Source organism: Endozoicomonas sp. NE40 (assembly GCF_040549045.1).
GTDB lineage: Bacteria > Pseudomonadota > Gammaproteobacteria > Pseudomonadales > Endozoicomonadaceae > Endozoicomonas_A > Endozoicomonas_A lisbonensis.
In genome coordinates, this window is record NZ_JBEWTB010000002.1 from 3,042,501 (window position 1) to 3,100,171 (window position 57,671).

General features: G+C 49.3%; 50 protein-coding genes, 2 tRNA genes, 2 rRNA genes and 2 pseudogenes (2 of these 56 cut by a window edge). 30 read left to right on the forward strand and 26 right to left on the reverse strand.

The window, feature by feature from the left end:
• The 3 genes from V5J35_RS14620 to V5J35_RS14630 all read left to right on the forward strand — a co-directional run.
• A 23S ribosomal RNA gene (locus V5J35_RS14620) occupies positions 1-1,764 on the forward strand (it extends 1,129 nt beyond the left edge of the window).
• Positions 1,765-1,884: 120 nt separating this feature from the next.
• Positions 1,885-2,000, forward strand: a 5S ribosomal RNA gene (gene rrf, locus V5J35_RS14625).
• A gap of 188 nt (positions 2,001-2,188) precedes the next feature.
• Positions 2,189-3,526, forward strand: a complete 1,338-nt coding sequence (locus V5J35_RS14630) for a DEAD/DEAH box helicase (RefSeq protein ID WP_354007849.1) — start codon at positions 2,189-2,191, stop codon at positions 3,524-3,526.
• Between the two features lie 116 nt (positions 3,527-3,642).
• On the opposite strand, the gene V5J35_RS14635 is transcribed toward V5J35_RS14630, so the two are convergent.
• The gene (locus tag V5J35_RS14635) at positions 3,643-4,308 is read right to left on the reverse strand and encodes a glutathione S-transferase family protein (protein ID WP_354007850.1); all 666 of its coding nucleotides are present in this window, start codon (positions 4,306-4,308) and stop codon (positions 3,643-3,645) included.
• Positions 4,309-4,758: 450 nt separating this feature from the next.
• Between V5J35_RS14635 and V5J35_RS14640 the strand changes: the two genes are divergently transcribed.
• From V5J35_RS14640 to V5J35_RS14650, 3 genes and pseudogenes are all read left to right on the forward strand, one after another.
• The gene (locus tag V5J35_RS14640; protein ID WP_354007851.1) at positions 4,759-6,159 is read left to right on the forward strand and encodes an SLC13 family permease; all 1,401 of its coding nucleotides are present in this window, start codon (positions 4,759-4,761) and stop codon (positions 6,157-6,159) included.
• A 67-nt stretch (positions 6,160-6,226) separates the two neighbouring features.
• Positions 6,227-6,601, forward strand: a pseudogene (locus V5J35_RS14645) (tyrosine/phenylalanine carboxypeptidase domain-containing protein); the annotation flags it as partial.
• A gap of 84 nt (positions 6,602-6,685) precedes the next feature.
• Positions 6,686-7,216 carry an NADPH-dependent FMN reductase gene (locus tag V5J35_RS14650; RefSeq protein ID WP_354007852.1) on the forward strand — a complete coding sequence of 177 codons (531 nt, stop codon included), beginning with the start codon at positions 6,686-6,688 and terminating at the stop codon, positions 7,214-7,216.
• 74 nt (positions 7,217-7,290) lie between these two features.
• Here the strand turns inward: V5J35_RS14650 and V5J35_RS14655 are convergent.
• Positions 7,291-7,374: pseudogene (locus tag V5J35_RS14655) on the reverse strand (hypothetical protein); the annotation flags it as partial.
• Positions 7,375-7,536: 162 nt separating this feature from the next.
• Positions 7,537-8,943 carry an SLC13 family permease gene (locus V5J35_RS14660; RefSeq protein ID WP_354007853.1) on the reverse strand — a complete coding sequence of 469 codons (1,407 nt, stop codon included), beginning with the start codon at positions 8,941-8,943 and terminating at the stop codon, positions 7,537-7,539.
• A 169-nt stretch (positions 8,944-9,112) separates the two neighbouring features.
• Here V5J35_RS14660 and V5J35_RS14665 point away from each other — a divergent pair, with 169 nt between their 5' ends.
• The gene (locus V5J35_RS14665; protein ID WP_354007854.1) at positions 9,113-9,832 is read left to right on the forward strand and encodes a peptide deformylase; all 720 of its coding nucleotides are present in this window, start codon (positions 9,113-9,115) and stop codon (positions 9,830-9,832) included.
• Here the strand turns inward: V5J35_RS14665 and phrB are convergent.
• On the reverse strand, positions 9,829-11,265 hold the full coding sequence (phrB, locus tag V5J35_RS14670; RefSeq protein ID WP_354007855.1) for a deoxyribodipyrimidine photo-lyase: 1,437 nt from the start codon (positions 11,263-11,265) through the stop codon (positions 9,829-9,831). The genes V5J35_RS14665 and phrB overlap by 4 nt on opposite strands.
• A gap of 98 nt (positions 11,266-11,363) precedes the next feature.
• On the opposite strand from phrB, the gene V5J35_RS14675 reads away from it, so the two are divergent.
• The gene (locus V5J35_RS14675) at positions 11,364-13,463 is read left to right on the forward strand and encodes a TonB-dependent copper receptor (protein WP_354007856.1); all 2,100 of its coding nucleotides are present in this window, start codon (positions 11,364-11,366) and stop codon (positions 13,461-13,463) included.
• Positions 13,464-13,519: 56 nt separating this feature from the next.
• Here the strand turns inward: V5J35_RS14675 and V5J35_RS14680 are convergent, their stop codons facing one another.
• Both V5J35_RS14680 and V5J35_RS14685 read right to left on the reverse strand, forming a co-directional pair.
• Entirely contained in the window at positions 13,520-14,677 is a 1,158-nt protein-coding gene (locus V5J35_RS14680; protein ID WP_354007857.1) for a Na/Pi symporter, read from the reverse strand.
• A 146-nt stretch (positions 14,678-14,823) separates the two neighbouring features.
• Complete coding sequence (locus V5J35_RS14685; protein ID WP_354007858.1) at positions 14,824-16,050, reverse strand: ankyrin repeat domain-containing protein; 1,227 nt, start codon at positions 16,048-16,050, stop codon at positions 14,824-14,826.
• Positions 16,051-16,279: 229 nt separating this feature from the next.
• Here V5J35_RS14685 and V5J35_RS14690 point away from each other — a divergent pair, with 229 nt between their 5' ends.
• Positions 16,280-18,496, forward strand: a complete 2,217-nt coding sequence (locus V5J35_RS14690) for a heavy metal translocating P-type ATPase (protein WP_354007859.1) — start codon at positions 16,280-16,282, stop codon at positions 18,494-18,496.
• 9 nt (positions 18,497-18,505) lie between these two features.
• Positions 18,506-18,892, forward strand: a complete 387-nt coding sequence (gene cueR, locus V5J35_RS14695; protein WP_354007860.1) for a Cu(I)-responsive transcriptional regulator — start codon at positions 18,506-18,508, stop codon at positions 18,890-18,892.
• On the opposite strand, the gene V5J35_RS14700 is transcribed toward cueR, so the two are convergent.
• On the reverse strand, positions 18,889-19,464 hold the full coding sequence (locus tag V5J35_RS14700; RefSeq protein WP_354007861.1) for a GNAT family N-acetyltransferase: 576 nt from the start codon (positions 19,462-19,464) through the stop codon (positions 18,889-18,891). The two genes, cueR and V5J35_RS14700, sit on opposite strands and share 4 nt — an antisense overlap.
• 160 nt (positions 19,465-19,624) lie before the next feature.
• On the opposite strand from V5J35_RS14700, the gene V5J35_RS14705 reads away from it, so the two are divergent.
• From V5J35_RS14705 to V5J35_RS14715, 3 genes are all read left to right on the forward strand, one after another.
• Entirely contained in the window at positions 19,625-21,088 is a 1,464-nt protein-coding gene (locus V5J35_RS14705; protein WP_354007862.1) for an NAD-dependent succinate-semialdehyde dehydrogenase, read from the forward strand.
• Positions 21,089-21,217: 129 nt separating this feature from the next.
• Complete coding sequence (locus V5J35_RS14710; RefSeq protein ID WP_354007863.1) at positions 21,218-22,393, forward strand: MFS transporter; 1,176 nt, start codon at positions 21,218-21,220, stop codon at positions 22,391-22,393.
• Positions 22,394-22,430: 37 nt separating this feature from the next.
• On the forward strand, positions 22,431-22,802 hold the full coding sequence (locus tag V5J35_RS14715) for a nuclear transport factor 2 family protein (protein WP_354007864.1): 372 nt from the start codon (positions 22,431-22,433) through the stop codon (positions 22,800-22,802).
• Positions 22,803-22,823: 21 nt separating this feature from the next.
• On the opposite strand, the gene V5J35_RS14720 is transcribed toward V5J35_RS14715, so the two are convergent.
• A complete protein-coding gene (locus tag V5J35_RS14720; RefSeq protein WP_354007865.1) occupies positions 22,824-23,285 on the reverse strand; it encodes a DUF2062 domain-containing protein in 462 nt (153 codons plus the stop codon).
• 129 nt (positions 23,286-23,414) lie between these two features.
• Between V5J35_RS14720 and V5J35_RS14725 the strand changes: the two genes are divergently transcribed.
• The 4 genes from V5J35_RS14725 (at position 23,415) to V5J35_RS14740 (ending at position 25,971) form a co-directional block, all read left to right on the forward strand.
• The gene (locus V5J35_RS14725; protein ID WP_354007866.1) at positions 23,415-24,773 is read left to right on the forward strand and encodes a DNA recombination protein RmuC; all 1,359 of its coding nucleotides are present in this window, start codon (positions 23,415-23,417) and stop codon (positions 24,771-24,773) included.
• Entirely contained in the window at positions 24,770-25,594 is an 825-nt protein-coding gene (locus V5J35_RS14730) for an SDR family oxidoreductase (RefSeq protein ID WP_354007867.1), read from the forward strand. Before V5J35_RS14725 ends, V5J35_RS14730 begins: the two co-directional genes overlap by 4 nt.
• Positions 25,595-25,715: 121 nt before the next feature.
• A tRNA-Ser gene (locus tag V5J35_RS14735) sits at positions 25,716-25,805 on the forward strand.
• 89 nt (positions 25,806-25,894) lie between these two features.
• Positions 25,895-25,971 (forward strand) — tRNA-Arg (locus tag V5J35_RS14740).
• Positions 25,972-26,079: 108 nt separating this feature from the next.
• Here V5J35_RS14740 and V5J35_RS14745 read toward each other — a convergent pair.
• From V5J35_RS14745 to V5J35_RS14780, 8 genes are all read right to left on the reverse strand, one after another.
• The gene (locus V5J35_RS14745; RefSeq protein ID WP_354007868.1) at positions 26,080-28,275 is read right to left on the reverse strand and encodes a YgiQ family radical SAM protein; all 2,196 of its coding nucleotides are present in this window, start codon (positions 28,273-28,275) and stop codon (positions 26,080-26,082) included.
• Between the two features lie 175 nt (positions 28,276-28,450).
• Positions 28,451-30,016, reverse strand: coding sequence for a hypothetical protein (locus tag V5J35_RS14750; protein ID WP_354007869.1), 1,566 nt, complete (start codon positions 30,014-30,016; stop codon positions 28,451-28,453).
• Positions 30,016-30,510 (reverse strand): SycD/LcrH family type III secretion system chaperone, encoded by a 495-nt coding sequence (locus V5J35_RS14755; protein WP_354007870.1) that lies wholly within the window; start codon positions 30,508-30,510, stop codon positions 30,016-30,018. Before V5J35_RS14755 ends, V5J35_RS14750 begins: the two co-directional genes overlap by 1 nt.
• Before the next feature lie 300 nt (positions 30,511-30,810).
• Positions 30,811-31,395 carry a porin family protein gene (locus V5J35_RS14760; protein WP_354007871.1) on the reverse strand — a complete coding sequence of 195 codons (585 nt, stop codon included), beginning with the start codon at positions 31,393-31,395 and terminating at the stop codon, positions 30,811-30,813.
• Positions 31,396-31,460: 65 nt separating this feature from the next.
• Positions 31,461-32,930, reverse strand: a complete 1,470-nt coding sequence (locus V5J35_RS14765; protein ID WP_354007872.1) for a glutathione synthase — start codon at positions 32,928-32,930, stop codon at positions 31,461-31,463.
• A 2-nt stretch (positions 32,931-32,932) separates the two neighbouring features.
• Positions 32,933-34,738, reverse strand: coding sequence for an ABC transporter ATP-binding protein (locus tag V5J35_RS14770; protein ID WP_354007873.1), 1,806 nt, complete (start codon positions 34,736-34,738; stop codon positions 32,933-32,935).
• Positions 34,738-36,537: an ABC transporter ATP-binding protein gene (locus V5J35_RS14775; protein WP_354007874.1), complete on the reverse strand. Its 1,800-nt coding sequence runs from the start codon at positions 36,535-36,537 to the stop codon at positions 34,738-34,740. The genes V5J35_RS14770 and V5J35_RS14775 overlap by 1 nt, the downstream gene beginning before the upstream one ends.
• A gap of 181 nt (positions 36,538-36,718) precedes the next feature.
• Positions 36,719-37,141: a MarR family winged helix-turn-helix transcriptional regulator gene (locus V5J35_RS14780; protein ID WP_354007875.1), complete on the reverse strand. Its 423-nt coding sequence runs from the start codon at positions 37,139-37,141 to the stop codon at positions 36,719-36,721.
• Between the two features lie 226 nt (positions 37,142-37,367).
• On the opposite strand from V5J35_RS14780, the gene V5J35_RS14785 reads away from it, so the two are divergent.
• Both V5J35_RS14785 and V5J35_RS14790 read left to right on the forward strand, forming a co-directional pair.
• Positions 37,368-38,636 carry a DASH family cryptochrome gene (locus V5J35_RS14785; RefSeq protein WP_354007876.1) on the forward strand — a complete coding sequence of 423 codons (1,269 nt, stop codon included), beginning with the start codon at positions 37,368-37,370 and terminating at the stop codon, positions 38,634-38,636.
• Positions 38,637-38,639: 3 nt separating this feature from the next.
• A complete protein-coding gene (locus V5J35_RS14790; RefSeq protein WP_354007877.1) occupies positions 38,640-40,211 on the forward strand; it encodes a cryptochrome/photolyase family protein in 1,572 nt (523 codons plus the stop codon).
• On the opposite strand, the gene V5J35_RS14795 is transcribed toward V5J35_RS14790, so the two are convergent.
• Positions 40,189-40,344: a DUF2256 domain-containing protein gene (locus tag V5J35_RS14795; RefSeq protein ID WP_354011303.1), complete on the reverse strand. Its 156-nt coding sequence runs from the start codon at positions 40,342-40,344 to the stop codon at positions 40,189-40,191. The genes V5J35_RS14790 and V5J35_RS14795 overlap by 23 nt on opposite strands.
• Positions 40,345-40,810: 466 nt before the next feature.
• On the opposite strand from V5J35_RS14795, the gene tnpA reads away from it, so the two are divergent.
• From tnpA to V5J35_RS14810, 3 genes are read left to right on the forward strand one after another with little or no spacing between them, the layout of a single operon-like run.
• On the forward strand, positions 40,811-41,110 hold the full coding sequence (gene tnpA, locus V5J35_RS14800) for an IS66 family insertion sequence element accessory protein TnpA (RefSeq protein ID WP_354007878.1): 300 nt from the start codon (positions 40,811-40,813) through the stop codon (positions 41,108-41,110).
• On the forward strand, positions 41,107-41,457 hold the full coding sequence (tnpB, locus tag V5J35_RS14805) for an IS66 family insertion sequence element accessory protein TnpB (RefSeq protein WP_354007879.1): 351 nt from the start codon (positions 41,107-41,109) through the stop codon (positions 41,455-41,457). The genes tnpA and tnpB overlap by 4 nt, the downstream gene beginning before the upstream one ends.
• Positions 41,458-41,498: 41 nt before the next feature.
• On the forward strand, positions 41,499-42,098 hold the full coding sequence (locus V5J35_RS14810) for an IS66 family transposase zinc-finger binding domain-containing protein (protein WP_354007880.1): 600 nt from the start codon (positions 41,499-41,501) through the stop codon (positions 42,096-42,098).
• Here V5J35_RS14810 and V5J35_RS14815 read toward each other — a convergent pair.
• Positions 42,026-43,069, reverse strand: a complete 1,044-nt coding sequence (locus tag V5J35_RS14815) for a UPF0236 family transposase-like protein (RefSeq protein ID WP_354007956.1) — start codon at positions 43,067-43,069, stop codon at positions 42,026-42,028. The genes V5J35_RS14810 and V5J35_RS14815 overlap by 73 nt on opposite strands.
• Positions 43,066-43,332, reverse strand: a complete 267-nt coding sequence (locus V5J35_RS14820; protein WP_354007673.1) for a hypothetical protein — start codon at positions 43,330-43,332, stop codon at positions 43,066-43,068. The genes V5J35_RS14815 and V5J35_RS14820 overlap by 4 nt, the downstream gene beginning before the upstream one ends.
• A gap of 88 nt (positions 43,333-43,420) precedes the next feature.
• On the opposite strand from V5J35_RS14820, the gene tnpC reads away from it, so the two are divergent.
• The gene (gene tnpC / locus V5J35_RS14825) at positions 43,421-44,434 is read left to right on the forward strand and encodes an IS66 family transposase (RefSeq protein WP_354011304.1); all 1,014 of its coding nucleotides are present in this window, start codon (positions 43,421-43,423) and stop codon (positions 44,432-44,434) included.
• 1 nt (position 44,435) lies between these two features.
• Here the strand turns inward: tnpC and V5J35_RS14830 are convergent, their stop codons facing one another.
• Positions 44,436-44,717 carry a hypothetical protein gene (locus V5J35_RS14830; RefSeq protein WP_354007883.1) on the reverse strand — a complete coding sequence of 94 codons (282 nt, stop codon included), beginning with the start codon at positions 44,715-44,717 and terminating at the stop codon, positions 44,436-44,438.
• Positions 44,718-44,912: 195 nt separating this feature from the next.
• Complete coding sequence (locus V5J35_RS14835; protein ID WP_354007884.1) at positions 44,913-45,806, reverse strand: hypothetical protein; 894 nt, start codon at positions 45,804-45,806, stop codon at positions 44,913-44,915.
• A 222-nt stretch (positions 45,807-46,028) separates the two neighbouring features.
• Here V5J35_RS14835 and V5J35_RS14840 point away from each other — a divergent pair, with 222 nt between their 5' ends.
• Together V5J35_RS14840 and V5J35_RS14845 are read left to right on the forward strand one after the other, a co-directional pair.
• The gene (locus V5J35_RS14840) at positions 46,029-47,354 is read left to right on the forward strand and encodes a DUF1800 domain-containing protein (RefSeq protein ID WP_354007885.1); all 1,326 of its coding nucleotides are present in this window, start codon (positions 46,029-46,031) and stop codon (positions 47,352-47,354) included.
• 5 nt (positions 47,355-47,359) lie between these two features.
• Positions 47,360-48,508, forward strand: a complete 1,149-nt coding sequence (locus tag V5J35_RS14845) for a DUF1501 domain-containing protein (RefSeq protein WP_354007886.1) — start codon at positions 47,360-47,362, stop codon at positions 48,506-48,508.
• A 14-nt stretch (positions 48,509-48,522) separates the two neighbouring features.
• Here the strand turns inward: V5J35_RS14845 and V5J35_RS14850 are convergent, their stop codons facing one another.
• The gene (locus V5J35_RS14850) at positions 48,523-49,200 is read right to left on the reverse strand and encodes a hypothetical protein (RefSeq protein ID WP_354007887.1); all 678 of its coding nucleotides are present in this window, start codon (positions 49,198-49,200) and stop codon (positions 48,523-48,525) included.
• A gap of 228 nt (positions 49,201-49,428) precedes the next feature.
• Positions 49,429-50,184, reverse strand: a complete 756-nt coding sequence (locus tag V5J35_RS14855; protein WP_354007888.1) for a hypothetical protein — start codon at positions 50,182-50,184, stop codon at positions 49,429-49,431.
• A 189-nt stretch (positions 50,185-50,373) separates the two neighbouring features.
• Between V5J35_RS14855 and V5J35_RS14860 the strand changes: the two genes are divergently transcribed.
• The gene (locus tag V5J35_RS14860) at positions 50,374-51,108 is read left to right on the forward strand and encodes a response regulator (RefSeq protein WP_472924775.1); all 735 of its coding nucleotides are present in this window, start codon (positions 50,374-50,376) and stop codon (positions 51,106-51,108) included.
• 43 nt (positions 51,109-51,151) lie between these two features.
• On the forward strand, positions 51,152-52,600 hold the full coding sequence (locus V5J35_RS14865; RefSeq protein ID WP_354007889.1) for an ATP-binding protein: 1,449 nt from the start codon (positions 51,152-51,154) through the stop codon (positions 52,598-52,600).
• On the opposite strand, the gene dbpA is transcribed toward V5J35_RS14865, so the two are convergent.
• From dbpA to V5J35_RS14880, 3 genes are all read right to left on the reverse strand, one after another.
• Positions 52,597-53,976, reverse strand: coding sequence for an ATP-dependent RNA helicase DbpA (gene dbpA, locus V5J35_RS14870; RefSeq protein ID WP_354007890.1), 1,380 nt, complete (start codon positions 53,974-53,976; stop codon positions 52,597-52,599). The two genes, V5J35_RS14865 and dbpA, sit on opposite strands and share 4 nt — an antisense overlap.
• Positions 53,977-54,279: 303 nt before the next feature.
• On the reverse strand, positions 54,280-54,552 hold the full coding sequence (locus V5J35_RS14875) for a type II toxin-antitoxin system RelE/ParE family toxin (protein WP_354007891.1): 273 nt from the start codon (positions 54,550-54,552) through the stop codon (positions 54,280-54,282).
• A 2-nt stretch (positions 54,553-54,554) separates the two neighbouring features.
• Positions 54,555-54,815: a type II toxin-antitoxin system RelB/DinJ family antitoxin gene (locus tag V5J35_RS14880; RefSeq protein ID WP_354007892.1), complete on the reverse strand. Its 261-nt coding sequence runs from the start codon at positions 54,813-54,815 to the stop codon at positions 54,555-54,557.
• A gap of 283 nt (positions 54,816-55,098) precedes the next feature.
• Between V5J35_RS14880 and V5J35_RS14885 the strand changes: the two genes are divergently transcribed.
• The 3 genes from V5J35_RS14885 to V5J35_RS14895 all read left to right on the forward strand — a co-directional run.
• Positions 55,099-55,284, forward strand: coding sequence for a hypothetical protein (locus V5J35_RS14885; protein WP_354007893.1), 186 nt, complete (start codon positions 55,099-55,101; stop codon positions 55,282-55,284).
• Between the two features lie 120 nt (positions 55,285-55,404).
• Complete coding sequence (locus V5J35_RS14890) at positions 55,405-56,568, forward strand: flagellin (RefSeq protein ID WP_354007894.1); 1,164 nt, start codon at positions 55,405-55,407, stop codon at positions 56,566-56,568.
• Between the two features lie 228 nt (positions 56,569-56,796).
• Positions 56,797-57,671, forward strand: the 5' portion of a protein-coding gene (locus tag V5J35_RS14895; RefSeq protein WP_354007895.1) for an SLC13 family permease. It continues 601 nt past the right edge of the window; 875 of the gene's 1,476 nt are visible here — the first part of the coding sequence; it begins with the start codon at positions 56,797-56,799; its stop codon lies beyond the right edge, outside the window.

The following is a 57,671-nucleotide window of genomic DNA, read 5'->3' on the forward strand; positions in this document are numbered from 1 at the left end:
GCTCAAACTATTCACCGAAGCTACGGGTTCAATGTTTTACATTGAGCGGTAGAGGAGCGTTCTGTAAGCGGTTGAAGGTGTGCCGGGAGGCATGCTGGACGTATCAGAAGTGCGAATGCTGACATGAGTAACGATAAGGGGAGTGAGATCCTCCCCCGCCGGAAGACCAAGGGTTCCTGCGCAACGCTAATCGGCGCAGGGTGAGTCGGCCCCTAAGGTGAGGTCGAAAGACGTAATCGATGGGAAACAGGTTAATATTCCTGTACCCCTTTTGACTGCGACGGAGTGACGGAGAAGGCTAGGCCAGCACGGTGATGGTTATCCGTGTTTAAGGTCGTAGGCTGTGGGTTCAGGCAAATCCGGACCCACAAAGCCGAGAACTGATGACGAACCGGCTACGGCCGGGAAGTGGTTGATGCCATGCTTCCAGGAAAAACTTCTAAGCTTCAGGTCAAAAGGGACCGTACCCCAAACCGACACAGGTGGTCAGGTAGAGAATACCAAGGCGCTTGAGAGAACTTGGGTGAAGGAACTAGGCAAAATGGCACCGTAACTTCGGGAGAAGGTGCGCCGGCTGGTGTGAAGGGCTTGCCCCGTAAGCACCGGCTGGTCGAAGATACCAGGTGGCTGCGACTGTTTATTAAAAACACAGCACTGTGCTAACACGTAAGTGGACGTATACGGTGTGACGCCTGCCCGGTGCCGGAAGGTTAATTGATGGGGTTAGCTTAGGCGAAGCTCTTGATCGAAGCCCCGGTAAACGGCGGCCGTAACTATAACGGTCCTAAGGTAGCGAAATTCCTTGTCGGGTAAGTTCCGACCTGCACGAATGGCGTAACGATGGCCACGCTGTCTCCACCCAAGACTCAGTGAAATTGAAATCGCTGTTAAGATGCAGTGTATCCGCGGCTAGACGGAAAGACCCCGTGAACCTTTACTACAGCTTCACAGTGGATCTTGATGTTGCTTGTGTAGGATAGGTGGGAGGCTTTGAAGTGTGGACGCCAGTCTGCATGGAGCCATCCTTGAAATACCACCCTGGCAATATTGAGGTTCTAACCCAGGTCCCTTACCGGGATCGGGGACATTGTGTGGTGGGTAGTTTGACTGGGGCGGTCTCCTCCCAAAGAGTAACGGAGGAGCACGAAGGTTGGCTAAGCACGGTCGGACATCGTGCGGTTAGTGTAAAGGCACAAGCCAGCTTGACTGCGAGACGTACATGTCGAGCAGGTACGAAAGTAGGTCTTAGTGATCCGGTGGTTCTGAATGGAAGGGCCATCGCTCAACGGATAAAAGGTACTCCGGGGATAACAGGCTGATACCGCCCAAGAGTTCACATCGACGGCGGTGTTTGGCACCTCGATGTCGGCTCATCACATCCTGGGGCTGAAGCCGGTCCCAAGGGTATGGCTGTTCGCCATTTAAAGTGGTACGCGAGCTGGGTTTAGAACGTCGTGAGACAGTTCGGTCCCTATCTGCCGTGGACGTTGGAAGTTTGAGGAGAGCTGCTCCTAGTACGAGAGGACCGGAGTGGACGAACCACTGGTGTTCGGGTTGTGTCGCCAGACGCATTGCCCGGTAGCTAAGTTCGGACGGGATAACCGCTGAAAGCATCTAAGCGGGAAGCCCCCTTCAAGATGAGACTTCCCTTGGCCCTAGAGGTCACATAAGAGACGTTGAAGACTACGACGTTGATAGGCTGGGTGTGTAAGCGTTGTGAGGCGTTGAGCTAACCAGTACTAATGACTCGAGAGGCTTGACCATATAACGCCAAAGCGATTTGGTGCCATGCACTAGAGAGTGTAAAAGCAAGAACAAAGCTTATTTAAAACAGATTTTGGATTCCGGAAGCTGAGATTAACATCTCAACTTCAACCAGTTTTGCCTGGTGACCATAGAGTGTTGGAACCACCCGATCCCATCCCGAACTCGGAAGTGAAACGACACATCGCCGATGGTAGTGTGGGGATTCCCCATGTGAGAGTAGGTCATCGCCAGGCACTCAATTAGAAAAGCCCGATAGAGAAATCTGTCGGGCTTTTTGCTATTTGCACGAATTGCATTGCAAAGCGTAGGTTGGGTCGAGCGAAGCGATACCCAACGTGATGACTATACTGTCCTCCCTTGTTGGGAATTACCCTGAAGGGTATAAACGCTTCGCTCGTCCCAACCTACATGAGAATATCTTATGAGTTTTGATTCCCTGGGCCTTTCAGCCCCTATTCTGGAAGCGGTAGCCGAGGAAGGCTATGAAACACCTTCTCCTATTCAGAGCAAGGCAATTCCAGCAGTACTGGAAGGCAGGGATGTCATGGCTGCAGCTCAAACGGGTACTGGTAAAACGGCAGGCTTTACTCTGCCTATTCTGGAGCTGCTGAGTCGTGGCGAACGTGCCGGCCCAAATCAGGCTCGTGCTTTGATTCTTACGCCAACGAGAGAGCTGGCTGCACAGGTCGGTGATAATGTACGTTCTTACAGCCGACACTTGCCATTAACCTCCGCGATTGTTTATGGCGGCGTGAAAATTAATCCGCAAATGATGCGTATGCGTCGTGGTGCTGATGTTCTGATTGCTACTCCAGGGCGTTTGCTGGATTTGTATAATCAGAACGCCGTTCGGTTCAAACATCTTGAAGTGCTGGTACTGGATGAAGCTGACCGTATGCTGGATATGGGCTTTATTCATGATATTAAAAAGATCCTGAGCATCCTGCCTGAACGCCGTCAGAATCTGATGTTTTCCGCCACTTTTTCTGATCAGATTCGAACTCTGGCGAAGAGCCTGGTGAATAATCCGGTTGAGATTTCTGTTAGCCCTCGCAATACCACGACCAAATTAGTTAAACAGTGGGTGTGTCCGGTTGATAAAAAACAGAAACCAGCCCTGTTAACGAATTTGATCAAAAAACATAAGTGGGAGCAGGTGCTGGTGTTTACCCGCACTAAGCATGGTGCCAACCGTTTAAGCCGTCATCTTGATGATAAAGGCATTAAATCAGCGGCCATCCACGGCAACAAAAGCCAGGGGGCTCGTACAAGAGCATTATCTGAGTTTAAAGCTGGCGATATACGTGTGCTGGTTGCAACGGATATAGCAGCTCGCGGTCTGGATATTGATCAGCTGCCACAGGTTGTAAACTTTGACTTGCCCAATGTGGCTGAAGATTATGTACACCGTATTGGTCGTACCGGTCGTGCCGGTGCAACCGGTCAGGCGGTATCTCTGGTCTGTGCTGATGAAGCCGATCAGTTAGGCGACATTGAGCAACTGATCAAACAGACTCTGGAGCGCAAGGAAATTGCAGGCTTTGAACCTGTGCATACCGTACCGGAAACTGGCCATGATCCATCCCGGCGACCCAGAAAGCAGAAGAAGCCGAAGAAGCCTAAAGTAGGGCATAAGGATGGTCAGCGTTCAGGTGCTAAAAAAGCACCCAGAAAGCCCCGGGAAAAAGCCGAACCTATTTTAGCGACACCCCGGAAAACCAGTCGCCGAAGAACTAAACCGAATACGAATAAAAGTTAATAGACTGCCACCGCCAGCTTTAGCAGGTTTGAGCTGATATTCTTAGGGTAGACATTAAGCGAAGCCCTTGTGGCATAAAGACTTCTTGTTAATGTCTATCCTAAGATGTGGGTAGCTCAGGAACTCAGGAGGCTTACAAGGTAAGAACTGCCTGACTTCAATCGGCGGATTGAGAGTTCTTCAAAATCATCGACAACAGCGTTTTTTACTGAAGGTCGGGTCAGCAAATTGTCTGCCCATTTCTTCAGCCCCGGGGTATCACCGAGAATGTCCGTCGGAAAGTTTTTGTCCAGAAAAATGATCGAACGAAAAACGGGGGCGTAGGCTGCATCAACCAGGCTGAACTGATCGCCATTGAAAAAATCTTTACCATCCAGCTGCTCTTCAAGCTGCTGCAGCTGGTTTATCAGGTTCGATCGTTCAGATTGGTACGTATCTTTGTCTTGAGCCACACGTAACTTGTGACCGCTCATCAGAAGTGTTGATCCAAACTCAATCCATGCCCTGTTCCGGGCTTTCTCAAGAGGATCCTGAGGCTGCAGAGATGGGGGGCTTATTTCATCCAGGTATTCATTAATGACAGCGGACTCAAAAAGGATAACTTCATCGTTTATGCGCAAGAGCGGGACTTTTCCAGTGGGTGATATTTTCAGAAACCAGTCTGGTTTGTTTTCCAGGTCTATATAGGTGACCTCAAAGGGTATGTTTTTTTCCAGCAATGTGATCACTGAACGCTGAACAAAGGGGCAGAGTTTGAAACTGATCAGTTCGATTTTTGGCATGTTTGCTTCCCCATTTTTGACCTAAATTCATTGTGAAGCCAGAAAATAAAAAAGCAATGGAAAGTTTTAATTAATTGCGATTAATTATGTGAATTGTTGAATCAAATTAACATTATCAAAATAAGAAAATTGATTCAGATTAAAAAATAAATTTATCTTTCATTGTGTTGTTTTTGATCAAAACTTAATAAGTTAACTATTTTAATGATCTGGCTCAGGACAGTTTTTTTAAAATTGAGGCATTATAGATGCATCTAATGAATTTGATGTCTTTTCGGGTCTATAGCAGTAACTTCAAGTGATCCCTCGATAACAACATGCATCATCGAATGACGTTTGTTTTCGCCCTGTACTTTCATGGCGATCGTAAGGTTTGTGTACTGACTATGCCACTGACAGGAAAAAGACACGCCCGGTTTTAGTAATTGATACCTTCTGGAAGTCTGAGCCATGCCGCTTAAAAAATTGATACCCATATCACTTATATTTCTTGTTCTGTTTTTCTTTCCTCAGATGATTTTCCCGGAAGGTATGTTCAGCGTACTGCAGCAACGTGTACTGGCGATTTTCCTGCTGGCAACCATGATGTGGATAAGCGACGTTGTACCTGCTTTTGCGACATCGTTGCTGATTATCATGCTACTGGTGCTGACCACCACGAACAGTGCCCCTTTCCCGCTGCGTGAAGCCCTGGGGGATGAGGCTCTGCCTTATACGTCGATTTTCAACAGCTTTGCCTCGCCAGTGATTATCCTGTTTCTGGGTGGGTTCTTTATTGCCATGGCCTGTGCCAAATACAAGCTTGACCTGAACCTTGCCCGTGTTCTGTTGAAACCGTTCGGAACGCGATATGAGATCGTTATGCTGGGTGTAATGATCATCACTGCGGTGTTCTCTATGTTTATGAGTAACACGGCTACCAGCGTAATGATGCTGACGATCATGACACCGCTGCTGGCCAAAATGGACAGTTCTGATCCGGGCTGTCGTGCTCTGGTAATCTCTATTCCTATAGCGGCGAACCTGGGTGGTATGGGTACTCCAATTGGAACGCCACCTAATGCGATTGCGTTCCGTTACTTTGTCGGTGAGCACGCCCTGAGCTTTGGTGGCTGGATGGCGTTTGCAGTGCCTATTACCGTTGTGCTGATTGCTTTCAGCTGGTGGTTGCTGCAGAAAATGTACCCTTCCAAAAGCAAAGAGGTCAGCATCACCATCGACTCCCAGTTTGAGCTGGGCCTGAAGCCTTACATTGTATACGGCACTGTGATTATGACTGTGCTGCTGTGGATGTTCTCCAGCTTCCATGGCATTAACGCCTATGCGGTGGCCATTATTCCTGTAGCTGTATTCAGCTTGACTGGCATTGTTGAAAAGAATGACCTGAAGAACATCAGCTGGGATGTTCTGTGGCTGTTGGCCGGTGGTATTGCTATTGGTACCGGCCTTGCGTCTTCCGGTCTGGCTGAAAAAGTGGTTAGCCTGGTGCCGTTCGATAACTACAGCGGTGCGATGATTATTCTGGGTATCAGTATTCTGTGTATGGTGATGGCGACGTTTATGTCTCACACTGCGACGGCTAACCTGCTGATGCCGATTGCGGTTTCCATGTCGATTTCTATTGCCAGCATTGCTGATCTGGGTGGTCTGGTGGTCATGGGTACAGCAGTTGCTCTGGCTTCCTCTCTGGGTATGGGACTGCCGATCAGTACTCCGCCTAATGCTCTGGCGCACGCTACGGGACTGGTGGACACCAAAGACTTTATCAAGACGGCGCGAATCATCAGCCCGGTGGGTGTGTTACTGATTTATGTGGTTCTGATTGGTCTGGCATCCATTAACTTCTTCTGATTAGCCTATAGCCAGTGACCGGGAGTTTATCTCTGTCACTGGCTCAGTTGCCTGAAAACGACTCCAGAGCCCGGCTATTCGAGTAATGGCAGTAAAAGAAATGTTGAATAGCAAACCCTTTGGGCAGACCTGCCGCTATCTTGAAGACAGTTGTGGAATGAACCGTGATGCAGCCTTTACCCTGTCCACCCGTGTCTATCGTGGTGGTGGCTTTACCAAAGATTACGTTTACCTCAGTGGGCTCAGGGGCTTGTTACAGGTTTATAAAGCGACTGATACTTCCAGTCTCTATGTGGGCAAAGGTGCCATAAGCTGTATGCCGCTGGTCAACGATCTTCTTGACCGGGGGGTTATTAATGCACCTCGCAGAATACCTCCAGCTCTACCGATGGATGTTCCACAGGATCCTGTCATTAAATATTTGTTAAGTGCCTTGAAATAAGGTATTAAAAGGTGGCTGACTCCGCGAGTTGGGCGCCTCAAAAAGTTGCCTGACTTTTTTATCAAAAAACAACAATGAGAGCCTATGAAAGTATTAGCTTTTGGTGCCAGTAACAGCAAAAACTCCATCAATCGCCAACTGGCAACCTATGCAGTAACCCTTCTTGATGGTGAAGTTGATAGCGAAGTGATTGACCTGAATGATTATGAGATGCCACTCTACAGCATCGACAGGGAGCAAGCTTCAGGAATTCCGGAACAGGCAAAGTCACTGTTTGGAAAGATAGGTGACAGCGATGCTGTTATTGTCTCATTCGCTGAACACAATGGTTCGTACACCGCTGCCTATAAAAATATCTTTGACTGGTGTTCTCGTATTGACCAGAAAGTATTCCAGAATAAAGCGGTCATATTTTTATCGACATCACCCGGACCCAGAGGTGCTTCCAGCGTTTTAGCGGCTGCAACGGGTTCTGCGCCTTTCTTTGCTGCTGAGATCAAAGGTACTCTCTCGGTGCCAAGCTTCCACAGTAATTTTGACTCTGATACTGGACACCTGACCAATGATGAAATCAAGGCCCATCTCAAAAGTATTTTGGATAACTTTTTACAGTGATGAGCCTTTATAACTTTGTATAAAATAATAAGGCCTGAAACAGAGATGATTCTCATTGTTTCTGGCCTTAAAGGTTACCCGTCACAACGTTCCGATAGAATCTCTCCTGTGACTGCATCTACTTTCAGTTCCCTTTTTATATTGTCTTTGGAAGCCTCTACTTCCCAGCGCCCACTCCTCCGGCTCTATTTCGGTGATAGGGTGGTAACCTTTTTTCTTCACGGTACGATCTCCTGACAGGTGATGGCGCAAGTGTAGCAGTCAGGACTCAATGGAGAAGCAGACATTTCCCTATGTCTGCCTGGTTGGTTTGGAAAGGTTTAGAAATAGCCCACAGAGCCAAGCGCCACCATGCAGGCAAAAATCATCAGCACGCCAATACTGCTGACAAACTTACCCATCTTGATGAAGTCCCTGCTGCCGACCATTCCGGTAGCGTGCGCCAGAGCGTTGGGCGGTGTACTGATTGGCAGCGACATACCCATAGAGGCCGACAGTGCCACACAGATCACTACCACACTCAGTCCGCCATAGGCATCAAGCCCGCTCAGAACGGTGGCAATGGAAACAGCAATAGGCATCAACAGGTTGGCAGTTGCCGTGTTGGACATAAAGGTGGCCATGACCATGGCAACAATCGACAGCATGAACAGTACAACAACGATTCCCATGGAATCGAAAGGTATGGTGTGAACTACCGCGCTGGCCAGACCGCTTTTCTCCAGGCCATAACCCAGTGCAATACCACCGGCGATCAGCCAGAGTACGTCCCAGTTAATCTGTTTGATATCTTCAGTGGTGATGATGCCACACAGGGAAAAGACGATAACGGGCAACAGGGCAACGGTATAGGAATTGATGCCATGAAGGCTGGCGGTAATCCAGAGCAGAATGGTGGCTGCAGTGGTGCCGTAGACAATGAAAGCTTCTCTGCTTTGTTCAAATTCACTGTCAATTTCCAGATGAATAGCGTTGATACCTGTGGGGTAAACCTTACGCAACAGAATCCAGCTGATGAAAATCAGGATGGCGGCCATGGGAATGGCAAACAGCATCCAGTCACCAAAGCTCATAGCGTATTCGCCTGTCAGGTAACGGAAGGCAATAGCGTTTGGCGGAGTGCCAATCGGGGTGCCAATGCCGCCCACGTTGGCAGCAATGGGTACAGACATGATCATGCCTTTAATACCAAGATCGCTGTGATCCATGCTTTTCAGAAGCGGTGTCAGCAGTGTAAGCATCATCGCGGTGGTGGCGGTGTTGCTCATAAACATGGAGAAAATAGCAGTAATGCCCATCAGGCCCAGCATCACTTTTGAGTAATCAGTACCAATTGGTTGCAGAAGTACCCGTGCCATATTGATATCCAGTTTGTACTTGGTCGCAGCAATGGCGATAAAGAAGCCACCCATAAACAGAATTACAACAGGCGCTGCCAGGCTGGACATAATCTGGGAATAACTCAGCATGTACTCTGGTTCAACGGCATCTTTCAGAAGAAAAGGTGCGCTATCAGACGTGGCGATACACAGCAAACCAAGAATGGTCAGGGAAGTAGCGTAGGCAGGGACCAGTTCTGTGACCCACAACAGGGTGGCCAGCGCAAAAATAGCCATCACTCGTTGTCCGGCAACGGTTATCCCGCTGATCGGTATCATCTCTACAGGGAGAAAAAACAGAAAGAGGAAGAGCAAACCGATCACGGCGAGTTTTACATTACGATACATAAGTACTACTGAGATATTATCTTTATAAGGGATGATTAATTATGTTTTTTGTTGGTTATAGCTGTTTTGGGCTGGGTCAATAAAAGGGTAAATACTGACGTTTTGGTGGGAAGTGTCATTGCTGATGATTGGTCTATGCTTTCCCTTTTGGCAGCTTGAAGGTAGTGGTGTGAGAAGGCTGGTTCTGGTGGGTACAGGGTTCCTCGTTGCTCTGATATTGCTGGCTGTTCTCGATACGGTTGAGAAGGGCTCGGCAATATCGCTTAAAGAAGAGCAACTGGTTATCTTTCAATTTGATACCCCTGAGCATGAAGCGATTTTGAACAGCCCTACGCAGCCGGTTCGCAAGTTACCAGACAAACGCATTGATGCCCTGATTGATGCCATGCAGAAAATGATAACCACCAACGTTGCGGGAATATCAGCCAATCAGGTTGGAAAGCCCTGGCAGCTGTTCCTGATTGCCCCTCCCCCTATGGTCAACAGTTCCGCCCCTCCTGAAGTGTTTATTAATCCTGTGATTACCGGAGTATCCAGGGATAAAGTCTGTTTCTGGCATGGTTGCCTGAGTTCAAAAGGCAAGCCGTTTGGCAAAACCGCCACCTGGAAGAAAATCACCATTCAGGCTCAGGATGCCAGAGGTAAACCATTTACCCGTGACCTGACCGGTATGGATGCCATTGTTGCCCAGCACGAATTCCGACATCTTCTGGGAGGCGGTTATCATGAGCATGCCAGTGAGTTTCATGAAGAGATGGAGTTGATGCGTTTAATATTTCAGAAGAAAGAGCACTTTATTGAAGTGTGTGATGATAAGGCACCCTTTCTGCTGGAGGACTATCGACCGGGAGAGCACATTGAAGAGTACGCAAAACGGACAGGCCATTAAAGCGGATCTTTCAGTGCTTTAAAGGCATTCATCACTCTTTCCCGTGACTCACTGTGGCTTGCAATTGGTGAGGGATAGTTCAGTTCCAGTTGTTTGCTTTTCTGGTATGGCGCATGAATCTGCCGGTTATCCAGATGAGCCAGCTCGGGCAGCCATTGCCTGATAAAGATTCCCTGTTGATCAAACCTTTCTGACTGGCTGGTGGGGTTAAACATTCGGAAGTAAGGTGCAGCGTCAGTGCCGGTACTGGCAGACCATTGCCAGCCGCCGTTATTGGCGGCCAGGTCGCCATCAATCAGGTGCTCCATAAAAAACTGTTCGCCTAGCCGCCAGTCGATCAGCAGGTTTTTGGATAAGAACATAGCAGTGACCATGCGCAGGCGGTTGTGCATCCAGCCAGTACTGGTCAGCTGTCGCATGGCTGCGTCGACGATGGGAAAACCTGTTTTTCCTTCCTGCCAGGCTTTGAGCAGTTCCGGGTCACTCTGCCAGGCCAGATTTTCTGTTTCGGGTTTGAAAGCCCGGTGCATGGAAACCCGTGGAAATCCATGCAGTATATGTTTATAAAACTCTCTCCAGACCAGCTCACCAAGCCATGTGGTGATGCCACGGTTGCCAGTATCCATCTCACCATTATTTGCCTGTAATGCCTGATGAAAACATTGCCTCACTGATAAAGTACCAGCGGTCAGCCAGGGAGAAATGGAGCTGGTTCCGGCTATTGATGGATAGTCCCGCTGATTGTGGTACTGCTCAATGGTATTAACCAGAAAGGTGTTCAGCCTGCTGTGTGCTGCGGCTTCACCAGCAGGCCAGTGGTCATCAATGTTTCTGGCGGTTGGGGGAAAAAGCTGTTCCGATGATTCGGGGCTAGTATGCGGCAGTGATAAAGGTGCCTGTTTTTCGGGAGCGGGCAGCGGTTGAAGTTGCTCTGAGGTGATCTGCTGAAACAGATTCCTCTTAAAAGGCGTAAAGACTTTGAAGTAGTCGCCCTGTTTGTTTCGGAGGGTGCCGGGAATAAACAGGGTTTGCTGATGATAGCGGTGGCAGGGAATACCCTGATGTCTGAATAAGCGTTCTGTGTCGTTGTCCCGCTTTTGTTCGTAAACACCGTATTCATCGTTCAGCCAGAGTGACTGGGTGTTAAATGTTTTCGCCAGCTCAAGCAGAGTCGTCGGCGCTTTGCTGAATAATTCGGCCGGGACAATAACCAGAGGAATGTTCAGCCTGCCGAGCTCGTTTTCTAAAACCCTGAGGTTCTGCATCCAGAAATAGAGTTTATTATTACTATCGTGCTGTAGCTGCCACTGCTGCGGAAACAATAGATAGACACCAATGACCTGGGAGCATCGCTGACTGGCATGATAAAGAGCGGGATTGTCCAGAACCCTGAGATCTGATCTGAACCAGACAAGCCCTGGGGCGTGTTGCATGGATGTCTGCCTGTAACTGTGGATTTTTTGCTCAGTACGTAATCATAACACCTATACTGACCAACCGAAAAAATAAGAAGTCATCACAGGGTTGGTTAATGAAAAAACTACGGCTGTTTCCCAGCGTGCTTTTCGGGGTGTTCTGTGGGGTGTTTGTTGGAATGTTTGCTGGAATATTGTCACCGGCTATCCGGGCGGATGATGTTCCAGATATTGCGGTCGATGTGTCGGAGTCTTTATTGCCGTCTGAGTCGGTTTCATCTGTTAGTCAGGTCAATATTCCTGCTACTGATGCGGGACAGGCTTTAAGAGAAATCACCGGTGTAACAGCTTCCAGAAAAGGTGGTAAAGGTTTCGAGCCGATTATCCGTGGCCAGCAGCAGAGTCAGCTGAATGTGTTGATGGATGGTGCCTATGTTCATGGTGCCTGCCCGGGGCGAATGGACCCACCCACCACTTACGTCAGTCGGGCCGGGTACGACAAAGTGGAAGTCATTCGGGGATATGAGTCGGTCATCTATGGGGCTGGTGGCTCTGGCGGTACGGTACTGTTTACCAGAGACGATCCTGACTTTAACAACGATCGTGGTATGCGCTGGCACCCATCGGTTACCGGCAGGGTTAATATGGGGTATACCGGAAACTCCAGAGCCAAAGACCTGTCTCTGGATATTGCGGCAGGCAACTCTGAAAACTGGTTGCGGGCGTATGGTGCTTATCAGGATGGGGATAACTATAAGGATGGCAGTGGCAATAAGGTCAGCTCGGCTTTTCACTCCAATACCGGTGGTTTAATTATTTCCGGAGAGGTTGCCGGGTTTACCCGCATGGAGTTGAATGTCGAATCGGTTCGTGACGACGATGTGTATTACTCAGGCAATGGTATGGACGCTCCCTGGGCTAAAGCCGATATCTGGCGATTTAAAACCCGTTACGACCAGTCCTTTCTGCTATTTGATACCCTCGAACTGTCAGCGTACCGTTCTGATGTTGAACACCGAATGGACAATTACAGTGTCAGGCGACGCAAACCCACTGTTCCCAATGGTTTGAAAGCACCTTCCTCGTCACTGACCTGGGGAGGGCGTTTGCAGGGTTCTGTTTTTACGGAAAAGAGTGAGCTGCGTATTGGTGTCGACTATCAGGCCAATGACCGGGATGCCAGACGCTATAAAGTAGCTCTGGACAACCGTTCACAGGCTGACCAGTATCAGTCTCATATGTGGCCAGGCGTTGAATATCGTCAGGCAGGGTTGTTTGCTGAACTGGATTATGAATTGAGCGATAAAAACCACCTCAGGGTGGGTGGTCGCTATGATGACTTTAAAGCGGAAGCGACGAAAGCCGCTGCCGGAACGCTGGGAGCCAGCAGTCCGGATGCGCTTTACCAGAAGTACTACGGTTACAAGGCCAGTAAAGTCAGTGAAGGTAACAGCAGTGGTCTGGTGAGCTGGGTTCATGATCTTTCATCCGCACAGTCTGTTGAGTTGCGTGCCAGCCGCAGCGTCCGGACGGCTGATGCTTCTGAACGTTACATCGCTTCCAGAGGTTCCTGCTGTCATGGCAGCGATGACTGGGTCGGTAACCCCCGGATAAAGCCCGAGATTCATCATCAGCTGGATGCCGGTTATCAGTTTCAGACAGAGCAGGCACAGTTTCGGGTGATGGCTTTTGTCGATGAGGTCAACGACTTTATCCTCCGTACTTCAGGAGAAACAGGGGCCAGACTGTATAAAAACGTCGATGCACGTTTATATGGTGTGGAAATGGAATCTCGCTACGACGTTGGACACTGGCAACCAGCCATTGGTTTGTCATGGACACGGGGCGAAAACCGTGATGATTCGCAACAGAAAAACCTGCCACAGATCCCACCTCTGATGGGCAGTATTAAACTGGATTACAACACCGGTCACTGGTTACTCGGTGCAAGATGTGAGTTTGCAGCCCGGCAGAATAAGGTGGATACCCAAAGTGGGCTGGATGTTGGTGAATCGTCAGGCTATGGCGTGATGCATCTGCATGGCTGGTATCAGCTGGCTAAAGGTTTAAAGCTGCAGGGTGGTGTCGAAAATCTGTTTGACCGAACCTATGCCCTGCACGTCAATCGCAGCAGTCGCGATCCCTTTAACCCTGAAGCCTTAAGGGTTCATGAGCCGGGCAGACAGCTGTGGGTTGGGGTGGAAGTGTTGTTCTAACGAATAAAAACGCCCTGCAATGATGAATTGCAGGGCGTTTAATGCGCGACCGATAGTTATTTTGTTACCAGAATCGCCAGTGCAGGCACTACAAAGAATGCCAGTGCCAGATAGGCAAATGCGTAAGCCTTCTTCTTCACTGCCAGATCAGCCAGCTTGTCGGCTGCGTACAGCGGGATTTCACGCAGAGGCTTGATGCCGTAAATAAAGGCGACAGCAAACAGGTTAAAGAACAGATGTACCAGAGCGATGGTCATGGCAGGCATCGCGGCATCGGCAGAGATGGCAGTGGCAGCCAGAATGGCAGTAATCGTAGTACCAATGTTGGCACCGAGAGTCACAGGGTACATCTGACGAACCGTGAACAGTCCGCTGCCTACCATTGGCACCATCAGGCAGGTGGTGGTGGTAGACGACTGAACCATGACGGTCATGGCGGCACCGGAAGCAATGCCGGAAACAGGACCACGGCCAATGGATTTTTCCAGAACATTCTTCGCCTTGCCGGTCATTACCTTTTTCAGCAGTTTGCCCAGACGAACTACGGCTGAGAAAATCAGGAATATACCGAAGGAAATCATTGCCAGACCGCCCAGGGTGGTGTCAGGCAGCAGGTTTGCAAAACCTTTGATAATGTCTTCTGCCGGAGCGGTCAGGAACTTCACAATGTTGAAGTTCATGCTCATGTCCTGAGTGTCAATCAGCATTTCAGCCACGGACAGGGACAGTTTACTCAGGAATCCGGTCATCAGTTCCAGCGGCAGAATAATCAGCACCGCCAGATAGTTAAAGAAGTCATGGATAGTGGAAGCCGCAAAAGCCCGCTTGAACTCCTTGTTACAACCCATATGACCCAGGCTAACGACCGTGTTAGTAATAGTCGTACCAATATTGGCACCCATAATCATTGGGATTGCCATGTGTACTGGCAGTCCGCCAGCCACCAGTCCCACAATGATAGATGTCACCGTACTGGAAGACTGCACCAGTGCAGTTGCCAGGGTGCCGGCAATCAGAGCCAGAAAAGCATTGTTGGCAAAGTTAAACAGTTCAGCAGCGTTGCCGCCGACCACCATTTTGAAACCGGAACCTACAACACTTACGGCAACCAGCAGGGCGTAAATCCAGAGGATTACCTTTAACCAGATGCGACCATAGTGGCGGGTCATCATCTTGTCGTTTGAAACGGAATTAACGGCTGTCATCTCAGACATGTCTTTGCACCTTAGTGCGTTAATGATGGTGGCGAAGGTAAAGGGTTTATGTTTCAGAAATATTACAAAGCTGACACTTTTCTGAAATATTATGACAGTTTGATTGAAATGACAGTAATCGCCTGTGTCAAAGTGCTGTGCGACGGTTAACGTGCCTGACCATTGCAGGCATTTTGCCTGATTCGTTGCAAATCGTTTTGCAGGCGTTGCAGTACCTGCTGTAGACGCTCCCTGAAAGCCTGCAACTGCTGACGTTGTTCCTCTAGCCGGTTCTGGTGTTCAGGACCGCGCAGCTGCAAGTCATGAAATAAACTTTGTTGTGTTGCCTGGTTAAGCAGAAGTGCCTGAGCTAACTGCCCTGCCTGACTTCGCAGATTTTGACAGAGTCTTAACAGGTTTTGCCTGTGTGGGCTTCTGATAAGAGAGTGGCCGTAAACGCCGTTGGTAAAGGTATTGTCCGCTGAACTATGACCTATCAAACAATTAACCGCGATAGCTTCAGTTTCGGCTGTCTGGATGTCCATATACCTTCCCAGGGCATTTTCTATAGGTGCTAGCTGATGTTCAATTAAACTTATAACTTGATTTGTATGGCCTCTGGCAAACGCGATCTGTAATGGTCGTTGACTGGTATTGTCTGCAATATCAGGATTTGCTCCCTGAGATAATAGCTGCCTTGTGGCGAATTCATGACCTTCAAGCACGCTCTGGAACAGAGGTGTTTCCCCTCTGCGATTTCTATTATTCAGCGGATAACCTAAAGACAAAAGCAGGCGTATAGTTGAAGTTTGATTGTATTGTACTGCCAGATGCATCAGGTTATTTCCATCAATGTCAGGAAAATCAGGCATCAGGCTCGCCCAGAGGCTTCTTATGATGTCATCATGCCCATGCCTGACTGCATAGCTCAACAGTGAGTGACGATTATGATCAAGAATACGTGCCTGGCGCGGATGCTGGTTTAAAAGGAATAGCACTCTTTCAAGGTTTCCAACACTGACAGAATAAAACAAATCTGTATTAATAAGTGTGTGAAGCAAAGGCTCATGAAGAGGCATCAAAACTGGCTGGTTTATAATATCTGACATCCTGTTTATTAATAAACGGGTTAGCCGTTGATTACCTGAAGATATGAAAAAAAATGAAGGATAACTGAATGGGCGCTCATCTATAGCGGTTGTAAACCATCGAAACAAATTGACGCCATCTTCATAATTGTGACATCGCAACTGCTCATGCAATCTGCGCTCAGCTTCATCCTGATCATCCAGATGGCATAACTCATATAATTCTTCTTTTGCAGGAAAGTGAGCGAAAGCGGTGATCCAGGAAAAACACCAAAATAAACTTATGGTCAGCAGAATGCATCTCATATTTATTGTCCGTTTTTATCCTTGCAGAGGGTAGGTAGTAGTTATCATTGTTTTTCAAGAGTAGTTTGGCTCAAAAAACAAATATTTCACGATTTAACCACTTTGTGTTTATGGATAGCAGCCACAAAGTCTTCCGGACTGATTATGATCGTTATGCTTTACCTTGACCTTCCAGCGACGGGAAGGTTTATCCTTCACAATAATGAAACCATTAATGGAAGCAGGTTGTATGAATCAGGAGACAATCAGCCTGTCTGTACCCGATATGAGTTGTGCAGGCTGTGTTGCAAAAATCGAAAAGGCCCTTAAATCCGTTGACGATGTGAAGGATGCCCGGGTCAATCTGGCGGAGAAAACTGTAGAAGTGGATGGTTTGCCAGATGTGGTCACACTGCTAAAGGCACTTGAAGCCATTGGTAAGCCAGGGTCGCTAATTGACAGCGAAGAAGACAATCGTCGTCAGCAGGAACAGCGTGACCAGGAACAGTACCGTTATCTTCTGAAGCATGGCATCTTTGCGCTGGCGGTCAGTATCCCGCTGATGCTGTCGATGTTTTTTATCCCAATGAGTGTTCATACCCCTCAGGATCAGTGGTTGTGGGGCAGTGTCGGTATGGTCACCCTGGGGATTCTGGTGTTCTCCGGACGCCATTTCTTTAATGGGCTGGTGGAGTCGGTTCGTCACGGTTCTGCCACCATGGATACGCTGATTGCACTGGGTACCGGGACAGCATGGGTCTACTCCATGGTGGTGGTACTCTGGCCTCAGTGGTTCCCAGTGGCGGCTCGACATGTGTATTTTGAAGCCTCTGCCATGATTATCGGTTTGATTAATATCGGTCAGGCAATGGAGCTTCGGGCAAAGGGTAAAACCAGCTCAGCGATTAAGCGGTTGTTGGGGCTTCAGGCAAAAACGGCTCGTATTGTCAGAGAGGGAGAAGAGATTGATGTGCCGGTGACGGCGGTCAGGGCTGGCGATATCGTTCGTGTTCGCCCAGGTGAGCGAATCCCCGTCGATGGTCGGGTAACCAGTGGTACAACGCTGGTGGATGAATCCATGCTGACAGGTGAGCCCCTGCCAGTCAGCAAAGGTGTTGATGATGAAGTGGCTGCAGGCACGCTGAACAAGAATGGTTCGATCCTGTTTGTGGCAGAAAAAGTCGGCAAAGACACGGCACTGGCGCATATCATTCAACTGGTGAAACAGGCACAGAATGCCAAAATGCCCATTACCCGGCTGACGGACCAGATTTCTGCGGTCTTTGTGCCAGTGGTTATTGTCATTGCTATTCTCTCAGCGCTGGTCTGGTACTTTCTTGGGCCACAGCCCGCCGTTGCTCACGCCTTTGTGGTACTGACCACCGTATTGATTATTGCCTGCCCCTGTGCGCTGGGTCTGGCGACCCCAATGTCAGTGATGGCCGGGGTTGGACGAGCCGCTGAGCTTGGCATGCTGGTTCGCAATGGTGAAGCCCTGCAGAAAGCCAGTCAGTTAACGACAGTGGTTGTCGATAAGACGGGTACGGTAACGGAAGGCGCTCCGGCAGTCACCGACATTCTGGTAACGGATGGTTTCAGTGAAGAACAGCTTCTGGTACTGGCTGGCAGCCTTGAATCTGCCTCCGAGCATCCACTGGCAGAAGCCATTGTTTCAGCCGCAAAGGCTCGTTCCCTGACGCTTTCTGCCCCTGATAACTTTGCAATGAAATCCGGCTTTGGTATTTCAGGACAGGTTAATGGTCAGAATGTTCTTCTGGGTAATGCACAGTGGATGACGTTCAATAAACTATCGCACGACAGCTGGCAGGCAGAGGTTGACCGCCTGGCTGACGAAGGAAAAACCCCTGTACTGGTTTCGCTGGAGAAACAGGTAGTGGGCATTCTGGCCATTGCCGACCCGATACGTTCCGACTCTAAAGTCGCGATTGAACGGTTAAAAGCTGCCGGTATAAAAGTGGTTATGCTGACCGGGGATCATCGAAAAACCGCTGAAGCTGTGGCAAGGCAGGTTGGCATTGATGACGTTCATGCTGAAGTGTTGCCAGCGGATAAAGCTTCTCATGTGAAGCAGCTACAGGAAGCTGGAGAAAAGGTGGGGATGACCGGTGATGGCATTAACGATGCGCCCGCGCTGGCACAGGCTGACGTTGGTTTTGCCATGGGTTGTGGCACCGATGTGGCTATTGAGTCAGCGGATATCACCTTGATGCGGTCTTCGCTGCACGGACTGGTTGATGCTGTATTACTGTCCAGAGCGACCCTGAAGAACATACGACAAAATCTGTTTGGAGCATTTATCTACAACACCCTGGGTATTCCTGTTGCGGCAGGTGTTCTCTATCCATTGACGGGTATGTTGCTCAACCCTGTGGTGGCGGGTGCAGCGATGGCCTGTTCATCGGTTACAGTTGTGACGAATGCCAATAGGTTGAGAAAATTCAAGTAAATCAGCACCATGAACATTTCTAAAGTGGCTTCAATAACCGGCCTGACCAGTAAAACGATCCGATACTACGAAAGCATTGGCCTTATTCCTGCTGCCCGGCGGCAGGAAAATGGCTACCGGGATTATTCTGACCAACAGGTCCAGGAGCTGAAGTTTGTACAGCAGGCAAGAGCACTGGGTTTCTGTCTGGATGAGTGTCGGGAGTTGCTGGAATTAAACCGGAACAGCCAGCGTCGCAGCGCCGATGTTAAAAAAATCGCCGGAGAAAAACTGGCGGATGTCGAGTCCAGAATTCAACAGCTTGAAGCCATGAAGTCCAGCCTGAACCGGCTAATCGAGAGTTGCGCCGGTGATGATAACCCTCAATGCAGTATTCTGACAGCGCTGTCGGATTAATGATTAATCCGCAGCAACGGGTGCATGGGGGGAGCATCATCGGCCTGAATCCTGCCCAGCAGCTCAAAACCGGAACGCTGGTAAAAGCTGATATTTCTGGGGTTGCAGGACAGCACAAACAACTCTTTCGCCTGATCTCCGATCTGCTTCAATGAGTACTCCATAAGGGCTGAACCGATGCCCTGTTGCTGATGATCAGGGTCGACAGCAATGATGGACAGTACCCAGGGGGATGATGGGGGTTTCAGGTTGAAATACTGCCGATCCATTTCCCTGACTGCTTCAAGCCGGGAGGGGGGGATGCTGGCCTGAAAGATTTGGATCTTTTTCTCAAGGTCGGGTTCGACACCGGGTGGTAGCCAGAGTATTGCGCCGCTGCCATCGGCGGTCATATAAGTGGTTCTGCAGCCGATCGCTTTGCCCCCAATGGCTTCCATGACCCGGGGCCAGATGCTCATGCGCAGGTCTTTGTCTGGATAGAGCCAGGAAACATAAGGATCTTCAGCAAAGGACTTAGCCAACATACTGAAAATAATGGTACGATCCGCTTCAGTTGCTGTGACTATTTTCATAAATAGTTGTTTCCATAATAATTTTATTGATGCAGCAGCTGCTTCTTTATACAGGCAGTCTCCCTGGTCTCTGTACCCGGTAGTTCTGATCTTTGCTTGTTGGTTAAGTTGTTAATTAAGTTCCAGATTTCAATAAAAAGATAAATAAGAGGGAGTCATTATGGCACTACAACTGAGAGATACTGGATTATTGCGGGAACAGGCGTACATCAACGGGCAATGGGTGTCTGTTGAGGCGAGTGGTGTTGAGCCTATTCCGGTGATTAACCCTGCGACTGGAGAAGTTATTGCCCACGTACCCAGACTGGGAGAAGCCGAGACCGTTAAAGCGGTCGAAGCCGCAGAGCAGGCAATGGTTTCCTGGCGACGTAAGACGGCTAAAGAACGGGCTGTACTGCTAAGGCGCTGGCACGATTTAATGCTGGAACATCAGGACGATCTGGCAACGCTGATGACCGCTGAACAGGGCAAACCCCTGCCACAGGCAAAAGGCGAAGTGGTGTATGGAGCGTCTTATCTTGAGTGGTTTGCGGAAGAAGGCAAGCGGGCTTATGGCGATATTGTACCTGCCCATGGCAGTGACAAGCGCATCCTGGTGACCAAGGAGCCTGTTGGGGTGGTTGCTGCTATTACACCGTGGAATTTTCCTTCGGCCATGATTGCCCGGAAGGCCGCACCTGCCCTGGCTGCTGGTTGTACGATTGTTATAAAACCAGCAGAAGTCACGCCACTTTCTGCTCTGGCTCTGGCAGAACTTGCCGAGCGGGCTGGTATTCCGGAGGGTGTCGTCAATGTGATTACCGGTAAAGCCTCTGCCATTGGTAGTGTAATGACGTCTCATCCATCGGTTCGCAAACTCTCCTTTACCGGTTCCACGCCGATTGGCAAATTACTGATCAAACAGTGTGCTGACACGGTTAAGAAAGTCTCCATGGAACTGGGAGGTAATGCGCCTTTTATTGTGTTTGATGATGCGGATATTGATAAGGCTGTAGAAGGTGCCATTGTCAGCAAGTATCGAAACTCCGGACAAACCTGTGTGTGCGCCAACCGGTTGTTTGTTCAGGCAGGCGTTTATGATGAGTTCATAGAAAAATTTGCTGCAAAGGTAAGAGAGCTGTCTGTAGGTAACTGTCTGGTCGAAGATTTTGATCAGGGACCATTAATTGACCGTGCAGCGGTTGAAAAAACCGATGAACACGTTCAGGACGCGGTCAGCAAAAATGGACGACTGGTGTGCGGCGGCAGAAAACACGCTGCTGGTGATCTGTTCTATACCCCGACAGTGATTGCTGACGCAACGCCCGAAATGCAGTGTTATAAGGAAGAAACCTTTGGGCCTCTGGCACCGGTATTCCGCTTTAACGATGAAGACGACGTTATTCGTATGGCGAATGATACCGAATACGGTCTGGCTTCCTATTTTTATGCCAACGATTTACGTCGTGTATTCCGGGTAGCTGAAGCTCTGGAGTACGGTATGGTGGCGGTTAATGACGGTATTCTGTCAACCGAGCTGGCACCCTTTGGCGGTGTAAAAGAGTCCGGAATGGGACGTGAAGGCTCTCGTTATGGCATTGATGACTATCTGGAGATCAAATACGTTCTGTTGGGGGGCATGTAGCTCTCCTGACTGTCAGGCTTAGACAGGCCTGACAGTCTTTCTTCATTTCAATAACAATTTTTTTCAACAGCAATTTTTTTCAACAGCAATTTTTTTCAACAACGATAACAATACGACAATGGATTTGTTATGCCAGCCAATGTAAGAACACTGTTCTTTGCCCAGGCATTTGCCATGTGTGCCACACCATTGATGATTTTTTCGGCAGCTCTCGCAACTCATGGTTTTGCACCGTCACAGGAATGGACAACGCTGCCTGTTGCCGTACTGGTGATTGGCATGGCGATGTCTGTTTACCCTGCTGCTCACCTTGCTGCCCGCTGGGGGCGAAAGAGGCTGTTTTTAACAGCCATGCTTTGCGGTGTCTGCTTCTCAATGCTGGCAATGTGGTCTCTGGTTCAGGCATCGTTCTGGCTTTTTGTGCTGGCCAGTGGTGGGCTGGGGGCTGTTGGGGCGGTTTCGCAACAGTTCCGTTTTGCAGCAATGGAAAGTGTACAGGCGCAGCAGAGACCGTTAGCGGCTTCGAGGATTCTGGTGGCAGGGCTTGTTTCCGCCTGGCTTGGGCCTGAACTGGTGATCTTTGGACAGCACTGGTTTTCGGGCGTTTTTGAAGGCGCATTCGTTCTGTTGGGCGGATTGTTTTTGCTGGCGTTTTTCATACTCTCCATCGGCTACCAGAATACCCGCAACCCGGGTGGGAAATCGGGCTCAGGGTCCGGCAGCATAAAGGAACTGCTGGAACGGAGAGGCTTTCTGGTGGCAGCTTTCAGTGGCGCTGTCGCTTATTGTGTGATGGGACTGATTATGACGGCTACCCCCATAAGCATGAATCAGATAAATGAATTTTCTCTGACGCAAACCAAGTGGGTAATTCAGAGCCACATTATGGCAATGTTTATTCCGTCCTTGTTTGCAGGCTGGCTGGTGCAGCGGCTGGGTCATAAGCGCATGATTGTACTTGGGCTGGCTGCTTATCTGTTTTGTGTCGTCCTTGGTGTCATGGATCAGTCGTTTATGCATTACTGGTGGGCTCTGGTATTGCTGGGTGTTGGCTGGAACTTCCTGTTTGTGGCAGGTACATCCCTGTTGCCCGACATGCACTCAGAGTCAGAAACGGCAAAAGCCCAGGGGCTGAATGATTTTTTGATTTTTGGTTGCCAGTCCGTGGCGGCTCTGACATCTGGCCTGCTGTTGCATGCCATTGGCTGGGTTGGCCTGCTGTTGGTAACAGTGCCTTTGTGTGTGGCAATGCTTGGCCTGGTTCTGAGTTGGAATCAAAAAATCAGTGACACTGAATTAGCCTAAACTTTATGGACCCATAGCGATCATCAGGAGGCGGCTCATGAGTCACCATGTGCTAGCTGAAGTTCTGACTGCCAGCAAACAATGGGTCAAGCACTTTAACCAGGGAGATGCCGACTATTGCGTTTCCGCTTATTTGCCTGATGCGGTCATGCAGGCTGATCCAATGGGAGAATATGTCGGCAAAGACAATATAGACAACTTCTGGCGTCCATTTATTCTGTCCGGAGCGTCTGATTTGCATTATACGGACATCTGGTTGAAACAGGTCAGCGATGAAAAGGTTCATCTGGGAGCGAGCTGGTCTATGAATGTGGGCAAAGGCGTCATCACACTGGAGGAATGGGTGAAAAACGACGCTGGTGTATGGAAATTGTCGCAGGACTTTTTTGAAATACAGGAACAGTATTAAAACTGCATTAAGCACGGACGCTTAAACTGTTTTCATCTTTGCTTTCAGCAGAATGGCAAACCCCTTCCATAACAGTATCACCACTGGTACTGCCACAAGCACCCAGGCTGCACAGGCGGCTGCGATGGCCAGACCATAAAGTTCAAGAAACAGACTAAAATTGCTTTTTGTCAGCATAAAAATATCGGCAGGATTTACGGAAATACGTTCCAGTCCGAACAGATACTCCCCGAGCCGTATAAACGGAATAAACAGAATAAACTGCAATGGATAACCGCAGTAGTTGGCAACCTGTATGGCGACCTGATTCAGTCGCAGAGCCGCGGCAGTCAGTGCGCAGAGCAGGGTGGTGACGCCAAACACAGGAAAGAAGCCCAGCACAAAGCCGATTGCAAGGCACAACGCCAGAGAGTCCGGATTCAACCCCTGGTTCAGTAAAGCTTTTATGGGAGAGACGATTCGCTCCCGAACAAAAGAATTCAATGACTCATTCCTTCGGCTATTCCCGACTGTAGCAATTCTCAAAAAGGCTTAAGCCCGACTGATGTCTATGAAAACAAACGATTGAAATAGTAACATGACTGAAGATCAACCCTGACTGAGATTCTGTTTATGTCCTCAACCACAGTGATCGTGGCGGCTATTGTTGCAGTATTGTCCTCTTTATTGAGCTGGCTGGTGGCACGGCAAAAAAACGTACGGATGCAGGCCGAGCTGGAAACCCTGTTAAGCAGTGAGCAGGATCGGGTGGCTGAGCGTGACCAGCGTATCCGGCAGGGTGAAGACGACCGGGTTCGTTTACTGGAACGCATTGAGGTGGAACGCGAGAATCGCAGTGAGGCTGAACAGGCTGTAAGGGAATTAAGAACACGTCTGGAAGTGCAGCAACAGCATCATGATAAAACGATAAAAGAACTGGAAGATAACCGCGAAACCCAGAAGCAGGCGTTTCATCATATTGCCAGTGAAATTCTGGAAGCCAAAGGCAAACTGTTTTCCCAGCAGCATCAGGAACGTCTGGATACATTACTCAAACCTTTTAAAGAACAGCTGGGCGACTTTCGAAATAAAGTGGAGCAGGCTCAACAGGCTGATATGGAAGGCAGGGCAGCCTTAAAGCAGCAACTCGAAACCCTGCACAGCCTGAATCAGCGAATTACAGATGAAGCCGGTAACCTTGCCAGAGCCCTTAAAGGTGATAAGAAGCTACAGGGCAACTGGGGGGAACTTCAGGTTGAAAAAATCCTTGAAAGCAGTGGCTTGATTAAAGGGGAAGAGTACGAGCGGGAAGCTAACTTCAAGGACGATGAAGGTCAGAATAAACGACCAGATTTTGTTGTTTATCTGCCAGAGGGAAAACATCTGATTATCGACTCTAAAGTGTCGCTGGTGGACTACATGGCTTACGTGAATGCAGAGGATGATGATGAAAGGCAGTCGGCCCTGTCGCGGCATATCCTCAGTATTCGTAATCATATTAAAGGCCTGGGCGATAAAGACTATCCAAACCTTGCAGGCGTAAAAACACCAGACTTTGTTTTTATGTTTATGCCCGTAGAGCCTGCCTTTATTGCCGCTTTCCAGCATGACCAGAAGCTGTTTAACGATGCTTTTGAACAGAATATTGTGGTTGTGACGCCCACCACACTGCTTGCCACCCTCAGAACCGTTGCCAACCTGTGGACCATTGAACGACAAAATGCCAATGCCAGAAAGCTGGCCGATCGTGCCGGTCTGGTTTACGACAAGTTGCGGGTATTTGTTGAGAAGATGGAAAAACTCGACACTCAGCTGACAACGGCAAGAAATACTTATGATGAAGCCATGAACACCCTCAAACAGGGGCGTGGCAACCTGATTTCACAAACGAATGAATTTGTTTCGCTCGGTGTCAGGGTGAAAAAAGAGTTTTCCAGACAAACACTGGATACATCCGACTTATCTCAGCTGCCTGAAAGTAAGACCAAATGAAGAATGTTTTAATTACCGGTTGTTCGTCAGGTATTGGCAGAGCCCTGGCGAAAGAGTTCGCCAGTCAGGGCTGGCAGGTCTGGGCGACAGCAAGAAAGAGAGACACCTTATCAGACCTTGAATCATCAGATATTCGGATTGAGACTCTGGATGTCACCTGTGATGATCAGGTCAGGGAACTGGTCGCCAGTATGGAAGTGGCTGGTGGAATTGATGTGCTGGTAAATAATGCCGGTTATGGTGCCATGGGGGCGGTCATTGAGATGCCTGAGTCGGAAGTAAGGATGCAGTTTGAAACCAATGTTTTTGCACCACTTAAACTGATTCAGGCAGTTACACCAGCCATGGTTTCAAGAAAGTCTGGCACCATCATCAATATAGGTAGTGTATCCGGCCAGGTGGTGACACCTTTCTCAGGAACTTACTGTGCTTCAAAAGCGGCCTTTAATGCTTTTTCTGACACGTTACGCATGGAGCTCAAGCCTTTTGGTATTGACGTGATGAGTGTAAAGCCCGGAGCCATTCGTTCCCGTTTTGCCGATAATGCCAGGCAAGCACTGGCACGAGCCCTGCCTGGCCACTCTTTTTATAAGCCCATCGAAGATGCTTTATGGAAACGGGCTGGCGCTTCCCAGGACAACCCTACCCCGGCTGAAAAGGTGGCCCGTGTCATTGTCGGGCGGGTAAAAGCCGGTAAAGCATCCGGCTCAGTCAAAATAGGGAATGGCAGTCGAAGTCTGCCGTTTTTACAGCGACTGCTGCCAGAGCGTATATTTGAGGCAGTTCTGTCTCGCGCCTTCCATCTTAACCGATTGAAGTAGTAGGGGTTTTCCGAGAAATCCAGTTTTTTTGATATTTTGCCTTTGCCTTTTAGCAAACACTGCTATAAAGTACGCCACCTGTTCGCAGCGACAAACTTTCTTCGAAAGCAGCAGCGATAACGGTGAGGTGTCCGAGTGGCTGAAGGAGCACGCCTGGAAAGCGTGTATACGTTAACGCGTATCGAGGGTTCGAATCCCTCCCTCACCGCCAGATTCTGACTTAAGTAAAGTCTGAATAAAGATTGATTGGTGTTGAATTGATCAATTGAGTGGTGTAAAAATAGCCACGCAACAAATTGCGCGCTCGTAGCTCAGCTGGATAGAGTACCTGGCTACGAACCAGGCGGTCGGAGGTTCGAATCCTCCCGAGCGCGCCATATTCAAAAGCCCACATCAAATGATGTGGGCTTTTTCGTATGTGCTGCTTTTGTTTTTCTGATCAGGCAGACAAGCCTGCGCAAGAGCACAGACCTGTCAGTATCTTGTTATCGACGTTTGCGCCTGTTCTTCTGAGGCTTGGAAGAACGACTGTCCCATTGTCCACCGCGAGCCTTCTGGTATTTTTGCGAAGGTCTGGCTGTTGCCCCTTTTTGCTTTGACTGGCGAGGTTCATCGGCAGGAACCAGCTGATTTGCACCATTGCCAATCAGGTCCGCACGACCAATCTCTTTTAATGCCTGACGCAGGAATGGCCAGTTTTTCGGATCATGGTAGCGCAGGAACGCTTTTTGAATACGACGGTGGTGCAGCTCTTTATGAGTATCGAGGCTTTCGCTTTTGTAAGAAACTTTCTTCAGCGGATTGCGACCGGAATAATACATCGCAGTGGCCAGTGACATAGGCGACGGATAGAAGGTTTGCACCTGGTCGATACGGTATTTGTTTTTCTTCAGCCAGAGCGCCAGATTGATCATATCTTCATGCTCACAGCCGGGGTGGGCGGCAATAAAGTAAGGAATCAGGTATTGCTCTTTACCAGCTTGTCTGGAGAAGTGATCAAACATCTTCTTAAAGGCATAGTAGGTTTCTATGCCCGGCTTCATCATCTGGTTCAGAGGGCCCTTCTCGGTATGTTCCGGAGCAATTTTCAGGTAGCCACCCACATGATGAGTCACCAGCTCCTGCACATACTCAGGGTCGTGTACAGCAAGGTCATAACGCAATCCGGAAGCGATAGCGATTTTTTTGATGCCGGGAATAGCACGAGCCTTACGGTAGAGCTGTGTCGTATGTTTATGGGAGGTTTCCAGATTTTTGCAAATGCCAGGAAACACGCAGGATAAACGACGACAGTTAGCCTGTGCTTTTTCTTCCTTACAGAACAGGCGGTACATATTGGCAGAAGGTCCACCCAGATCTGAAATCTGGCCAGTAAAGCCCGGCACTTTTTCGCGAATGTCTTCCAGCTCACTGAGTATCGATTCTTCTGAGCGACTCTGGATGATGCGCCCTTCATGCTCGGTGATAGAACAGAATGAACAGCCGCCGAAACAACCTCGCATAATGTTTACCGAGGTTTTGATCATGTCATAGGCAGGAATTTTGGCATTGCCATAAGACGGATGCGGCCTGCGTTGATAGCTCATGCCAAATACGCCATCTATTTCGCGGGTTTCCAGTGGTACCGGAGGTGGGTTTATCCAGACATCCCGACTGCCATGCTTCTGCACCAGAATCCGGGCATTGTGCGGGTTTGCTTCCTGATGCAGAACCCTTGAGGCGTGCGCATAAAGCGTCGGGTCCTGTTTGACCTTTTCAAATGACGGTAGTCTTATGAAACTTTTATCCCTGTCTATGTCTGCTTTGCCCTGCAAAGGCTGAGGGATAATGCGTAAAGGCTGTGGCTCTTCTGATTCAGACTGTTTTGACTTGCACTCATCTTCCGGAATGTATTCGTATGGACTGATGCCATAGGCTTCCTGAAGTGATGAGAGTTCTCTTGGCCAGTCAACACGGGAGCTGTCGATCTCTGTCCAGCCATCCGGCAGGGCTGACTTGACGACAACGGTACCCCGAATGTCCTGAATGTTTTTTATTGATTCACCGTTAGACAGCCGCCAGGCAATTTCAGCCATTGCCCGTTCTGCATTGCCGTACAACAGTATGTCAGCGGTGGAGTCAACCAGTACTGAACGGCGTACCTGATTCGTCCAGTAATCGTACTGGGCAATACGGCGAAGGCTGGCTTCAATGCCACCAAGAATGACCGGGACATCTTTATAGGCCCCTTTACAGCGTTGGCTGTAGACTGTCACAGCCCTGTCCGGACGTTTGCCCGCACTTGCATCAGGGGTGTAAGCATCATCGTTGCGGACTTTAAGATCAGCCGTGTAATTGTTGATCATTGAGTCCATGTTGCCGGCTGTTACGCCGTAGAACAGATTAGGTTTTCCCAGTCGTTTAAAGTCTTCATCGCTGGTCCAGTCGGGCTGGGCAATAATACCAACACGAAAGCCCTGAGACTCCAGAAAGCGACCAATAACTGCCATGCCGAAGCTGGGATGGTCTACATAGGCGTCGCCCGTCACAATAATAATGTCACAGGAATCCCAGCCCAGCTCGTCCATCTCTGCAAGGGACATTGGTAAATAGGGGGCTGTGCCATAACATTCCGCCCAGTATTTCGGGTAGGAAAAAAGATCAGGTGCACAGGCTTTGATCTGCAGAGATGATTTGGTCATAGATGTCTGGTTTTTTGAATGAACAGGGAAGGGCGGCTATTTTTTCAAAAAAAACAATGATGTTATAGCCTGAGAAACAGTTAATTTATTCGTTTAACCGCAGCGGCATTACGGGTTTTTAACGCAAAAAAAAGCCGGCTGTATGAGCCGGCTTAAAGTGGGTGTTATCGCGAGGTTAACTAAAGCGTTTGGCCATAGTGCTGTGCAGTTTCTGATCGTCCTGCATTTTGGCGGTTTCTGCCGGTACGTCGAGCAGTGATTGTGTCAGCCCGGCAGTGGCTGTTTCAGGGTTATCGATCATGTCGATAATGGCGTCACCTCCTGACAGCCCCGCAGCGATTTCCTTGAGCGAATCAAGATCGCCAGACTCAAGAGCCGCAATAGCTTCTTCGAGCTTCTCTTTACTTTCTTCAGCGGCTTTCATCTGTTGCAGCAGTTTCATCATCTCCTGACTGGTCATGGCTGACTCACCTACATCAAGCCCCTGCATAGCTACGGCCAGCTCTTTTTCCATTTTCATTTTTTCTTGTTCGACCGCGAAAGATGACTCATCCGGCACTTTATTTCCTGACGTAGGTTCGATACCAAGCCCTGCGAGGATTTTGTCACCTGAATCATCCCAGGTTTTTTTGTCGCCAATAGGTTTGACAGTAGCAGCGATGTCGTCACCGGCTTTGGAAAAGGCCTGATCGATGTCTTTGCCCATGGCTTTGGCATCTTGCTTCAGGTCTTCACCGGCTTTGGTGAAGGCTTGTTCAATGTCTTTACCCATGGCTTTGGCGTCTTGTTTCAGTTCGTCACCTAAATTTTCCCAGGCTTCTTTCTTGCCCATTGGCTCGAAGGTATCTGAAATTTCTTTACCTGCTTTAGTAAAAGCCTGGTTTGCCTCATTGCCTGCGTCGGTAAAGGCTTCTTCTATGCCTTTCTCAGCGTCGCTCAGAGCCTTTCCGAAAGCGTTGTTTCGCGATAACAGGCTAACGTCGGAGTCAGAGCCATTAATTTCTTCCGCAATCTGAACACCCGCTTCATAGAGAGCGAGCGGTGGGAATATTGCCATAATCAGTCCGGCAAACCATCCTCCTGACGATGACGCCTGTTTCGCTTTTGCCTCTTCAACCTCTTTAATATGCTCTTCTATTTTTTCAATATTTTGGTCATATTTTACTTGGGCATCAGCAGAACGGGACTTTATGCTGAACTCAGTCAGCTTTGCGGAATTATCATCCATCTTGGTCTGAATTTCGCTCATGACCTGTTCCAGCTTGTCTGCATCCAAATTTGGAGACTCTGCAATGCTCTGAAGCTTTGTCACACTTTGTTGTATATCTTTCGCGAGTCCATCGGGAATGGAGGAGGCGAATCCCATCTTGTCCGCTTTAAACTTCAGTTCCTCAGCTTTTACTTCTAACTCGGGTGTTACCAGCTCAGGATGATTTTTCTGGAGCAAATCGAAGCTTGAGTACACGCCTGCCCGGAGTTGGCTTGCGTGGCTTTGCGACTTCACCGCACTGAGCTCTTCCCCGGTTGCAGTTGTTGTATCTGGCTCAGAGATGCTCGGCGCATGGGGATTAACTACGGCAAAAGACACATCGCCTTTGTCAGCGGTGTGATGGGACATTGAGTTGCCGGAAGCGTAGCTCAGGCCTATTTTGTCGGCCTTCTCGGCCTGATCTGCTTTCTGTTGTTCCTGAAAGGACTCTATGGGCGTCTGCGGACGGCCGCCTGATACTGAATCAACCATTAGTGATCCTCCTTGTTCTGTACATCAATAGTGCCAAGAAGCACTTCTGCCCTGTCGATTTCCTTGTGACTGAAGCCGCTGCTTTTAGCCAGCTTCAGAGCGGTTTTGTAGATTTCTTTTGCTTTATCAACCCGGTTAAGCGCCAGGTTGCAATCTGCCATGTAGATAAGAGCCAGAGGGTTTCTCGCATCCAGCCTGAAGGCCAGGGTGTATGTCTGTATGGCCTGAGCATAGAGGTGCATCATTTGCTGGCAGGCACCCAGGCTTAAATAGTTGCGAGGGTTCCACTGGTCATACAGACAGAGGTATTGAAATACTCTGGCGGCTTCTTCGTAATGTCCTGCAGTGTATTGGTTAAAGCCGGTTTTGTAGATGATCTCAAGTGAGTTCTGGCTGATGTTATTGGCTTCAGCCAAAGACCCGCCATTGGCGAGATAGGTAAGGATTTTGGCATACTGATGATCGTCAGCTGCCTGCATGGTTTTATTTAACATGAGCTACGTCCCTGCAAAATTAACTTCAAGAAGTCCTGATATAAAGGTATAGCATCAGAATGAGGGAGTACTGTGGCTATAAAGACCAAAGTCTTAGGATCGTTGTAATATATGCTTTTAAAATCAATGAGTTAATTTCAACGGAAGGGAATAGTGAGAAACTGGGCGTTTTTCAGCAGGGAAGGGAGTGCGCAAAAGGTTTGCTGGAGTGACAGGTGGTTCGTTTCCCTGTGCTCTCTGAGAGGTCATCTGAAAGGGAAGGACAGGCTGCGACCTGTCCTGTGTTAAGGGTTACGTGTATCAGAAGCCCCAGTGCAGTCCCAGGTTCATGCCACGTAAACGTTCTGAATCGTTGATACCTTTGGTGCCATCAAAGTTCAGCTGGTAGTTTCGATAGCCTGCCTGCAGGCGCAGTCCCATGAACAGTTTAAAGCGAACGCCCGCTTCAAAGTCGGTGAAGTCTGTATTGCCATTCTTGCCCCAGTCCATTTTGCCGTAAAAACTGGTACGACTGGCATCGAACAGAGTTACTTCGGTGCTGATCATTGGCAGGGTGCTGGAGAAACTGTCACCTTTCAGCTTGCCTGAATCGAAGCGGCGCAGTCCGAGGCCCAGGTTCCAGTCCAGATTGCCATTATCCAGCAAACGGTAATAACCCAGCGCATCAAAACTGTTGAATTTCATTCTTCTGCTGTCTACGTCGGTGTAACGGACAGCAACGTTAGGCACCAGCGGAACGAAATGTTCAAAGTTGGCATACAGGTTATGCACGCCATCGTGGTTGGCGGTATTCCAGTAGTTGTAACCTACTTTGGCGCCAACCAGTGCCTGGGCGTTGGAAGCAGAAACGAGGAGGACAGCGGCAGCAAGTAGTGATTTTTTCATGTTATCCCTGTGAGCGATGATGTTACCTTGCCTGAGCTGCCTACCTTATCGTTGGTGCTGTCGGGTTAGGATGGTGATTTATACTTAACTGCCAGAGAATCAGCAGCTCCCATGCCGCTGTGAACGCCGCCTTCTGATACGGTTGAAGGTTTGCTGCGAATCAGGTAACCCGCGTAACCGCTGTCATCACCATTGAGACGTGTCATCGGTTTGCCATTGAAATGAAGTGTGAACAGCCCTATCTCGCTGATCAGGTCATCCACTTTTGTGGCTTCGCCCCGACGAACAAGCAGAGCAGGGTGTTGCCTGTGAGCCGGGTGCAGGCGGCGCATCAGTGACCACGCCTGATAGTCTTCACTGGAAAGTGACTTTAGTTTTGGCAGAATATCGTCACCAAAAATGCAGTGACCACCGCCTTCGCCCTGGTTCTTCAGTACCCAGTTATTGCAGGGTTTATCCGCGAACCAGTCGGCACTGTTTTCGTCAACAGGTAGCATGACGCCCAGAAATTCTTTTGCTTCACTGGCTTCGGGCAGGGTAAGGCCAAAACGGGTTAATTCCTGTGCAGTCATCGAGGTCAGCAACATCTGAACCCGTTTGCTGGTGGCCAGCTGCTGGCTGACCGTGGCGTTGATTGCAACCTTATGCTGCTCCATAAAAGCACGGGTCTGGCTTAAAGCCTGACAGCAGCGAGCCTCTTCCAGGTCGTGGGCGACAAAGTCAGAGTATTGATAGCCTGCACGAAGATAGACGGCATCAACCCCGCCAATGCCCTCAAGCAGCAACCGGGCGTTTTCTCCGGTTGAAAGCTGGTCGTGAAGCTCACGGAATGTACGACGAACGGTTCTTATGCCAAGGTTTTGCAGGCCCTGCTCCAGAAGGTGCTGGTCGTAAACGTTGTCTTCATCTGCTTGCACCACCATCAAAAACACCGGTTGTCCGGTTTCTCCGGATTCTCCGGATTCTTCCCGAACCTGTCTGGCGGTTGCCGCAACGCCTTCTGACAGCAGCTCAATGGCCGGGTTGTCAATCAGGCGCAGGTCATCTTCGGGTGACCACTTCCGGAAGGTCACAGGCCACTGTTGCTGCATATAACGATGCAGTTCATGGGCTCGCTGGCCAAAGGGACCCATACCTGCAGCGATGCCATTGAACTCAATGACCCTGGGACCTTCTTCCGCATCGTCCATAAAGTCAGTACGCATAAACAACATGGGTTGCCTGAGCGCTTTCTGCTGACCAAAATGAATGCGCTTGTGCAGATTCAGCAGGCTGGTAAAAAAAGGGTCTGCACCGGCAATGGGGGCCATGACCTCCTGCAGGTATTTATGGTCTTCAGAAACCGCATGAATCAGTTTTGCCAGCACAGGTACGGCTTGCCTGAGATGAGAAAAGCGTGCCTCCTCAATCAATGTGGGCGCCAGACTGAAAGCGCAGTGTGTCGCTGATTCAGGCGATGTTTTCAGGGAAAAACCGTTTAAAAGAGCCCATTCAATGGCGTCTTGAATGGCGGGGTCCCGGGTTATCTGGTTCATCTTTATGCCACCGCTAAACTGGAAGAAGGTGCTTCGTCAGAAAGTTTGTCTGCAGGGTTATGCAGCTGTTCTTTAGTCTGCTGTGACAGGTACAGGTCACGGTATTGACCGGTCTGGTTAAGCAGCTCACAGTGAGTTCCACGCTGAACTATCTGACCTTTATCCATTACCAGAATCTGGTCAGCATCCTGAATGGTCGACAGGCGATGCGCCACCGCAATGGTGGTACGACCAGAGCGAAGAGTGATCAAAGCATCTTTAATAGACTGCTCGGTTTCTCCATCAATATTGGCGGTTGCCTCATCCAGCAGCAGAATGCGAGGGTCCTGTGCCACCGTTCTCGCAAAGGACAACAGCTGACGTTCACCCGTCGATAACGCCTGACCTCCTGCTCCGGGCTGGTGGTCATAACCGTCAGACAGTTTTCGAATAAATGGGTCGGCAGACACTTTTCGGGCAGCGTTGATTACATCATTCATACTGATATTGGCATGGTTAAGGCTGATGTTTTCAGCAAGGGAACCACTGAAGATATACGGTTCCTGAAAAACCAGCCCAACATGGTTGCGCAGGGCGGATTCACTCATGTTATTCAGTGACTGCCCATCAATCAGAACCTGTCCCTGCTGGTGCTGATAAAAGCGCATTAACAGGTTAATAATGGAGCTTTTGCCACTGCCGCTGTGGCCGACAATCGCCGTAAACTGACCGGGTTCAACGGTAAAGCTGACGTTATCCAGTGCCTGATTCTTCCCGTCATAGGACAGGCTGACGTTGTTGAATTCCATCTTGCCGCTGGTGACGGAAGCATCTCCCGTCTGCCTGCGGGACTCTTCCGGTTCATCCAGCAGTTCAAAAACCCGTTCGGCAGCCACCAGTGACTGTTGCAGGTTACCCAGCTGCATGGAAATCTGGCGGAAAGGTTCAAAGAAACGGGCCAGATAATTGATGAACGCATAAATAGTGCCGACTTCAATCACGGAAAAACCAGCCTTCCAGCCAAACCAGGCGACAATGCCTGCCAGCGCCATGGTTTGCAGGAAGTGACCAAAAGGCATCAGCAGCAGACTGTCAATACCGATCACTTTGCGTCGCAGCAGGCTCCACTCTTTGTTGTTTTCTGCGAATTTTGCACGACGATGTTCTTCCTGACTGGTGGCCTGAATAATCTGCATACCTTGCAGGGATTCATTAAGGCTGGTGTTGATATCTGCCAGTCTGGCACGAACACCGGTCACGACGGGACGGCTCAGGTTCTGGTACAGACGCATGCTGCCCAGCAGAATCGGCACAATAACCAGCATCAGCAGCATCAGTTTAAAATCGAGTAGTGCCAGTGCAGTGAAAATACCCACCAGCTTCAGGGCTCCACGCAGAATGGCGGGAATGACTCCAACAAACATCTGTCGTATAACTTCAGAGTCATTGGTCAGTCTTGATACCAGGCGGCCGGTCGGTTCTCCATCAAAGTATTTCATGGGCAGTTTCAGCAGATGGCTGAACGCCTTTTGACGAATGTCGTGTATAACCTCCAGAGCATTGTCCTGGAACATGACGCCCTGAATGTACTGCAATATCGATGCGCCCACATAAGTACTGGTCAGGGCAATGCCCAGCATCACCAGCGTATTGATGTCGTTATTCCCCACCGCAATGTAATCATCAAGGATAATTTTCATTACCCAGGGTGAAGCCATTTCAAAGGCGGTTGCCAGCATCAGCAGCAGAAAGGCGCCGATAAAGCCTTTTGAGTAAGGGCGGCTGTAGCCCAGCAGGCGTCCAAGTCCTGCAAATCGTTTTGCTTTCATCAGGCGCTTACCAGTGTTGGTGATTCGTTAATGGGCTGGTCATCGGTCGTATCCTCCCGGTTTACCAGAAGAGTGCGTGCCTGTTGTTTGAAGATACGGGCGTACCAGTCAGGGCGGTCCAGCAGTTCGTCGTGGGTACCCTCTTCTTTAATGGTGCCTTCCTCAATGACCAGAATATGATCTGCAGTGATCAGCTCCGGCAGACGTTGAGTGATCAACAGAATGGTCTTTCTGTTTTTGTAGGCAGACAGGTTTTTCAGAATGGTCGCTTCTGTTTTCATATCCAGCGCACTGAAGGCGTCGTCCAGCAACAGAATGCTGGCATCGGTCAGCAGGGCCCGGGCAAATGCCACACGCTGTTTCTGACCACCGGAAAGGTTGATGCCGTTTTCTCCAAGGATGGTCTGGTATCCATCGGAGAAGTGGCAGATCTCGTCGTGAATGGCGGCGAGTCTGGCGGCCTGTTCGATCTCTTCCTGAGAAGCATCCGGCCTGGACATGGCGATGTTTTCCGCAATGGTTCCGGAAAACAGCATTGGCTCCTGGGGAACCCATGCCAGCTGGCTGCGAAGGCTTTTCAGTTTGATCTGGTCAATGGCAATGCCACCGAGCGTAATGGATGAGCCTGCATCCAGATTAAACTGACGTTGCAGCAACCGGAACAGGCTGCTTTTGCCACCGCCGGTTCGGCCGGTAATGCCGATAAAGGAACCTGCGGGAGCCTGCAGCCTGATGTTGGTCAGAACCGGAGAGTCAGCCTTTGGATAGTGGAATGACTGAATATTAAACGCCAGGTCGTGGTTTGCAGGTGCTTCTGCGGCTGTCGTGGCATCGGTCACAGAGGGCTTCTGGCTAAACAGGGATTCCAGTCGGCTCCATGATGCATTACCGCGCTGGAATACACTGAACTGCCAGCCAAACTGCATCATGGGGCTCAGCAACTGTCCAAGGTAAAGCGTGAAACTGGTCAGCAGGCCCAGTGTCATTTCACCGCGTTGAATCAGCCATGCGCCGCCCATCAGGGCAATCACAAAGGACAGACCAAAAAACAGGTTAATGGTGGGGCCAAAGATGGACTCGATACGTGCCACTCTCTGGTTAGCGTTAACAGTTTCACGGGACAGGTCGTAAAAACGCTGCTCCTGTCGTTTATTAAGTTCGTGGGCGCGAACGGCTCGAATGCCGGTGACGGTTTCCCGGGCTTCCTCATTCAGGTCAGAAAAACTGGCCTGAGCCCGGCCAAAGGTTTTGTGCATCGTTGTGCCGTAATGGCTGGTGGCCCAGATCAGTATTGGAAACGGGATCAGAACCAGCAGCGTCAGCTTGCCACTGACGGCGAAAATCATCGCAGCCAGAACGGTGAAGCCTGCAATCACTGAGTCAACCAGGGTCATGATGCCCCCGCCTGCACTTTCCTCCACCGCATTCAGGTCATTGGTGGCATGAGCCATCAGGTCACCCGTGGTGTGCTTCTGATAGAAGTCGGGTGACATCCGTGTAAAGTGGGCAAACAGCCGGTCCCGCTGGCCGCGAACCAAATCAATGGAGGCACCGTACAACAGCGAGCGCCATACATAACGCAGGCCATAAATGGCGATGGCAATCACCATGATACCCGCGATGTAAAGCATTAACTCCTGACTGGTCAGGCTGTCGAGGGTTATTTCATCCACCACACGGCCGATCAGCCAGGGAGGCAGCTGGTTCAGTATTGCAACGACTTGCAGGCTGATAAAAGCCAGAAGGTAGTGTTTCCAGTAGTCACGCAAAATGAAGCGCATTTTCCATAGCAGCTTCATGAACGGTTACTCTTTACTATGGAAATGCAATTTTCATCACCAGAGGTGACGAAAACTGCATTTCGCTCATGGCTGCTTGGTTTGAAAGCGTTTTGCATCAAAGGTTTCCAGGGTTATATGGTTGTCAGCGTCAACCAATTGGGGAATAAAAAAGCCTGCTCAGGCTGTGGTCTTTATTGGGTTACTTCAGGTGTCGGATCAGTGCCTGTAGCCCCTGTACCAGCTGTGCGGCGGCTTCCGGCTCCATTTTTTTCAGCAGTCTGTCTATCCGCTGTGCCTGGAGGCTGGTAGTTGAGTCCAGACAGTCTTCTGCAAGCCCGGTCAGGGACAGGCACTTAATACGGCTATCTTCAGGGTTGACGCAGATGGAGACCAGGTTTCGGGCTTCCAGACGTTTAATTACCCGGGTGGCACCGCTTTTGGTAAAGCCCAGTGACTGACCGATGGTTTGAATAGAGCATTGGGGCTGGTTCTGGATGCTGCGAAGCGCCAGATAGTCAATCAGGCTGAACTCTTCACAATGACTGCTTTCGCAACAGCTCGTGCTGAAATGGTGCGAAAGCGTCAGTAAGGCGTCGAATAACTGTTTCGCCTGTTGGCTCATTGAAGGCTATACCCACACATTAAAATTGAGAGTATTAGAAAAGATATGGTTGACGTAGTCAACTGTGTGGTTAACGAAAACCTGACCAGTCATTTGTCAGGTCAGGTTATAACGGCTACAGATAGCGACTACAAATTGTATGATTACTCGGAAGGGTTATCAGAAAAGTGATCATCAGTACTCATTAGGCGTAACAGCAGAATACTCCATCAGCAGAGGCACTCACATGCGAAAAGGTATTTACTGTTTTCATCGAGATTTGAGAGTCAGTGACAATCCACTACTAAGTAGCGCCCTGGAGGTGTGTGATGAGCTCGCATTTATTTACATCGTCACAGCCCCCGACCGGTTCACTCGGCATTTTTCTCCCCATGTCAGCAAAGGAGCTTGCCGTTCACAGTTTGAAAACAGTGTGCTGGTGGATTTGAAGAAGCAGTTGGTCGATAAGGGATTCACGCTTACCGTATATCGAGGCAGCAGGGTAGGTGTGCTGAGCGAACTTATACAAAGAAACCGAAATATTACCGATGTGTTCACCAATACAGATGTAGACTACAACTGCGTCCGGGCATTCGAATTATTGCAACGCGACCTCCCTCACATCACCTTTCACCATGGAAGACCTAATACGCTTTGGTCACAGGACAACCTCCCTTTCGACCTCCAGAATCTGCCGATATCCTTTACACAATTCAGAAAGCGGGTAGAAAAACAACCACCTGAAGCTAGTGTGGGAATACCGAATTTTGGAAAAACGGCCCTTTTGATGCTAGACGACAGCCTGCTGAGTATTGCGGATGTGTTTGCTCCAGATGAGTACGATAAACAATGGTTGGGGGGAGAGTGCGCCGGGAAAAAGCATTTAGACGATTACTTCGGAACACCGCGCGCTTTAACTTATAAGGAAACACGCAATCATTTTGACCAGTGGGATTTTTCAACTGCGTTCTCACCCTGGCTGGCTTGGGGTTGTATTACGCCTAAGCAAGTATTACGCAGCTTGTTAGTGTTTGAGCGAGCTAACACCAGCAGTGATTCTACGTACTGGATCTACTTCGAGCTCCTCTGGCGAGAGTACTTTCACTGGTATGCGCTGAAACATGGTGCAGCACTGTTTAGCTTCAAAGGGTTAAAACAAACTAAACCGCTAACAACATTTTACCCGGAATGCTACCGGGCATGGTGCGAGGGAGAAACTGGTTATGAAATCGTTGATGCCTGCATGAAGCAGCTGAACCAAACAGGAATGATTTCAAATCGTGGGCGCCAGCTTGTTGCCAGCTGTTTCGTTCACGAGCTGGGGCTGGATTGGCGCTTTGGTGCCGCATATTTTGAAGCTATGTTGATAGACTACGATGTCGGCTCAAACTGGGGTAACTGGCAATACCTTGCGGGTGTTGGCGCAGATCCCAGAGGTCATAGGAAATTTGATTTGGACAAGCAAGCGCAGTGGTATGACCCCGAGGGAACCTTTAGATGCCGATGGCTGGAGTAATCAATGAAGAACAAATTGTCAGGCAGAACGTTTGAAACCGTCAGATTGATATTGGGTGACCAACTCAATAGCGGGCACTCCTGGTATGACGAAATTAATGATCAGACACTCTATGTGATTGCTGAGCTCATTTCTGAGCAGACGTATGTAAAGCACCACATACAGAAACAAGTCGCTTTTTTTGCTGCTATGGATGCATTTGCGCAGGCACTTCAGGAAGAAGGGCATCAAGTACTACACCTGACTCTCGACGATACGCACCGCTTCCGGGAGTTAAGCCATCTTATCCGCGAGGTATGCGGTTTAGTAGAGTGTAAACATTTCCAGTATCAGAGACCCGATGAGTATCGGTTATTGAGTATCTTACGCCAACTAAAGCTGGAAGGCTGTCACACCTCAGAGGCTGATACTCAACACTTTCTCTGCGACTTCGAAACTTTGCCCAAGGAGTTTGAGTCCGAAAAAACGGTCAGACTAGAGCACTTTTATCGTCGTATGAGAAAACGTCACAATATTCTTCTCACACAGGAACAGAAGCCAGAGGGTGGAAAGTGGAACTTTGATGTAGAAAATCGCAAAAAGCTTAAGAAAGCCGATATTGCTGATATTCCGGAGCCGTTGGTTTTCTGCACATCGACGAGAGAGTATAAAGATAGATTGGAAAAGTACTCCGTAGCGGGTTTTGGTCAGATATCAGAGAAACTGGTATGGCCGATAAACCGACAACAGGCACTCAACTTATTGGCACATTTTATTCACACTTGCCTTTGTCACTTTGGCACTTACCAGGATGCCATGACGGATCAGAGCGAGCATGCCTGGTCTCTCTACCACAGCCGACTATCGTTTGCTCTTAACAGCAAGATTCTTTCACCTCTGGAGGTGATACGAGCCGCGGTAGATGCTTACGATTCGAATCCGTCACATGAATTGCTGGCACAGGTTGAAGGTTTCGTTCGACAAATTTTGGGTTGGCGAGAGTACGTTCGGGGAATGTATTGGGCGAATATGCCCGGGTACGAGACCAAAAACCATCTCAATCATAAACGTTCATTACCCTCTTATTTCTGGAGTGGCGACACCAAAATGAATTGCATTAAGCAGGCTGTGTCACAATCATTGGATACGGCTTATGCTCATCACATTCAGCGCTTAATGGTGACGGGCAACTTTTCACTTTTAGCAGAAATAGAACCAAAGCAAGTTCACGAGTGGTATTTAGGCATCTATATTGATGCGATAGAGTGGGTCGAGATCCCTAACACACTGGGTATGGCACTGTATGCTGATGGTGGTTTAATCGCCTCGAAACCTTATGTTTCTTCTGGTGCGTACATAAACCGAATGAGTGATTACTGTGCGAGCTGCGAGTACAACGTTAAAGTGAGGTCTGAAAAAGGTGCGTGTCCGTTTAATGCGCTGTATTGGCGATTTATGGAAAAGCACCGTGAGTGGCTTACTCGGAATCCGAGAATGAACATGGTGTACCGTAATTGGGACAAGCTTGAAGACCGAGAGCGGCAGAGAACATTGGAGTTAGCGGAGAGACAACTTATCGCCCTTGAGCAACTTTAACATGTCTCTCCGAGGCACATCGTTTCGAACAGTATTTGATACTGTGCCAGTTGAGCGCCCATTTCTTACGCCACGTAAATGAGCGATGGCAAACTGGGCAAATTTTGGTCGGTAAATACGCTTTTCGATGCACTATTTTCTTCAAACTACTTTCGAGGAACTATTCCGGAGGCTGTGAACGGTTCTCGAACAGGATATTATCTTTGTCTATATCGTCCGAATCGACTCTCTGGCCTGTAAACCAATGACCTCTATCATATCCAGCATAACAATGGCCAAGCCTTTCAGCTTCATTTTTGGCGTGAGCTTTACAGTGCTTTTTACAGTCATAGTGTGTTTTGGAGGTTTGACCGTTTTTTTCAACTCTGATGGGCCAGCCCCTGCCGGTATATAGCACGTGCCAGTCTGCAGCGATTTTATGAACGTAGGCGGGTTGCGTGGAGCCTGAATAAACAATTCCCAATGTGTCTTCACAGGCACCGTCTTCAAACTCAGAGCCTATAACCAGTTTGCCACCATCAAGGTAAGCGGTAAATTAACCCCACATTCCAAAGAAAGCCACGCCCCTTAATACTTCAGGTTTTAAAACGGAGAAACTCATGAAACCTGAAGAGCGCAAACAAAACCAGGCACTCTGGCAAGAGCGGATGAACGACTGGCAGCAGTCCGGACTCTCGGCCTCAGGCTGGTGTAAAAAGCACGACATCAAGCAGCACCTGTTTTTTTACTGGAAGCACAAACTGCTCACCAGACCGGATAATAAATTGATCCCTCTGGGCGTTGTTCAGCCAGAACCTTCTGCGCCTTCCCTGGTGATCCTCTATATGGATTCCATACGAATCGAAGCGGCTCCTGAACAGGCAGCAGCCCTGATCAAAGCATTGCAGGCTGCCTCGTGATCCGCCCGGAAGATGAGGTGGCTGTCTATCTCTACGCTGAGTACGTTGATATGCGCAAATCCATCGACGGGCTGGCGGCTTTAGTCGAACAACAAGCCGGACAATCACCATTTAATCAGACGGTCTACGTCTTCTGTAATCGCAAGCGGGACAAGATCAAGCTGTTGTGTTGGGAGCGTAATGGCTTTGTGCTCTGGTATAAGCGACTGGAGAAATTCCGCTTTAAATGGCCGGGGAATGAAGCACCCGAAGCGATCGATGGAGGCCTGCTCAACCAGCTTCTGGATGGTTATGACATTCGCCCCAAAGCACCTCACCCAACACTGGAATATACGACTTTACTCTAACAAGGTGGCAATGACTGCGCCATCGTCTATTCTGAATCGGCATGGAAGCCTGCCCTGTCCCTTTACCCGATAATAACCCCGAGCTGATTGCCTGGGTTCAGTCCATCCTTGCGAAAAATGCATTGCTGGAAGAACGCCTTCGCCTTCTTCTGCATAAACAGTTTGGTGCCTCCAGCGAAAAGACATCACCGGATCAGCAGGAACTGTTCAACGAAGCCGAGCAAGATCAACCGGAACAGCCTGAGCCAGACCCCGAAGAAAACGTCACGGTTGCAGAACATACTCGCCAGAAGAAAGGTCGAAAACCGCTACCCAAAGATCTGCCAAGAGTCCGGGAAGAGCACGACATCCGTGACGATGAAAAAAACTGCAGCGGCTGCGGTAGTCAACTTCATCGTATAGGCGAAGAAGTGACCGAGCAACTGGATATCATTCCGGCCAAAATCCGGGTTATCCAGAATGTGCGGTTCAAGTACGGCTGCAGATGCTGTGAAGAAGGCATTAAAACAGCCAAACTGCCCGCCCAACCGATACCGGGCAGCATAGCTAGGGTGCAATTAAAAGTGTTCTATCCAGTGGCTTTCCAGTACTTATTCCAGTCACCATTAGCCCTTAAAGTTCTAAGGTTCAACATATCGTGAGCATGCTCTGGTTTCCACCATGCTCCGGGAAGTTTCAACCGGGTTTGAACAACAGAACGATTGGAGCTCTCTATTTCACCTGAACCGATAGGCAAATTGGCAGCTTCTGCCGCCTGATAATCAAATTGTCCGGGACGATTCCTGATATAGCGATGACACTCTTCCGATTTGTTGGCTTCCTTTCCAACCTTACCGTTACGATAAGGCTCAAGCTCTGCCAGAACTCTCTCTGACTCACCTGCTTTCATTCTTGTTTTTTGTTCATCAGTCCATTTTTTACGGGCTTTTTCATCTTTTCCAATGCACTCTTTAGCAGCATCTGCGATGTACTCACAAAGGTGATAGTAATCCACCAGAAAACTTCCCTGAGATGCGAATACGCGGTCTGCCTGGCTGGCAATCCACTTAGCCCCATCACTTACACAATGAATAGATGACTGCCGATTCAAACCTTGCTCAATAGCGCAACTCAACCACTGATCGCCTGCTTCACCGGGCTCTCCCATAACTACACGATGTCGCTTATCGCAACTTCCTTGTTCATAAACCAAGCAAAGCTTGGCCTCTTGCCAGTCAACTTTTCTGGCCTTGCGCTTGTCGCCTTCAGCTTCTTCATCAAAAAGAACCACTGGAATCATGCTGCCGTCCATTTCACCAATCAGCTGCTTGCCTTCTCCTACACATTCCTGACAATTTTTCAGGGAAGCTTTAGATTGCTCACTCATGCAGCGGGCGTGACCCAGGGTAATGGCTCGTACTGATGACTCAGGTACGATAACGCCATAATGCTCTTCCATTTTCTGTGAAGCTGTTGCAAAAGAACTGTCTGATGCAAAATCCACCAATCGCCGTTGTAACGGTAAAGAGTAGTCACGACAGTGGATATGGGCATTCTCGGAAAAAGGGCGTATACGATGCCCTGCAACGGTCAAGCATCGCTCACAGAGACGAACTTTGCCGTAAGTGGTCATCCAGTGGAGGTCTTTTTTTTAGTATTTGATTCAGAGTGAAGATCGTGGGCCTCTTCAAACTTTTGCTTCTCTTTATGGGCTCCCCAGTCCGTCAGAAGCTCATTCCCCAGTTCTTTAAGGTTTTCAATGACAGCTTCCTCTGCTTCATCAGCCCGGTCAAGATGACCGGACTTGGCTTCTACCAGACTGATCAATTCAGATACTCTTTTTTCAAGCTCTGGATGGGCAGCAAGTTTTTCCGCAAGGGTTTTGGAAGTAGACATGGAACGCATCGGGTGAAAAATGAACTCTTAGCATTATGGCCAAGTTCTGGGAAATTGCTGACCGGGGAACACTTTTAATTGCACCCGCATAGCTACTCCGGGGCTGTTAGCCTTCATTGCCACCAGTAAATACGTTGACGGGTTGCCTTTATACCGTCAGGAGAAATTTATCCTGGCTCGTCTGGGTGTTGATATTGCCCGTGCCACCACCTCACTGTGGATGGTGCGCTGTGGTGATCTGGTGCAACCGTTAATCAACCTGATGCGGGATAAGCTGCTGGAAGCGCCACTGATTCACTGTGACGAAACGGTCACCCAGGTGCTCAACGAGGAAGGCAAGGCTGCCCGAAGTCAGTCGTACATGTGGGTTCAGGTGGCTGAACCGGTGAAAAATCAAAAGATCATTCTGTTCGATTACGCGCCCAGCCGCAGCGGTTCAGTACCCATGAAGCTGCTGGATGGCTTCCGGGGCTATCTGCAAACCGATGGTTACGAAGGCTATGCTGCCATAGGTCGCAAAAGCGGGGTAATCAGTCAAGGCTGTTGGGCTCACGCTCGTCGAAAGTTCGATGAAGCCATCAAGGGGCAGAAAGATAAAAACAAAGCTGGCAAAAGCCATATGGGGCTGTCTTATATCCGCAAGCTCTATCAAATAGAACATGGGATAAAAGAGAGCCCTCCGGATGAACGAAAAAGGGTACGGCAGGAGCAAAGTCTGCCGGTTCTACAGAAGCTACGACAATGGCTGGATAAATCATTGCCCCAGGTGCCGCCAAAAACCTTGTTGGGCAAGGCCCTTTATTACCTGAATAACCAGTGGGAAAAGCTCATCCGTTATTGCGACGAGGGTTACCTGCGTATGGACAATAATCTGGCCGAAAATGCAATTCGTCCGTTCGTGGTGGGTCGCAAGGCGTGGCTGTTCAGCAACAGTACTGACGGAGCTAAAGCCAGCGCCAATCTTTATAGCCTGGTAGAAACAGCGAAAGCCTGCGGGCTGGAACCCTGCCATTATCTGAAGACCGTCTTCAACTACTTGCCAAGGGCAGAGTCAATTGCCGATATCGAGCAGTTGCTGCCCTGGAATCAGAAGCCAGTTTGAATCAAGGTGTGGTGGAATTACCGCTTACAATAATGGTGACCCTCAAGGCGGAGCTGTTACCAATTTCGCTGGCTAACAGATCAAACGGGAAATGGTTCTCTCCATGCTGTTCTATATCATCACGCAAAATTCGGGAAGTGATATCGGCAACCTGCCTGAGTTTGGTCTCGTAGCTTTCCAGAAGGATGGCTTTAAAGTGGAAGGTCAGGAATGACAGGCTTGCGGTGAGGACAACGGTCATAAATACAGCAGGGATTGCCATAAGGCCAGATTTGCGGGTCATAAGAAACATCCTTGTTACAGCAAATCATTAAACTGAACAGGCACATCAACCATGCAGGTGGTTTACAGCCAGCGGAAATCAGCAAGTTCCTTTCAGTATTGCAAAAAATTATCGGTGTAAACTGACATTCTTTTGTCGTTTGCCGTCCGTGGCTTATTCAAAATGGTATGACAGAGCTTGTTTATGGCGCTCTCTCTATTTCCTTCTCAATCCCACATTGCGACACTTGTCATTATCCTTGTTAAGCCTGACACCGCAGCAGCATTTTCCTTTTGTATCCATAGAGACAGTTTCGCAATTCTCATCGTGTGCAAATTTACAACACTCTTCCTGAGTTCTTTTCTTTTTACAGTTTGTGCTTTCGTAGCATGATTTTGCACCAAATGCACTTAAGCATTCCTCCGCCCAGCCCCGGCGATAAAAATCGTAACCTTCACAGGAAAATTCAGTAACAGGATTGTATTCCGGGCAACCATCGCTGGCTTTTGGCTGCTCTTTTTGCTTTTTAGGGTAGAATGGTGAATTATCGTTGGTCTGACACTGACCGGCTTGCCAGTAGCCAATTTTGATTCCTCGACCCCCTCCTGTCAGTGTTTCATCTGAAAGACAGACCTCTCTGTAAGAAGAAGGTTGGGTAAGCGCTGTGCCTGGATTGTTATCGCCCTGAGTAATGACGGGAGTATGCCCTTGAGTTGAGGTTGTACATTCGGGAAAACGATTATGGAAATTATCAATGTTTTCATGAAATTTTCCGAGTTTTCCATGCTTTTTTATGATGTCTTTTAAAGTCTCATAATTAGTGACCAGCCATCGGACGTCGTACACGTACCCTTCAGCTCTGCCGGGACTGACGTAATGGCATTCAGGAGCGCCATCATCATCAATGACTTTTCCAATATAGTAATCTGCTGAGCTATAGGGTACTGAGCAGTAACTGTTTAAGTGTCTGGTAACGTTTCCGTATTGCGCTGAAGTATCTTTTGTCGTATCAAACCAGCAGCTTTCAGGCGCAGTTTCACGGGCAACGGATGCTAGGGCAGTAAAACAGAGCAATGAAAGCATCAGTATTTTGCTGAGAAAGGACTTCATTCAGGTCACCTGTCTTTTTATATTCAGGCCTGTTTTCAGGCAGGAGCAAATCAACATTCTTGTCAGGACAGATGTATATAGATGACAAAAAGGATTTCAGCCATAAAAGGTTGAAATCTTAATTTGCGTGGTGAAATGTAAGAAAATGTGATTTGAGACTATAAAAACGTTTCTTAGTGCTGTTATTGTGAGGAAATAAGAAACCTGCCATAGCACTGAACCATGAATGAAAAACACGCCGTTATTGCTGCTAACCGCTTTGGCCTGGGTGCTAAACCAGGTGACCTGAAGACTGCACAGGAGAACCCCGGGCAATGGCTTCTGGAGCAGCTGACGATTCCCCGTTTTTCTTCTGACCATCCGGATTCGGGTGAAGTGCTTGAAGCCTTCTATGCCTATCGGAAAGATGTGAAACGGTTCAAACAGCAGAAAATGATGGAAAAGCCTGACAATATTGCAGGCCGGTTATTCGTACACATGGCGGCAGATACGGTTTCCGGGGCGGTAAATGATGACCATACCCTGAACTGGCGTCTGCTGGATTTCTTTTCCAACCATTTCAGCGTGTCCGGGCAGGGAGGCATGATGAAGCCTCTGGCACCCACACTGGAACGTGAGGCTATTGCCCCTAATCTGCTGGGTCCTTTTGAAAATATGCTGCTGGCGGTTGAGCAGCATCCTGCCATGCTGGTGTATCTGGATAATGACAAGTCGGCAGGGCCTTCAACCGGGGTTGCAAGGAATAGCCGTGGCTTAAATGAAAACCTCGCCAGAGAAATCCTTGAGCTGCATACGCTGGGTGTGAATGGTGGTTACAACCTGGAAGATATTCAGGAGCTGGCAAAAGCTATCAGCGGCTGGAGCATCACCCGCCCTAAAGAGGAGCAACACGGCTTTGTTTTTCGTCCGGCTGCCCATGAATCTGGCTCAAGGGTTGTGCTTGGCAAGGTCTACCGAAACACAGGTAGCAATCAGGGCGAAGCAATTTTAAAAGATCTGGCAGTTCATCCGGCCACGGCGCGCTACCTGTCGTTTAAACTGGCAAGGCATTTTGTCAGTGATTCTCCGCCGGAAGCTCTGGTAAAGGCTATGACGGACACCTGGCGGCAGACCCGAGGCCATCTTAAGGCGGTGATTACCACCATGATCGAACACCCCGATGCCTGGCAATCTGACCCCGTTAAACTGAAATCCCCCAGAGAGTTCTATATCTCGGCATTAAGGTTGACGGGTCTGCCGGTTCCCAATGCCCGGTTGATGGTCAACACGCTGGTTAATCTTGGTCAGGCTCCTTTTGGAGCCGGCTCGCCTGCAGGCTATGGCGATGTCGCATCGACATGGGATGGGCCGGACGCCCTGTTGAAGCGGGTTGACTGGGTCAATACGATCACCCGGCAGGTGCAAATGAACCAGCCACCGGTTCAGCTGGCCCGGGCGCATTCGGGCGCTTTGTTATCTGCCCATACGGCAAAGATGGTGAGCCGGGCAGAGAGCCGGCAGCAGGGGCTGGCCCTGTATTTGATGAGTCCTGAGTTTTTGAGGAGATAACCGGAATGAAGCGCAGAGAACTGGTCAAAATGCTGGGCATGGGGCTGTCGGTGGCCCCGGTTTCTATGAGTACCCGACTTGCCTTTGGCGGGGACAAAAAAGAGTCATCATCACGCAAGGTCGTCTGGGTGATGTTGCGTGGAGGTGTGGATTCACTGCAAACCGTCGTACCGGCGTTTGATAAGGATTTGATGAGGCATCGTCGCCCATTGGCTGAAGCGGTTCTTGACGACTTAAACCCGCTGGATAACGGTTTTGGCCTGCATCCCGACCTGACAAACCTTTATGACTGGTATCAGAAGAAAGAAATGGCACCGGTTGTGGCGGTAGCTTCACCGTATCGCTCACGGTCGCACTTTGAGGGGCAGGACCTTCTTGAAAGCGGTTTGACGGTCACTAATCACGACAGTGGCTGGCTGGGCAGGGCTCTTGAGGTCAGCTCGAAGCAGGGGCTGGCAGTTGCTCATTCGTTGCCCATTAGTATGCGTGGTCAGGGCAATGCTTCTACCTGGTTCCCGTCCCGCTTCCGGGCAGCTGAAGACGATTTATACAGCCAGTTGTTCAAACTGTACGAGTCTGATGACCTGCTCAGGGGGCGACTGGAGCAGGGTTTGCAAACTCGTGCCATGGCGGAAGGAGCCATGAGTAGCAATAACAAAGCTCATTTTGAAGCACTGGCCAGGGCGGCAGGAATGTTGTTGAACGGTGACAGTTCGCCCAGTGCGCTGATGCTGGAAATGGGAGGCTGGGACACCCACGACAATGAAGTATTCCGGCTGAACCGACAGCTGAAACAGCTGGACGATGGCATGGGGGCTTTGAAGAAAGCGTTGGGAAGCCTCTGGCAAGAAACTCTAGTGGTTATTGCCACCGAATTTGGCCGGACGGTCAAAGTTAACGGCACTATGGGAACGGATCATGGTACTGGCACGGCTTTGTTCCTTGCTGGTGGTGCCTTAAAAGGTGGTCGGGTACTGGGTGACTGGCCCGGGCTTAAACCCTCTGAACTTTATGAAGGGCGGGATCTGATGCCGACCTCCGATGTTCGTAGCTGGATTGGCTCTGCCCTGCAACAGCACTGGAGTATGCCCGATCAGCAAATTACCAGCGTTTTTCCGGATCTGGCATTGGGTCAGAAGCCGTTAATCAGTTAGTTTTTTATGAAGGTTTATAAGATGAGGCAGCCCTCCCGGGTCGGGCGATATCGGGAGAAATATAACTCATAATCTCTGGTAGGGCTTCCATTGCTGTCCGTCATTCTGGTAAATCGTATTTTGCCAGAATGCAACCTGTGCCTCCACTGGGTTGCTGTTTCGGTTCCCCTGGGAGAATGAATTTCTTTACCTTCATTTTTCCATCTGGCTGATCTGGATGTCATCATCTGATCGTACAAATGCATTTTGCAGTATATATTGAACCATGGGTCGCACACCCAGAAGTTGAGACCTTCGTATCGTTCGAATTCATTTAGCGCCAAACTTCTTAAACTGGGTGTGTCTGCCAACACTAAAAGCTTGTGAAGATCATGAATGGCCAGCCATATATTTGGGATGCGCACCTCGCAACCACGTCTAATTGCAATTTCGGCATACTCCGTACAATTACCCGCTCTTTTCTTCGGGTCAGCAGAGTGCAAAAGGTTCAGTTTTTCATGCGTACAAGACAGACCTCTCAAATCGTTTATCACCCCGAAAGCTTTTTCACTATTATCAATGCGCAGTTGTTTCCTGGATGGGGAGGCAGTTCCATAAGACATGGAAAAGGTTTTGTTGGCTGATTTCAGTGAATCTTTAAAAAATAACCGGGCATAGGTTAATAGTTCTCGTGCATTGTCCTTCTCATTCATGATTCACCCCTGTTTGTATGCCTTAACGGTGACAGGCATGTCCATTGAAGAGTTTATCATCCATGCCTTTTGTCTGGTCGGTGACTTTTATCAATATCAAAAGGCGTATATAGCTGAATAAAAAAAATCCCGCATCAAAGGATGAGGGAAAATTGCAACGAACATTTCAACGGAAGTTTCAACATGCAGGGCGTTGGTGTGAACCAGCCCTGCCGGTCAGGAGAGACGTTACTGAGAACTGGCTTTTGCCTTGCGTGCTTCAATACGCTTTTGCAGGCGCTCAAACTTTTCAACAGGCATGCCGTTCTTTGCCAGCTGTTGTTCTTCCACCAGAGAGTCATCCTGAGTCACGATGGTAACGCTGTAACCGTTTTCTGTGCTGGTTACTTTGCCTAATTTAAGGTTTTCATTACCACGCATAATCAGTTTGGCTTTGGTAAGCGTTTCGATCTGGTCAGCAGTGAATTCTCTCTCCATCACTTTGTGACCAGCCTGGCCACGCTTGCCTTTGTGGCCACGAATGCCCTTGCTCGAGTGTCCTGCTTTGGCTTTGCGTTCGCTCCGGTTGGCGTGTCGCTCGGAGCGTTCACCGTTCTGGTATTTTTCCATCCGTTTTTCCATGGCCTGGTAACGCTCCAGAGGCATAGCATTTTTAGCCAGTTGCAGTTCTTCTACCAGAGAGTTGTCCTGAGTGACGATGGTGACGCTGTAACCGGTGTCAGTAGGTTTCACTTCATCAACCCGTACATTCGGGTTGCCCTGCATAATCAGTTTCGCTTCGGACAGAGTGCGTACCTGATCGGCAGTGAATTCTTTGTCCATATGTCCGGAGAGTCGGCTCATCATCATGCCTGCATGATGCCTGCCGCCTTTCATGCGGTGCTCGCGAACTTCGGAGTCTGACGCTTCACCGTACCATGCAAAAGCTGATGTGGTGGTGATCAGGCCTGCGGCGATAAAAGCGATGGATGTTTTTCTGTTCATGTACCCGTCCTCGTTTGTCTGGTTTACGCTTCTCATTAAAGCGTGGGGATGTCTCAGAAATATCCCTGCAGCGCGGTCAATTGTCGCAATTTGTATCAGCAGGCTGTGCTTTTTGTCAGGCTGATAATATTTGATACAACTTTCCTTAATCTGAGCCCGTATAATCGGGACAGGAGAAAGGTCAGTACAGTGGTTGTTAAACCTATGGCAGAACAACAGCATATTCTTGTGGTAGATGATCATGACGAAATTCGTGATCTGTTAGGGCGTTATTTAGGGCAGCATGGTTATCAGGTCAGCCTTGCTGACGGTGGTCAGCAGATGCGCAACGTGTTGTCGCAGACAACGGTGGATCTGGTCATTCTGGATATCATGATGCCGGAAGAAGATGGCCTGAGCCTGTGCCGTTATCTGAAAGATAAGGGTGGCCCACCGGTTATCATGCTGACAGCCCTGGGCGAAGAAACTGACACAATCGTTGGTCTGGAAATGGGGGCAGATGATTATATTTCCAAACCCTTCAGCCCCAGAGAACTGCTGGCCAGGGTAAAAGCAGTGATAAGACGAATGAGCGAGGTTCGTCCGCAGAAGCAGTCAGTCAATGAGCCTGAAAAAATGCGCTTTGAAGGCTGGACGCTGGACCTTAATCAGCATCAGCTGGAACGGCAGGATGGCCTGCTGGTGCCGCTCAGTACGTCTGAATTCCGCTTGTTGGCCGTCTTTTTAAATCACCCCAAAAAAGTATTAAGTCGTGATCAGTTACTGGATATGACCAAGGGGCGTGAAGCTCTGCCTTTTGACCGCAGCATTGATAACCAGATCAGCAGGCTGCGCAAAAAAATAGAAGAAGATCCCAGAAACCCCAGATTAATCAAAACCGTCTGGGGCGGGGGGTATTCGTTTACGGCCAGTGTGATTTCTTAAGAAAGACACCCGTAACGGTAAACCCGAGTTCAGGAAAAAGAATTTGATTAAACGCTTTAGCAAATTACGCTCATCACGTTTCTGGCCTGAAAGTCTGGCAAGCCAGATGATTCTTGTAGTGCTTTTGGGCATGGCACTGGCGCTGGCGATCAGTTTATGGATGGCAGGTGATGCTCATAAAGCAGCAGTGAATCGTATAAACCAGTGGATGCTGACCCGTCAGTCCGCCATCCTTGCGGAAGTGCTGGAAGCCAGTCCAGCCAGCCTGCACCAGCCAATTTTAAACACAACTCGCCGTGAAAATGCGTTTTTCCGTTTGTCCGACCAGAGTCTGGTACCGGCTGGTGATTATTCCCCTGAAGAAAAAATGCTGATTGATCGTATTGCCGGGGCTTTTGATGACCCGAAGCCGGGGCGACAGATAAGGGTAAACCTTGCCAGTGAACGATCTGAAGAAATGACACCTCCCCGCCGCTCAAGGCATTGGGAGGAGCGCAGAAGGGACAGGGATCATGACCGCTATAAAAGACGTCCTAACCTGTTGTTTCTTAATGTATCTATCCAGCTGGATGACGGGCAGTGGCTGAATATGCAGTCGTCAACACCAAAGGTTATGCCTCTGCTGGCGAAAAGAACGGCGTTTTTGATGGTGATATCGACATTATGTGTTCTGGCCGGAATTATCTTTATGGTGCGCCGCATTACCCGACCCATGCGAAAACTGTCGTCTGCTTCCCACCGGCTGGGTCTGGGTGAAAAAATCGACCCGCTTCAGGAGGAGGGACCTGAAGATATTCGCGAGTTGATCAGGGCTTTTAACCTGATGAATGAACGGCTGCAGCGGTTTGTGGCAGATCGTACCCGTATGCTGGCAGCCTTGTCCCATGACCTGAGAACGCCTATTACTTCCATGCGGCTGAGAGTTGAGTTGATGGAACCGGGACCGGACACGGATCAGCTGCTGGCCACCCTGGATGAAATGCACCAGATGTCGGAAGCCACTCTGGCATTTATGCGACAGGCTTCAGACAATGAACCCACCCGGGCAGTCGATGTGAATGCCCTGCTGGATAGCCTGTGTGAAGACTTACAGGATATTGGCCTGAATGTTCACTATCATGTTCACTACCAGGACGGACAGGAAGTGATTGCCCATTGTCGTCTGGTGAGTTTGAAGCGTGCAATGCGCAACCTGATAGAGAACGCGGTGAAATATGGTTCGGTTGCCCATGTGAGTCTGTCTGCAGGGCAGGAAAGCGCTCAGATACGGATACAGGACGAAGGGGATGGTATTCCTGAAGCGATGACAGAACGGGTATTTGAGCCATTCGTGCGGATGGAAGAGTCTAGAAACCGTGAAACGGGCGGTATTGGTCTGGGCATGTCCATTGCCCGCAACATCATCCATAGCCACGGCGGTGATATTCATCTGGAGAATAACGACCGTGGCCTGCTGGTGACCATTAATCTGCCGCTGACAAAGGCCGTTTAAATCCGGCGCACTTTAAACTTTCTGCCTTTGATCTTTCCTGTCTCCAGTCGGCTCAGAGCCTTGCGGGCCGACTCTCTTTTGATGGCAACATAAGCGACAAAATCAAAGACATTGATTTTTCCCACCTGATCTCCGGCAATGCCTGCATCGCCGGTCAGGGCGCCGAGGATATCGCCGGGTCTTACCTTGTGTTTGCGTCCGCCATCAATGGCCAGTGTCACCATGGGGGCTTTTGAGGCTTCTGTCTTCGGTTTTGGCAGGTGGCCGGGGTCCGATTCAGACAGCTCTGATTGCAGTATGTCTGCAATGCGTTCCAGCTTGTAGTGTTCTTTGGATGTGTAGAGGCTGAATGCCAGACCCTCTTTGCCTGCACGGCCTGTACGCCCGATGCGATGAACATGCACTTCGGGATCACGGCTGAGGTCGTAATTAATGACACAGGCCAGATCATCAATATCCAGTCCCCGGGCAGCGACGTCGGTAGCGATCAGGATGTTGGAACTTTGGTTGGAAAAGCGTACCAGCATCTGATCACGCTCTTTCTGATCCATATCGCCGTGGAGAACCAGAGGTTTGTATCCAAGATTGTACAGCTCTACCCCCACATCCCTGCACACCTGTTTGGTATTGCAGAAAATGACGCAGGAAGCTGGCTGGTGGTGTGCCAGCAGTTTGTGCAGAACATCGGGCTTTTCATGATGGTCCGCCTGATAGAAAGACTGAGCAATATGCTGGTGGCTATGTACGGACTCAACGGTGACTTCTTCCGGTTCATTCTGGAACCGGTCACTGAGCTGGCGAATACCTTTCGGGTAGGTCGCAGAGAACAGCAGGGTCTGACGATAGCCGGGTGTGTGGTCGATGATGTTTTCAATGGCATCAATGAACCCCATATCCAGCATACGGTCGGCTTCGTCCAGTACCAGTGTGCTGACTTTTTCAAGGGAGAGTGTGCGTTTACGCAGGTGATCCTGAATACGCCCCGGTGTTCCCACCACAATATGAGCGCCATGAGCCAGAGAGCCTATCTGTGGCCCTATGGGTTGACCACCGCAGAGTGTTACAACCTTTATGTTCTGCTGATAGCGAGCCAGCCTGCGAATTTCGTTCGCCACCTGTGTCGCCAGCTCCCGGGTTGGGCAAAGTACCAGAGCCTGACAGCCAAAAAAGCGCTGACGGATTTTAGTCAGCATAGGGATACTGAACGCTGCCGTTTTACCGCTACCGGTTTTAGCCTTGGCAATCAGGTCTTTGCCGTCAAGCGCCAGGGGCAGGCTTTGCTGCTGAATGGGGGTCATCTCCCGATAGCCAATGCTTTGCAGATTGGTTAACAGGGCGGGAGGAAGCGGTAAGTTGGAAAACAGGGCCTGACTCAAGTTGGACTCTTTGTTCTGATGATAAAGCCAGCCAGTATAACAGAGCGCCGCTGCAACTGTGCTCAGTGAAAATTCGCATTAGCATGGTGGAAGCTGGGGGGATTTATGCTGGCAAGTGTCGCCAAACTTCATGGACACGAGAGGAAGCCTTATAAGTGTTCATGGAATCGACGCACTGTCATTTTCATGAACCACTGAACAAACTATTCTTGTGTTCATGAAATCGACATACAGTTATTTCCATGAACAATCTTTATGGGCGATCAAGGAGCTGCCCACCCGTGATTCCGGGGTAACACTGCGCTAATTTCGAAATAATTCAGAGTGCGTACCCAAACGCTCAAAAATAATTTCTTCGCCCTTCACTATGTAAATCAACAACCAGTCGGGTTCGATATGGCACTCTCTGTAATCTTTATAATTTCCGGTTAAAGAATGATCTCTGTGTTTTGGGGCAAGCGGCTTTTCTTCAATAAGCAGATCGGTAATATCTTTTAATTTTGAACAATCCTTACCCTGCTTTTTTGCCTTTTTAACGTCTTTCTTAAACTGTTTTGTACTGACGGGCTTTAACATCTTTAAATGCCGAGGTCATCGTACATATCCTGTGCATTTTCGTAGTGAGTTAAGCCCACACCTTTCTCTGTGTCTTCAAAGGCTTTCAGGGTTTCTTTATTTGGTATCCTGACTTCAAACGGCAAACCGTTACACATTTCTACTTGCTTGTAAAACATGGTGATTGCTTGAGTAGTGTTCAAGCCTAGTTTCCGGAATATGGCTTCTGCTTGTTCTTTCAGTTCAGGCTCTACTCTTGCTCTGACTACTGCGCTCTTACTCATCTTTAAGTACCTCTATGCGTCTTGCTGTTCCTTACAATGTAATCGTAGTCCATTTGGGACACAATACAACGTAACATAAACCGGGTAGCCGGGGTCCTCTGTGTCAGAAAGGCTGTCAGATAGACCTGATGATTCAGACCAGACATCGTCTGTATGTTTGCGAGTGCAAGCTGCTGGCTGGCAAAGTTCAGAAAACCATCATTCAGGACGTTAAGCAAAAAGTGTCGAGGTTAGCTCGTGATAGCGCTATGTCAAACGCTCTCCGACACTGATGTATAGGAGGGTGTATAAGAAGGATGCACTGCCAGAAGGGCGAAAGCCCTTCCGGCAGGCAGTACTCAATGCACTGGAGTTTGGTGTAGGAGGTAACCAGCCTCCCCTCGCAGTGATTTCAGGGTACACCGGTATTTTCCTGATCGGAATAAGGGATATACGTATTAATTATTTCAATAATGCTCTTAAGAACTGACAACACCAGTCGTTTTCTCAATTAGTACATGATTTCAATGAATGCGACCTTCATGTACCCGGACACAAAGTATTTCGAAAGCGTAATGCTAGATCCTGTTAAGATGTACTGGAGTAGGTAATGATCACCATTAACTCAAATGCTTCTGCCATGATGGCGCAGAACAACCTGTTTAAGTCCCAGGCCGCCCTGACCGGCAACATGCAGCAGCTGTCTACCGGCCTGCGCATCAACTCCGCTTCCGACGACGCTGCGGGTCTGCAGATTTCCAATCGTATGGAAACGCAGATGAACGGTCTGTCCGTTGCTCAGCGCAACGCGAACGACGGTATCTCCATGGCTCAGACTGCTGAAGGTGCCATGACCGAGAACACCACCATTCTGAACCGTATGCGTGATCTGTCTTTGCAGTCTGCTAACGACACCAACACTTTGGAAGATCGTCAGGCGATGCAGAAGGAAGTAAAGTCTCTGGTAGAAGAAGTGGATCGTATTGCTGAGACTACTAACTTCGCTGGTATTAACCTGCTGGATGGTTCTGTTAGCAAAGAGAACGGTGGCCTGTCATTCCAGATCGGTTCCAATGCTAATGAAACCATCGAGTTTAGTATTGCTGATATGTCTGCTTCTGCACTGGAAGGTGAAGTGGTAACTAACGTTGCTACCTTTGAAGCTGCTGAGGTGACTGCTCTTCTGACTCAGGTAAACCCGGATGGTACTCCAGGTAATGATGGTGATGACGTAACCATTAACTTTGATGGTGAAGCTGTAGTTATTGACGGTGTTGAGGAAGGTGATACTGAATATACTGCAGAGACTCTGGCCAGTGCGATTAACAAAGGTATCGCTGATGCCAGTATCTCTGGTGTGACTGTTCATGAATCTGAAGGTGCGTTCTCTATCGTATCTGATGAAGAAGGTGTCGTGATTACTGGCGACCTGACAGGAACAACTGCCGAAAACAAGCAAACTCTGAGCCTGAAAGATATCGATATTACTTCTACTCTGGGTGCTCAGCAGGCTGTTCAGATTCTGGACGGTGCTCTGGCTCAGGTTGATGACCAGCGCGCCAACCTCGGTGCCGTCCAAAACCGCCTGGAATCCACCATCTCTAACCTGTCCAACATCGAAGAGAACCTGGGTGTTGCCCAGTCCCGCATCCTGGACGCTGACTTCGCTTCCCAGACTGTGGAGATGACCTCTAACCAGATGCTGATGCAGGCAGGTACTTCTGTTCTGGCACAGGCTAAAGGCATGCCACAGTACGCGACCATGCTGCTGTAATTTCACTTTTAAAAGTGATTGTGAAAAGGCGAACTTTATGTTCGCCTTTTTGTTATGTGCTTCCCTGCCCTGTATTCCGATGCGCCCAGAATTGAGAAGGGCTGTTTCTCTATACCTGCTAAGGTGTAATGGGGCTGGCGTTCGGTCATTAAACATTACGGACAGCGGTAGCTCAATAGATCTGGCCATTGACCGACACATTTACAGAGTGATCATCAGGAAAACAACATGTCTCACCCCCCTTCGGAAGATGAAGCACCTACGGTTGACACAGAACTGGGAGCGACCCGCTGGCTTATTGGTTTTGTGTCGGGGGTCTTATTGCTGGGAATCACCCTGTTTGTTCCTGCTCCGGAAGGTATGAGTGACCCTGCCTGGCGCTGCGCTGGCCTGGCGATGATGATGGCGGTGTTCTGGTCCACTGAAGCTCTGCCAATACCTGTCACTGCACTGTTGCCATTGCTGCTGGCACCGTTACTGAACCTTTCCGGTCTCGACAAGGTGGCTGCTCCTTATGCTCATCCGGTCATTTTTCTGTTTATGGGCGGGTTTATACTGGGGCTGGCCATGGAGCGCTGGAACCTGCACCGACGCATTGCCCTGCATACCATGCTGGCCTGCGGTACCGGAGAGCGACGTCAGGTGACAGGGTTTATGGTGGCTACGGCGTTTATCAGCATGTGGGTTTCCAATACCGCTACTGCCATTATGATGTTGCCGATCGGCATGTCGGTCATTGCCATGATGCGGGATCACCACCAGAATCAGGGTGAATTTCCCGGCGCACTGTTACTGGCGATTGCTTATGGCGCTTCCATCGGCGGCTTTGCCACTTTGATTGGCACACCGCCTAATGCATTGCTGGCTGCCTTTTTGCAGGAACAGTATGGCATTGAGCTGGGTTTTGCCCAGTGGTTGATCATTGGTGTGCCGACCAGTGTGTTGATGCTGATAGTGACTGGCTGGTGGCTGAGTCGTGGCGGCTACAACCTGCGTACGGAAGACAACGAAACGGTAAGGCATTCCCTGAAACAGCAGCTGACTGAAATGGGGGGGCTTTCGCGAGCTGAAAAGGCAGTTGCCACTATTTTCCTTCTGACGGC

What these genes read in the sequence shown, in the direction of transcription:
- V5J35_RS14630 (WP_354007849.1), top strand. Translation starts at nt 2,189, where the DNA reads ATGAGTTTTGATTCCCTGGGCCTTTCAGCCCCTATTCTGGAAGCGGTA.
- V5J35_RS14635 (WP_354007850.1), bottom strand. Translation starts at nt 4,308, where the DNA reads ATGCCAAAAATCGAACTGATCAGTTTCAAACTCTGCCCCTTTGTTCAG.
- V5J35_RS14640 (WP_354007851.1), top strand. Translation starts at nt 4,759, where the DNA reads ATGCCGCTTAAAAAATTGATACCCATATCACTTATATTTCTTGTTCTG.
- V5J35_RS14650 (WP_354007852.1), top strand. Translation starts at nt 6,686, where the DNA reads ATGAAAGTATTAGCTTTTGGTGCCAGTAACAGCAAAAACTCCATCAAT.
- V5J35_RS14660 (WP_354007853.1), bottom strand. Translation starts at nt 8,943, where the DNA reads ATGTATCGTAATGTAAAACTCGCCGTGATCGGTTTGCTCTTCCTCTTT.
- phrB (WP_354007855.1), bottom strand. Translation starts at nt 11,265, where the DNA reads ATGCAACACGCCCCAGGGCTTGTCTGGTTCAGATCAGATCTCAGGGTT.
- V5J35_RS14675 (WP_354007856.1), top strand. Translation starts at nt 11,364, where the DNA reads ATGAAAAAACTACGGCTGTTTCCCAGCGTGCTTTTCGGGGTGTTCTGT.
- V5J35_RS14680 (WP_354007857.1), bottom strand. Translation starts at nt 14,677, where the DNA reads ATGTCTGAGATGACAGCCGTTAATTCCGTTTCAAACGACAAGATGATG.
- V5J35_RS14685 (WP_354007858.1), bottom strand. Translation starts at nt 16,050, where the DNA reads ATGAGATGCATTCTGCTGACCATAAGTTTATTTTGGTGTTTTTCCTGG.
- V5J35_RS14690 (WP_354007859.1), top strand. Translation starts at nt 16,280, where the DNA reads ATGAATCAGGAGACAATCAGCCTGTCTGTACCCGATATGAGTTGTGCA.
- cueR (WP_354007860.1), top strand. Translation starts at nt 18,506, where the DNA reads ATGAACATTTCTAAAGTGGCTTCAATAACCGGCCTGACCAGTAAAACG.
- V5J35_RS14700 (WP_354007861.1), bottom strand. Translation starts at nt 19,464, where the DNA reads ATGAAAATAGTCACAGCAACTGAAGCGGATCGTACCATTATTTTCAGT.
- V5J35_RS14705 (WP_354007862.1), top strand. Translation starts at nt 19,625, where the DNA reads ATGGCACTACAACTGAGAGATACTGGATTATTGCGGGAACAGGCGTAC.
- V5J35_RS14710 (WP_354007863.1), top strand. Translation starts at nt 21,218, where the DNA reads ATGCCAGCCAATGTAAGAACACTGTTCTTTGCCCAGGCATTTGCCATG.
- V5J35_RS14715 (WP_354007864.1), top strand. Translation starts at nt 22,431, where the DNA reads ATGAGTCACCATGTGCTAGCTGAAGTTCTGACTGCCAGCAAACAATGG.
- V5J35_RS14725 (WP_354007866.1), top strand. Translation starts at nt 23,415, where the DNA reads ATGTCCTCAACCACAGTGATCGTGGCGGCTATTGTTGCAGTATTGTCC.
- V5J35_RS14730 (WP_354007867.1), top strand. Translation starts at nt 24,770, where the DNA reads ATGAAGAATGTTTTAATTACCGGTTGTTCGTCAGGTATTGGCAGAGCC.
- V5J35_RS14745 (WP_354007868.1), bottom strand. Translation starts at nt 28,275, where the DNA reads ATGACCAAATCATCTCTGCAGATCAAAGCCTGTGCACCTGATCTTTTT.
- V5J35_RS14750 (WP_354007869.1), bottom strand. Translation starts at nt 30,016, where the DNA reads ATGGTTGATTCAGTATCAGGCGGCCGTCCGCAGACGCCCATAGAGTCC.
- V5J35_RS14755 (WP_354007870.1), bottom strand. Translation starts at nt 30,510, where the DNA reads ATGTTAAATAAAACCATGCAGGCAGCTGACGATCATCAGTATGCCAAA.
- V5J35_RS14760 (WP_354007871.1), bottom strand. Translation starts at nt 31,395, where the DNA reads ATGAAAAAATCACTACTTGCTGCCGCTGTCCTCCTCGTTTCTGCTTCC.
- V5J35_RS14765 (WP_354007872.1), bottom strand. Translation starts at nt 32,930, where the DNA reads ATGAACCAGATAACCCGGGACCCCGCCATTCAAGACGCCATTGAATGG.
- V5J35_RS14770 (WP_354007873.1), bottom strand. Translation starts at nt 34,738, where the DNA reads ATGAAAGCAAAACGATTTGCAGGACTTGGACGCCTGCTGGGCTACAGC.
- V5J35_RS14775 (WP_354007874.1), bottom strand. Translation starts at nt 36,537, where the DNA reads ATGAAGCTGCTATGGAAAATGCGCTTCATTTTGCGTGACTACTGGAAA.
- V5J35_RS14780 (WP_354007875.1), bottom strand. Translation starts at nt 37,141, where the DNA reads ATGAGCCAACAGGCGAAACAGTTATTCGACGCCTTACTGACGCTTTCG.
- V5J35_RS14785 (WP_354007876.1), top strand. Translation starts at nt 37,368, where the DNA reads ATGCGAAAAGGTATTTACTGTTTTCATCGAGATTTGAGAGTCAGTGAC.
- V5J35_RS14790 (WP_354007877.1), top strand. Translation starts at nt 38,640, where the DNA reads ATGAAGAACAAATTGTCAGGCAGAACGTTTGAAACCGTCAGATTGATA.
- tnpA (WP_354007878.1), top strand. Translation starts at nt 40,811, where the DNA reads ATGAAACCTGAAGAGCGCAAACAAAACCAGGCACTCTGGCAAGAGCGG.
- V5J35_RS14810 (WP_354007880.1), top strand. Translation starts at nt 41,499, where the DNA reads ATGGAAGCCTGCCCTGTCCCTTTACCCGATAATAACCCCGAGCTGATT.
- V5J35_RS14815 (WP_354007956.1), bottom strand. Translation starts at nt 43,069, where the DNA reads ATGACCACTTACGGCAAAGTTCGTCTCTGTGAGCGATGCTTGACCGTT.
- V5J35_RS14820 (WP_354007673.1), bottom strand. Translation starts at nt 43,332, where the DNA reads ATGTCTACTTCCAAAACCCTTGCGGAAAAACTTGCTGCCCATCCAGAG.
- V5J35_RS14830 (WP_354007883.1), bottom strand. Translation starts at nt 44,717, where the DNA reads ATGACCCGCAAATCTGGCCTTATGGCAATCCCTGCTGTATTTATGACC.
- V5J35_RS14835 (WP_354007884.1), bottom strand. Translation starts at nt 45,806, where the DNA reads ATGAAGTCCTTTCTCAGCAAAATACTGATGCTTTCATTGCTCTGTTTT.
- V5J35_RS14840 (WP_354007885.1), top strand. Translation starts at nt 46,029, where the DNA reads ATGAATGAAAAACACGCCGTTATTGCTGCTAACCGCTTTGGCCTGGGT.
- V5J35_RS14845 (WP_354007886.1), top strand. Translation starts at nt 47,360, where the DNA reads ATGAAGCGCAGAGAACTGGTCAAAATGCTGGGCATGGGGCTGTCGGTG.
- V5J35_RS14850 (WP_354007887.1), bottom strand. Translation starts at nt 49,200, where the DNA reads ATGAATGAGAAGGACAATGCACGAGAACTATTAACCTATGCCCGGTTA.
- V5J35_RS14855 (WP_354007888.1), bottom strand. Translation starts at nt 50,184, where the DNA reads ATGAACAGAAAAACATCCATCGCTTTTATCGCCGCAGGCCTGATCACC.
- V5J35_RS14875 (WP_354007891.1), bottom strand. Translation starts at nt 54,552, where the DNA reads ATGTTAAAGCCCGTCAGTACAAAACAGTTTAAGAAAGACGTTAAAAAG.
- V5J35_RS14880 (WP_354007892.1), bottom strand. Translation starts at nt 54,815, where the DNA reads ATGAGTAAGAGCGCAGTAGTCAGAGCAAGAGTAGAGCCTGAACTGAAA.
- V5J35_RS14890 (WP_354007894.1), top strand. Translation starts at nt 55,405, where the DNA reads ATGATCACCATTAACTCAAATGCTTCTGCCATGATGGCGCAGAACAAC.